General features: G+C 35.5%; 54 protein-coding genes, 1 riboswitch and 1 other annotated feature (2 of these 56 only partly in view). Of the genes, 31 read left to right on the top strand and 23 right to left on the bottom strand.

What is annotated here, in order from left to right:
* Window positions 1–158: the final stretch of an APC family permease gene (locus KBW87_RS07920; protein WP_057809063.1), read on the top strand. 1,327 nt of this gene lie to the left of the window's left edge; only the last 158 of its 1,485 coding nucleotides appear in the window; its start codon lies off the left edge, out of view; it ends in the stop codon at window positions 156–158.
* A gap of 36 nt (window positions 159–194) precedes the next feature.
* On the opposite strand, the gene KBW87_RS07915 is transcribed toward KBW87_RS07920, so the two are convergent.
* The 6 genes from KBW87_RS07915 to KBW87_RS07890 all read right to left on the bottom strand — a co-directional run bounded on the left by KBW87_RS07915 (window position 195) and on the right by KBW87_RS07890 (window position 7,736).
* Window positions 195–1,238: an ElyC/SanA/YdcF family protein gene (locus KBW87_RS07915; protein WP_057809061.1), complete on the bottom strand. Its 1,044-nt coding sequence runs from the start codon at window positions 1,236–1,238 to the stop codon at window positions 195–197.
* 469 nt (window positions 1,239–1,707) lie between these two features.
* The gene (locus KBW87_RS07910; RefSeq protein ID WP_057809059.1) at window positions 1,708–3,636 is read right to left on the bottom strand and encodes a copper-translocating P-type ATPase; all 1,929 of its coding nucleotides are present in this window, start codon (window positions 3,634–3,636) and stop codon (window positions 1,708–1,710) included.
* Window positions 3,636–3,923 carry a cupredoxin domain-containing protein gene (locus tag KBW87_RS07905; RefSeq protein WP_057809058.1) on the bottom strand — a complete coding sequence of 96 codons (288 nt, stop codon included), beginning with the start codon at window positions 3,921–3,923 and terminating at the stop codon, window positions 3,636–3,638. The genes KBW87_RS07910 and KBW87_RS07905 overlap by 1 nt, the downstream gene beginning before the upstream one ends.
* Window positions 3,924–3,945: 22 nt before the next feature.
* Entirely contained in the window at window positions 3,946–4,323 is a 378-nt protein-coding gene (locus KBW87_RS07900) for a cupredoxin domain-containing protein (RefSeq protein ID WP_057809056.1), read from the bottom strand.
* A gap of 113 nt (window positions 4,324–4,436) precedes the next feature.
* Window positions 4,437–6,071 (bottom strand): peptide ABC transporter substrate-binding protein, encoded by a 1,635-nt coding sequence (locus KBW87_RS07895; protein WP_057809054.1) that lies wholly within the window; start codon window positions 6,069–6,071, stop codon window positions 4,437–4,439.
* 354 nt (window positions 6,072–6,425) lie between these two features.
* Window positions 6,426–7,736: an NCS2 family permease gene (locus KBW87_RS07890; RefSeq protein WP_057809166.1), complete on the bottom strand. Its 1,311-nt coding sequence runs from the start codon at window positions 7,734–7,736 to the stop codon at window positions 6,426–6,428.
* 73 nt (window positions 7,737–7,809) lie between these two features.
* Window positions 7,810–7,907, bottom strand: a riboswitch (purine riboswitch).
* A 280-nt stretch (window positions 7,908–8,187) separates the two neighbouring features.
* Between KBW87_RS07890 and mazE the strand changes: the two genes are divergently transcribed.
* Together mazE and KBW87_RS07880 are read left to right on the top strand one after the other, a co-directional pair.
* Window positions 8,188–8,436, top strand: coding sequence for a type II toxin-antitoxin system PemI/MazE family antitoxin (mazE, locus tag KBW87_RS07885; protein ID WP_057809052.1), 249 nt, complete (start codon window positions 8,188–8,190; stop codon window positions 8,434–8,436).
* Window positions 8,430–8,771 carry a type II toxin-antitoxin system PemK/MazF family toxin gene (locus KBW87_RS07880; protein ID WP_057809050.1) on the top strand — a complete coding sequence of 114 codons (342 nt, stop codon included), beginning with the start codon at window positions 8,430–8,432 and terminating at the stop codon, window positions 8,769–8,771. Before mazE ends, KBW87_RS07880 begins: the two co-directional genes overlap by 7 nt.
* Window positions 8,772–9,016: 245 nt before the next feature.
* On the opposite strand, the gene KBW87_RS07875 is transcribed toward KBW87_RS07880, so the two are convergent.
* Window positions 9,017–10,327 carry an NCS2 family permease gene (locus KBW87_RS07875; RefSeq protein ID WP_057809048.1) on the bottom strand — a complete coding sequence of 437 codons (1,311 nt, stop codon included), beginning with the start codon at window positions 10,325–10,327 and terminating at the stop codon, window positions 9,017–9,019.
* Window positions 10,328–10,644: 317 nt separating this feature from the next.
* On the opposite strand from KBW87_RS07875, the gene KBW87_RS07870 reads away from it, so the two are divergent.
* Window positions 10,645–11,355 carry a MerR family transcriptional regulator gene (locus KBW87_RS07870; RefSeq protein WP_057809046.1) on the top strand — a complete coding sequence of 237 codons (711 nt, stop codon included), beginning with the start codon at window positions 10,645–10,647 and terminating at the stop codon, window positions 11,353–11,355.
* A 66-nt stretch (window positions 11,356–11,421) separates the two neighbouring features.
* On the opposite strand, the gene KBW87_RS07865 is transcribed toward KBW87_RS07870, so the two are convergent.
* Window positions 11,422–12,729, bottom strand: a complete 1,308-nt coding sequence (locus tag KBW87_RS07865; protein WP_057809044.1) for an NCS2 family permease — start codon at window positions 12,727–12,729, stop codon at window positions 11,422–11,424.
* A 237-nt stretch (window positions 12,730–12,966) separates the two neighbouring features.
* Here KBW87_RS07865 and KBW87_RS07860 point away from each other — a divergent pair, with 237 nt between their 5' ends.
* Window positions 12,967–13,830 (top strand): GRP family sugar transporter, encoded by an 864-nt coding sequence (locus KBW87_RS07860; protein WP_057809042.1) that lies wholly within the window; start codon window positions 12,967–12,969, stop codon window positions 13,828–13,830.
* A gap of 32 nt (window positions 13,831–13,862) precedes the next feature.
* Here the strand turns inward: KBW87_RS07860 and KBW87_RS07855 are convergent, their stop codons facing one another.
* The 3 genes from KBW87_RS07855 to KBW87_RS07845 form a co-directional block, all read right to left on the bottom strand.
* A complete protein-coding gene (locus KBW87_RS07855) occupies window positions 13,863–15,671 on the bottom strand; it encodes a DUF2207 domain-containing protein (RefSeq protein WP_057809040.1) in 1,809 nt (602 codons plus the stop codon).
* A 136-nt stretch (window positions 15,672–15,807) separates the two neighbouring features.
* Window positions 15,808–16,287, bottom strand: coding sequence for an ImmA/IrrE family metallo-endopeptidase (locus KBW87_RS07850; RefSeq protein ID WP_057809037.1), 480 nt, complete (start codon window positions 16,285–16,287; stop codon window positions 15,808–15,810).
* On the bottom strand, window positions 16,268–16,624 hold the full coding sequence (locus tag KBW87_RS07845) for a helix-turn-helix domain-containing protein (protein WP_057809035.1): 357 nt from the start codon (window positions 16,622–16,624) through the stop codon (window positions 16,268–16,270). Before KBW87_RS07845 ends, KBW87_RS07850 begins: the two co-directional genes overlap by 20 nt.
* A 328-nt stretch (window positions 16,625–16,952) precedes the next feature.
* Between KBW87_RS07845 and KBW87_RS07840 the strand changes: the two genes are divergently transcribed.
* The 3 genes from KBW87_RS07840 (at window position 16,953) to KBW87_RS07830 (ending at window position 19,660) form a co-directional block, all read left to right on the top strand.
* Window positions 16,953–17,276 carry a hypothetical protein gene (locus KBW87_RS07840; RefSeq protein ID WP_057809033.1) on the top strand — a complete coding sequence of 108 codons (324 nt, stop codon included), beginning with the start codon at window positions 16,953–16,955 and terminating at the stop codon, window positions 17,274–17,276.
* Between the two features lie 27 nt (window positions 17,277–17,303).
* Window positions 17,304–18,266, top strand: coding sequence for a helveticin J family class III bacteriocin (locus KBW87_RS07835; RefSeq protein WP_057809031.1), 963 nt, complete (start codon window positions 17,304–17,306; stop codon window positions 18,264–18,266).
* 281 nt (window positions 18,267–18,547) lie between these two features.
* Window positions 18,548–19,660 carry an SLAP domain-containing protein gene (locus KBW87_RS07830; RefSeq protein ID WP_057809029.1) on the top strand — a complete coding sequence of 371 codons (1,113 nt, stop codon included), beginning with the start codon at window positions 18,548–18,550 and terminating at the stop codon, window positions 19,658–19,660.
* Between the two features lie 48 nt (window positions 19,661–19,708).
* On the opposite strand, the gene KBW87_RS07825 is transcribed toward KBW87_RS07830, so the two are convergent.
* The 3 genes from KBW87_RS07825 to nagB all read right to left on the bottom strand — a co-directional run bounded on the left by KBW87_RS07825 (window position 19,709) and on the right by nagB (window position 21,965).
* Window positions 19,709–20,395 carry a deoxynucleoside kinase gene (locus KBW87_RS07825; protein WP_057809027.1) on the bottom strand — a complete coding sequence of 229 codons (687 nt, stop codon included), beginning with the start codon at window positions 20,393–20,395 and terminating at the stop codon, window positions 19,709–19,711.
* Window positions 20,396–20,414: 19 nt separating this feature from the next.
* The gene (locus tag KBW87_RS07820; protein WP_057809164.1) at window positions 20,415–21,062 is read right to left on the bottom strand and encodes a deoxynucleoside kinase; all 648 of its coding nucleotides are present in this window, start codon (window positions 21,060–21,062) and stop codon (window positions 20,415–20,417) included.
* Window positions 21,063–21,239: 177 nt separating this feature from the next.
* Window positions 21,240–21,965 carry a glucosamine-6-phosphate deaminase gene (nagB, locus tag KBW87_RS07815; RefSeq protein WP_057809162.1) on the bottom strand — a complete coding sequence of 242 codons (726 nt, stop codon included), beginning with the start codon at window positions 21,963–21,965 and terminating at the stop codon, window positions 21,240–21,242.
* 117 nt (window positions 21,966–22,082) lie between these two features.
* Here nagB and KBW87_RS07810 point away from each other — a divergent pair, with 117 nt between their 5' ends.
* Entirely contained in the window at window positions 22,083–22,901 is an 819-nt protein-coding gene (locus tag KBW87_RS07810; protein WP_057809025.1) for an aldo/keto reductase, read from the top strand.
* 207 nt (window positions 22,902–23,108) lie between these two features.
* On the opposite strand, the gene KBW87_RS07805 is transcribed toward KBW87_RS07810, so the two are convergent.
* Together KBW87_RS07805 and KBW87_RS07800 are read right to left on the bottom strand one after the other, a co-directional pair.
* Entirely contained in the window at window positions 23,109–25,445 is a 2,337-nt protein-coding gene (locus KBW87_RS07805) for an ABC transporter ATP-binding protein/permease (protein WP_057809023.1), read from the bottom strand.
* Window positions 25,446–25,545: 100 nt separating this feature from the next.
* Complete coding sequence (locus tag KBW87_RS07800) at window positions 25,546–26,643, bottom strand: YdcF family protein (protein WP_057809021.1); 1,098 nt, start codon at window positions 26,641–26,643, stop codon at window positions 25,546–25,548.
* Between the two features lie 81 nt (window positions 26,644–26,724).
* Between KBW87_RS07800 and KBW87_RS07795 the strand changes: the two genes are divergently transcribed.
* Window positions 26,725–27,396 (top strand): type II CAAX endopeptidase family protein, encoded by a 672-nt coding sequence (locus KBW87_RS07795; RefSeq protein ID WP_057809019.1) that lies wholly within the window; start codon window positions 26,725–26,727, stop codon window positions 27,394–27,396.
* Window positions 27,397–27,457: 61 nt separating this feature from the next.
* On the opposite strand, the gene KBW87_RS07790 is transcribed toward KBW87_RS07795, so the two are convergent.
* The gene (locus tag KBW87_RS07790; protein ID WP_057809018.1) at window positions 27,458–28,315 is read right to left on the bottom strand and encodes an Rgg/GadR/MutR family transcriptional regulator; all 858 of its coding nucleotides are present in this window, start codon (window positions 28,313–28,315) and stop codon (window positions 27,458–27,460) included.
* A 101-nt stretch (window positions 28,316–28,416) separates the two neighbouring features.
* Between KBW87_RS07790 and KBW87_RS07785 the strand changes: the two genes are divergently transcribed.
* Both KBW87_RS07785 and KBW87_RS07780 read left to right on the top strand, forming a co-directional pair.
* A complete protein-coding gene (locus KBW87_RS07785) occupies window positions 28,417–29,991 on the top strand; it encodes an ATP-binding cassette domain-containing protein (RefSeq protein WP_057809016.1) in 1,575 nt (524 codons plus the stop codon).
* 177 nt (window positions 29,992–30,168) lie between these two features.
* A complete protein-coding gene (locus KBW87_RS07780; RefSeq protein ID WP_057809014.1) occupies window positions 30,169–30,714 on the top strand; it encodes a DUF4097 family beta strand repeat-containing protein in 546 nt (181 codons plus the stop codon).
* Window positions 30,715–30,746: 32 nt separating this feature from the next.
* On the opposite strand, the gene KBW87_RS07775 is transcribed toward KBW87_RS07780, so the two are convergent.
* The 5 genes from KBW87_RS07775 to KBW87_RS07755 form a co-directional block, all read right to left on the bottom strand.
* Window positions 30,747–31,910 (bottom strand): cation:proton antiporter, encoded by a 1,164-nt coding sequence (locus KBW87_RS07775; RefSeq protein ID WP_057809011.1) that lies wholly within the window; start codon window positions 31,908–31,910, stop codon window positions 30,747–30,749.
* A gap of 40 nt (window positions 31,911–31,950) precedes the next feature.
* Window positions 31,951–31,999 (bottom strand) — a sequence feature (sodium ion sensor (DUF1646 type); this cis-regulatory element may regulate processes involved in with the transportation of sodium ions).
* Window positions 32,000–32,054: 55 nt separating this feature from the next.
* Entirely contained in the window at window positions 32,055–33,884 is a 1,830-nt protein-coding gene (locus tag KBW87_RS07770) for a heavy metal translocating P-type ATPase (RefSeq protein ID WP_057809009.1), read from the bottom strand.
* A 121-nt stretch (window positions 33,885–34,005) separates the two neighbouring features.
* Window positions 34,006–34,509, bottom strand: a complete 504-nt coding sequence (gene cbpB, locus KBW87_RS07765) for a cyclic-di-AMP-binding protein CbpB (RefSeq protein ID WP_004040000.1) — start codon at window positions 34,507–34,509, stop codon at window positions 34,006–34,008.
* Window positions 34,510–35,020: 511 nt separating this feature from the next.
* Window positions 35,021–35,794 (bottom strand): LytR/AlgR family response regulator transcription factor, encoded by a 774-nt coding sequence (locus KBW87_RS07760; RefSeq protein ID WP_057809007.1) that lies wholly within the window; start codon window positions 35,792–35,794, stop codon window positions 35,021–35,023.
* Window positions 35,795–37,105: a sensor histidine kinase gene (locus KBW87_RS07755; protein ID WP_236695244.1), complete on the bottom strand. Its 1,311-nt coding sequence runs from the start codon at window positions 37,103–37,105 to the stop codon at window positions 35,795–35,797.
* Between the two features lie 404 nt (window positions 37,106–37,509).
* Between KBW87_RS07755 and KBW87_RS07750 the strand changes: the two genes are divergently transcribed.
* The 14 genes from KBW87_RS07750 (at window position 37,510) to KBW87_RS07685 (ending at window position 50,710) form a co-directional block, all read left to right on the top strand.
* The gene (locus KBW87_RS07750) at window positions 37,510–37,653 is read left to right on the top strand and encodes a hypothetical protein (RefSeq protein WP_170207456.1); all 144 of its coding nucleotides are present in this window, start codon (window positions 37,510–37,512) and stop codon (window positions 37,651–37,653) included.
* 1 nt (window position 37,654) lies between these two features.
* Window positions 37,655–39,370, top strand: a complete 1,716-nt coding sequence (locus tag KBW87_RS07745; protein WP_057809003.1) for an ABC transporter ATP-binding protein — start codon at window positions 37,655–37,657, stop codon at window positions 39,368–39,370.
* Between the two features lie 7 nt (window positions 39,371–39,377).
* Window positions 39,378–41,888, top strand: a complete 2,511-nt coding sequence (gene lanKC, locus KBW87_RS07740) for a class III lanthionine synthetase LanKC (RefSeq protein ID WP_057809001.1) — start codon at window positions 39,378–39,380, stop codon at window positions 41,886–41,888.
* Between the two features lie 18 nt (window positions 41,889–41,906).
* Window positions 41,907–42,083 (top strand): hypothetical protein, encoded by a 177-nt coding sequence (locus KBW87_RS07735; protein ID WP_170207455.1) that lies wholly within the window; start codon window positions 41,907–41,909, stop codon window positions 42,081–42,083.
* A 186-nt stretch (window positions 42,084–42,269) separates the two neighbouring features.
* On the top strand, window positions 42,270–43,406 hold the full coding sequence (locus KBW87_RS07730; protein ID WP_057808999.1) for a YncE family protein: 1,137 nt from the start codon (window positions 42,270–42,272) through the stop codon (window positions 43,404–43,406).
* A 14-nt stretch (window positions 43,407–43,420) separates the two neighbouring features.
* A complete protein-coding gene (locus tag KBW87_RS07725; RefSeq protein ID WP_083478830.1) occupies window positions 43,421–43,732 on the top strand; it encodes a hypothetical protein in 312 nt (103 codons plus the stop codon).
* 142 nt (window positions 43,733–43,874) lie between these two features.
* On the top strand, window positions 43,875–44,027 hold the full coding sequence (locus KBW87_RS07720) for a teichoic acid D-Ala incorporation-associated protein DltX (protein ID WP_057808997.1): 153 nt from the start codon (window positions 43,875–43,877) through the stop codon (window positions 44,025–44,027).
* Window positions 44,028–44,042: 15 nt separating this feature from the next.
* Window positions 44,043–45,557, top strand: coding sequence for a D-alanine--poly(phosphoribitol) ligase subunit DltA (dltA, locus tag KBW87_RS07715; protein WP_057808995.1), 1,515 nt, complete (start codon window positions 44,043–44,045; stop codon window positions 45,555–45,557).
* A complete protein-coding gene (gene dltB, locus KBW87_RS07710; protein WP_057808993.1) occupies window positions 45,557–46,792 on the top strand; it encodes a D-alanyl-lipoteichoic acid biosynthesis protein DltB in 1,236 nt (411 codons plus the stop codon). Before dltA ends, dltB begins: the two co-directional genes overlap by 1 nt.
* Window positions 46,793–46,823: 31 nt before the next feature.
* The gene (gene dltC, locus KBW87_RS07705; RefSeq protein ID WP_004040012.1) at window positions 46,824–47,063 is read left to right on the top strand and encodes a D-alanine--poly(phosphoribitol) ligase subunit DltC; all 240 of its coding nucleotides are present in this window, start codon (window positions 46,824–46,826) and stop codon (window positions 47,061–47,063) included.
* Window positions 47,056–48,345 carry a D-alanyl-lipoteichoic acid biosynthesis protein DltD gene (dltD, locus tag KBW87_RS07700; RefSeq protein WP_057808991.1) on the top strand — a complete coding sequence of 430 codons (1,290 nt, stop codon included), beginning with the start codon at window positions 47,056–47,058 and terminating at the stop codon, window positions 48,343–48,345. The genes dltC and dltD overlap by 8 nt, the downstream gene beginning before the upstream one ends.
* Window positions 48,345–49,289, top strand: a complete 945-nt coding sequence (locus KBW87_RS07695) for a serine hydrolase domain-containing protein (protein WP_057808989.1) — start codon at window positions 48,345–48,347, stop codon at window positions 49,287–49,289. The genes dltD and KBW87_RS07695 overlap by 1 nt, the downstream gene beginning before the upstream one ends.
* A 259-nt stretch (window positions 49,290–49,548) precedes the next feature.
* Complete coding sequence (locus KBW87_RS07690; RefSeq protein WP_057808987.1) at window positions 49,549–50,265, top strand: DUF975 family protein; 717 nt, start codon at window positions 49,549–49,551, stop codon at window positions 50,263–50,265.
* 175 nt (window positions 50,266–50,440) lie between these two features.
* Window positions 50,441–50,710 (top strand): hypothetical protein, encoded by a 270-nt coding sequence (locus KBW87_RS07685; protein ID WP_057808985.1) that lies wholly within the window; start codon window positions 50,441–50,443, stop codon window positions 50,708–50,710.
* A 27-nt stretch (window positions 50,711–50,737) separates the two neighbouring features.
* Here the strand turns inward: KBW87_RS07685 and KBW87_RS07680 are convergent, their stop codons facing one another.
* A complete protein-coding gene (locus KBW87_RS07680) occupies window positions 50,738–50,971 on the bottom strand; it encodes a hypothetical protein (protein ID WP_004040025.1) in 234 nt (77 codons plus the stop codon).
* A 115-nt stretch (window positions 50,972–51,086) separates the two neighbouring features.
* On the opposite strand from KBW87_RS07680, the gene KBW87_RS07675 reads away from it, so the two are divergent.
* The 5 genes from KBW87_RS07675 to KBW87_RS07655 all read left to right on the top strand — a co-directional run.
* Window positions 51,087–52,406 (top strand): PTS sugar transporter subunit IIC, encoded by a 1,320-nt coding sequence (locus KBW87_RS07675; protein ID WP_057808983.1) that lies wholly within the window; start codon window positions 51,087–51,089, stop codon window positions 52,404–52,406.
* Window positions 52,396–53,286 carry an alpha/beta hydrolase gene (locus KBW87_RS07670; protein WP_157055104.1) on the top strand — a complete coding sequence of 297 codons (891 nt, stop codon included), beginning with the start codon at window positions 52,396–52,398 and terminating at the stop codon, window positions 53,284–53,286. Before KBW87_RS07675 ends, KBW87_RS07670 begins: the two co-directional genes overlap by 11 nt.
* A 328-nt stretch (window positions 53,287–53,614) precedes the next feature.
* Window positions 53,615–55,738, top strand: coding sequence for an ATP-dependent Clp protease ATP-binding subunit (locus KBW87_RS07665; protein ID WP_057808978.1), 2,124 nt, complete (start codon window positions 53,615–53,617; stop codon window positions 55,736–55,738).
* 123 nt (window positions 55,739–55,861) lie between these two features.
* Window positions 55,862–56,599 (top strand): hypothetical protein, encoded by a 738-nt coding sequence (locus tag KBW87_RS07660; RefSeq protein ID WP_057808976.1) that lies wholly within the window; start codon window positions 55,862–55,864, stop codon window positions 56,597–56,599.
* A 190-nt stretch (window positions 56,600–56,789) separates the two neighbouring features.
* A protein-coding gene (locus tag KBW87_RS07655; protein WP_157055107.1) for an amino acid permease crosses the window boundary here: on the top strand, window positions 56,790–57,671 show its 5' portion. The gene runs 414 nt beyond the window's last position; the window shows 882 of its 1,296 coding nt (coding positions 1–882); its start codon is at window positions 56,790–56,792; its stop codon lies beyond the right edge, outside the window.

The following is a 57,671-nucleotide window of genomic DNA, read 5'->3' as shown; positions in this document are numbered from 1 at the left end:
AAAATGTGGAATTCGGCACACCAGCATTTACTCACCAATTATGGATGAATATTATCACTGTAGTCGTTCTCTTTGGTTTAGGATTTGTCCTTCCATGGCTACGTAAACGTGAAGCTAGACGCGAACAAGACGAAGTAATCGAAGAAAGCTTTGATTAAATAAAAAGACCTGATGCAAAATCAGGTCTTTTTTGTTTAGAGTGGGAAAAGGTAGTATATAAGCGCTAAAAACAATGTTATAGCGCCAATTCCGCCAATGACGGTAAGCTGCAGGCGTTTGGTGATTACAATGTAAGCAATAAACTCGCGAATAAAGGCATTTAAAGTAAAATACCATTTAGTTTTTGCACCATAGCCCACACACTGTAACCCTTGACGCTTGGCAAGAACTAGAGCACGGTAAACGTGATATGAGCTTGTAACCAGACAAAAGGTACTGTTAGGCTTCATTAGATTATGAGAAAATCTCAAGTTCTCATTGGTGGTTTTGGATTTATTTTCAATAATGATATCCGACTTAGGAACGCCCTGTTCTTCGGTATATTTAGCCATGGCATGAGATTCAGGGATCTCTTCATCGCTGCCTTGACCACCAGACAGGATCAATTTTGAGCCAGGATTACGACGGTAGATCTGAATTCCACGATTGATTCGGCTTGCTAGAAGTGGAGTAACTTTCTTTCCAATTAATCCTGCACCAAGGACGACAACGTAATCAAGAGGCTTTTGTCTGATATTGATCAAGTTGAGCCAAGATGTCAAGGTATACATCATCATGATGAAAATCAGATAAAAGATGCTCAAAGACAAGAAGAGATAAATGAATCTGAACCAAGCTTCTGAAGTAAAGCGGCCAAATGATGGATAGGCAAAGATTAGAAATAGAATTACAAAAGCCATCCCTAAAGATAGAAAGTTAGTCCATTTGGTGCCTTCTTTAACTAGAATTTTAATCCCATCAAAGATAAACATTCCAATTAACAAAATTACAAAGGCAAAAATCAGTAATGCGACACCGACTGCAGCTAAAAGTAAAAATTTAGAAATAGCATCATGATGACTCGGAAACATTGTATCCATCATAATGATGATATCTAGCGCTAAAAAGGCAAGAAACATCAATGTAGTGGTCAAAGTTAGTCCAGCCCACATTGATCGCCTTTCATGGGTTAAAACAAAAATAAAAGCCCCTAGATTTAGTAAGAATAAGGCTAGGGACCAGTAGAAAAATGTTAACACTTCCACACACCTCACAAATTCTTATACTTTAATTATATGGAATTTTGTGCAGAAAGCAGAGGGATAAAAGTATTTAGAAAAATTACTTTTTAGATCATGAAAAAAGCTCTGCAAATGCAGAGCCACACGTTAACGATTATGCCAAGGAGCTACCTCGACTTGCACGCTAAAACTTTTTATTCTTATTCTAAAGATATTATAGCACATGATATAATACTTTTGCACGCTAATAGGGTAGCTCCCTAAAATTTGTGCTGGAAAGGAGAAATCCTGACCATGAATTTAACTTTTATTCTTATTCTTGTCGTACCACCAAAGTACGTGAAAAAACTGATTAAGTTAGTTGTAAACTGGCTTAAAGAGCGTTAATCGCCATCAGCAATCAAGCCTCTGGAAAATTACTTTCCAGATCATAAAAAAGGGATGAAATTCTTTATGAAGATCATCTCTTTTTTCATTCTAGATGCCTTTAATTAGCACCAGCAATTTTTGCTTTGTTCAACATTAAGGAACTGCCGACAACTGAGACTGAGGAGAAGGCCATTGCAAGACCAGCGAGTTCGGGACTAAGTGTTAGGCCAAGCCCCATAAAGAGTCCAGCTGCAATAGGGATACCAATTGTGTTATAGATGAGGGCCCAGAAAAGGTTTAACTTGATTCGGTTGAAAGTCTTCTTTGAGATGTCTAGGGCACGAACTACACCTCGAAGATCATTTTGAACTAAAACAATACCACCAGAATCGATTGCGATATCTGTTCCAGATCCCATGGCAATGCCGACATCAGCGGTTGAAAGGGCAGGTGCATCGTTGATACCGTCGCCAACAAAGGCTACCTTATTGCCGTTTTGTTGAAGCTTTTGAATATGTTCAGCTTTTTCATTTGGTAAAACGCCAGCGATAACTTGATCGATTCCAACTTCGTTAGCAATTGCTTGGGCAACTTTTTCATTATCACCAGTAAGCATAACCGTCTTTAAACCGCGCTTCTTAAGTTCGCTGATGGCCTCTTTGGAACTTGCTTTTGGTACATCTTGAATAGCAACTAAACCAATAATTTCACCATTTAAGCCAACATAAACCACAGTCTTAGCTTCTTCTTGTAATCGATTAGCTTGCTGATTCATTTCCTGGGAAATATTAACATCAGCTAACAAACGACTGCTGCCGACAAAAGCAGTTTGATCATGATAATTAGCTTTGACACCTTTACCTTCAATAGCTTCAAATTCTTGCACCTTTTCGGGTTTAATATTCTTCTTTTCAGCTTCTTTAATAATAGCAGTTGCAAGAGGGTGTTCAGAAGATTCTTCTAGGCTAGCAGCAACGCTTAAAACTTGCTTTTCGCTCCCAACAATATCAGTAACTTGAGGCTTACCAACAGTGATAGTACCAGTTTTATCGAAAACAACAGTCTTTAAGTCACTAACTTCTTGAAGAACTTCACCATTCTTAATTAAAACGCCCATCTTGGCGCTACGAGCAGTTCCAACCATCAAAGCAGTTGGTGTAGCTAAGCCTAAAGCACAAGGACATGCAATCACAATCACGCTAACGGCGAAGAGCATTGCTTGTACTGCGGTGGCGCCTAAGAATGAGTACCAAATGACGAATGTTAAAATTGCAATAATTAAAACAGCAGGTACGAAAATATTAGAGATTTTATCAGTTAGATTTTGGATAGGAGCATGACTAGTTTGAGCTTTCTTAACTAAGTCAACGATTTGAGAAAGCATGGTGTCTGAACCAACCTTGGTGGCTTTAAAAGTAATGGAACCGTTGCTATTGATGGTAGAACCAACTACAGTGTCACCGACTTTTTTAACGACAGGCATACTTTCACCGGTAACCATGGATTCGTCAAGAGTGGTGGTACCTTCGGTAATTTCACCATCTACAGGAACCTTTTCACCAGGCTTAACCCGGATCAAATCACCCACTTGAACTTGGTCTAAAGGGATCTTTACGAATTTACCATCTTTTAGAACTTCGGCATCTTTTGCTTGTAACCCCATCAACTTGCCAAGTGCGTTTGAAGCGTTGTCGTGCATTTTTTCTTCCATTGCATCGCCCAAAAGAACGAAAACAGTAACAAAAGCAGCACTTTCAAAGTAAACTGGACGGTTGGTAATCATTGCAAAAATACTGTAGAAGTAAGCAACGGCAGTACCCGCAGCGACCAAGGTGTTCATATTAGCACTATGCTTTTTAAAAGCAGCAATCGCACTCTTCCAATATGGTGCCGCCGAAATTGCCATAATAATCGTCGTTGTGATTAAAGCGATCCAATTATATCCAGGCATCATCCAGTGAAATGGCATTGCAAACATTTGTATAAGCATTGGAATTGCTAAAATGAACGATATCCAAAATCGTTGAATGTTGGAGAGTTTCTTCATTACTTAACAATTACCTTTCCATGAAACATGTCCATGCTGCAAGCATAGTTATAAGTACCAGGCTTGTCGGTAGGAATATTAACAGTTACTTCTTTTTGACTATCGAGCTTCTTATCGATTCCTAAGTCTTTAAAGACAACTTCGTTCATACATCCCATATTGTCTGATGGAATAAATTTCAATTGTGCAGGCTTGCCAGTCTTGAAAGTTACAACATCTGGCTTATAGCCGTGATTCTTTGCATTAACAACAACTTTTTTAGTTTGATCTTTTGAAAAAATACTCATAACATTTACGACCTTTCCGAAATTATTTAACGATTACCTTTCCATGAAACATATCCATCCCACAAGCATAGTTGTAAGTAGCTGCCTTATCAGTAGGAATTTTGATTGTAGTAATCTTTTGTTTAGTTAAATCTTTATTGACGCCAAGCTGTTCAAAGACAACGTGAGATAAACAAGCAGTAGAATCTTGCATATCGAAGTTGATTTCAGCTGGTACACCTTTTTTCAACACGACTGTTGCAGGAGAGTAGCCACCATTGACCACGATAGTGGCATTTTGTTCATCATTTACAATGGTTGAAGTTCCAACAGATTCTTGATGCTTGCCAAAGAACCACCAAATGATGAAGACAATTGCAGCTAGCCCCACAACTAGTGCGATAATTTGTCCTATTCCCATCTTAAAAACCTCGCTTATTTTTATCGTTTACATTTGTAAATATAACACTTAAATTAATAGAATGCAACAAAAAAGAACTCATTTTTTGAGTTCTTTCATTTCCAGGGAAATTATTATTGAGCAATGTAGACATTCTTAAAGTCATATGGAACACCTGTTGGATTAAAGGAAACGTTCTTCACATTAGTCTTTAAAAGTTGTGGATGAGCAGTTTGAACTAAAGGAATGGTACCTTGATCTTTAATTAAGATCTTTTCGGCTTGAACAAGTTTACTCCAGCGCTTAACGGGATCATTGCCATAGACGTTTTCTGATTCATTAAGAAGTTTATTGAATTGATCGTTGTTCCACCCATTGTTAAGGTAACTAGAGCCTTTTTGGAAAACATCTAAGAAGTTGATCGGGTCAGCAACAACTGCTTGCCAGTTCTTAACTGTGATTTCGTAGTTACCAGCAGTTTGTCGAGAAATTAATTGAGTATAAGGAATGCTTTGAACTGAAACGCTGACATTTGGTAAACGATCAAGTTGACTTTGTAAGAATTCAGCAGTTTGTTTAGAAGTATCGTCATCACTTACAAGTAAATCCACCTTGATTGAATTAACACCAGTTTCTTTATAGCCTTCTTTGAGCAACTTTTTAGCTTTTGCTAAATCGTAGGAAACGCCACTTTTAACGTAAGCATCGTTTTCAAATTGAGCACCAGTTTTTGGATTTGTGCCCATACCAGAAGGAACAAAGCCTTTAGCTGGGATTGAGCCATCTTTTAAAACGTTATTGGCGAGTTGTTGACGGCTGATTGCATATGAGAAAGCTTGGCGAATCTTGAGATTTTTGAATGCTTTGATCTTGTTTTGATTAAGTTCTAAACGGCGAATTGCAGAAGAAAGTCTTGCATGATAGCCCGCTTTATTTTTGTTGGCAGCAACTTGTTCTCCAGTTAAGCCAGTTTCATCAGCTTTGCCAGCTTGGAAGAGGTTGTAACTGGTAGTAGTTGATTCACTGACTTGTTCATTAATTTTGTTTAACTTGACGTTTTTAGCATCCCAGTAGTTCTTGTTTTTGACTAAAGTCCAGGCTTTATTGTTGCCAGTCCATTTAGTCAAAGTGTAAGGACCAGAAGAAACGGTATATTTAGCTTGGGTACCATAAAGTTTACCGTACTTTTTGACTGCATTTTGATTTTGTGGGAAGAAAAGTGGCCAAGCTAGTAAGTTCTTGAAGTAGCTCAGTGGACGCGTTAGTTGAATGCGTAAGTGATATTTTGAAGGGGCCGTTACACCTAAAGTTGAAGGGCTCTTTTGGCCTTTGTTAATAGCTTCAGCGTTTTTTATTTGGTAAAGGTAAAAGGCCATTTGTGATTTAGTAGCTGGAGTGACGGTTCGTTGATAGGAATAAACAAAGTCCTTGGCCGTTACGGGATCTCCATTAGACCATTTAGCATTTTTACGTAAATCAAAATCGTAAACTGTGCCGTTTTTTGATTCTTTGACTGATTTAGCTAGTGATAACTTAGGTTTATTATTTTTGTCTAAACGATAAAGGCCGTCCCCTGTATTAAGCAGTGCTTGAAAGGAAGTGGTATCTGTTGCTAAAGATGGGTCTTGGGTTGAAAGTTGGGTCGTTTCTGACCAATTCAAAGTTTGATTTTTACTTTCTTCGGCGTCTGATTTTTTACCGCAAGCTGCTAGACTTACGCCTGTTAAAATGATGGTACTCGTGGTTAATATTTTCTTAGTTAAACTCATTACAAAAACTCCTTTTTGGATAATCGAAATTAAGCAATGAAAAAGAAAAACGCCCCACTAGATCAACTTGATCTAATAGGGCGTTTAAACGCGGTACCACCTATCTTTATGGAGATTCCACCTTGGTTCATGTACGGCCACATGGGCGATACATTACCGCGGTAGAGGGCGGACCCTGAACTTGCTAAATATCGCAAATTCATGCTCGAAGGCCATTTTCAAAGGTAGGCTTGTCATTTCCTTTCACCATATTGGAAACTCTCTGCAGGCAATACTACGATTTACTTTCCTTGTCATTGCTTAATTTATCTTTAATGTTGTTATCATATTATAGCTAAACTTTAACTTTGTCAACTATAAATTTGTGATTAAGAAGAATCCGATAAAGATGAAGAATAAAATGTACATCATGATAGAAACTTCTTTATGACGTCTAGCAGCAATCATAGTGATTGGGTAAGCGATCATTCCAAGTGCTAAACCGTCAGAAATTGAGTAAGTAAGAGGCATTCCGACTACGATTAAAAATGATGGGAAAGCAACTTCGAATTTTTCCCAATGGATGTTTTTTAGATTTCCAGCCATTAAGACCCCAACAATAATTAAAGCAGGAGCGGTCACAGTAGTTGGAATAACGGCTAGTAATGGGCTGAAAATCATACTAATTAAGAAGAAAATTCCGATAAAGACTGCAGTTAGTCCAGTTCGACCACCCATGGCAATTCCGGCACTTGATTCAACAGAAGTTCCAAGTGGAGCGGTTCCTAAGATAGCACCTTCAATCATGGCAGTTGAGTCCGCCGCAAAAGCACGACCGATTCCAGGAATTTTACCATCTTTATCAACCATTCCAGCTTGTTGAGTCATTCCAATTAAAGTACCAGCAGTATCAAAGAAAGTAACAAGCAAGAAGGTTAAAACGACGATGAAAAGTTGCGGAGTGTTAATATCTTTCAAGTGGAAAATTGCTTGGCCAAAAGTTGGCACAATTGATGGTGGAGTAGAAATGAATGAATGTGGCAAAGGAATTTGACCAATGCAAATACCGAAGATGGCAGTGACTACCATTCCGATAAAAATTGATCCTGGTACATTCATGGCCATCAAAATGACAGTTAAAACTAAACCGAATAAGGTAATCCATACAGCCGGTGAAGAGAATTTCCCCAGAGTAACAAGAGAAGAAGCACTGTTAACAATTAATTTACCATTTTGTAAACCGATAAAGGCAATAAATAAACCAATTCCAGCAGAAATAGCGAACTTCAAATCTTGTGGAATGGCATCAACTACAAGTTCACGCAAGTGAAGAGCAGTAATTAAAACAAACAAGATTGAAGCTACAAGAACTGAAGCCAAAGCTGTTTGCCAATTAATGTGCATTCCTACGCAGACGTTGTAAGCAAAAAAGGCACCACTACCAAGCGTTGGGGCTAAAGCAATTGGGTAGTTTGCTACAAAGCCCATGATGAAACAACCGATTGCCGTTGCAAGAGCCGTAACGGTGAAGGCGGCTCCAGCAGGGATTCCGGCAGCATGTAAAATGTTAGGGTTAACAAATAGAATATAAGATAGTGAAACAAACGTGGTTAATGCAGCGATCAATTCACGTTTAACATTTGTTTTGGCATCTTCCAAATGAAAGACATTATTCAAAAATTGCATTGCTCCTCCAAAAAATAAAAAAGAAAAAGGACATAGTTCACTCCAAGCCATGGGTAAAAGATGTCCTTTTATATTTATGACGTCTGATACCTATAGTCCTGAATTCATGGCTCAGGGTAGAGACTGTCGACCTTATCTCGACGATATATAGATAACGTAATGTTAAGTATTCTAGCAGAAATTTGATCTATAGGCAAATGTTGGTTATTTCTTGGGGAATAAAAGTACAATTTTGTACATTACTCATAATTTAGATAACGAGCTTAGAGAAAAAGCCGATGAAATTATTGAAATCAAAAAATAAAAGCTAAGACTCACACTATTTCAGAGTGGATCTTAGCTTTTTGCTACACAAGAATGTTAATCTGCTAAAGAATTAATATTTTTTAAATGTTAAAGTAATTACTTTTGTAATTACTTTTGCTATAATATGTATGTGAGGTGAATGTATATGAGCATTGTAAAAGCAAGAATTCAAGGGAATGCAACTGTAGTAACCATCCCTAAATCATTTAATGTAAAACCGGGAACGGAATTTAAGTTCAAAAAAGGGAAAAATGGTAATTTAATACTTTCTCCTAGCAAGAAAGTGCCAGATTCTATTGAAGAACTCTTTAAGAATTGGCATGGAAAATATGAAGTTTCTGATGAAATGAGAGAATGGGACGAAATGAAACCAGAAGGAAGAGAAATATGGTAGAAAGACCCATAAAAGGTAGCATTATATATATAAACTTTGATCCATCTACAGGAGCAGAGATACAAAAGCGACGACCGGCGGTGGTAGTAAGTAATGATATGATAATGAAAACTTCCCCGTTTGCTTGGGTGGTTCCTATTTCTCATGGAGAGCTTAATGGAAGTAATTATCCTCTTCACGTTCAATTAGATGATCGAACTAAATCTGATGGTGTTATTTACGCGGAACAGTTAAGGTCCTTTGATTATAAAAGACGACAATGGCAGTTCAAAGAATATTTACCTTCTGATTTGTTTGAAGAAGTACAGAAAAAAATAAGATTAACAATTTCTTGATTGTTGTTAATGTCTTTTTGTGTAATTGATAACTACTAGCTTAGAGAAAAAGCCAATGAAATTATTGAAATCAAAAAATAAAAGCCAAGATCCACACTATTTCAGAGTGAATCTTGGCTTTTTGTTATATAAGAATGTTAATTTTCTTTTCTTCGATACTCACTGACACTCATTCCTTATTCTAATCTTCGCAAAGTAAAAAGCAAGCAGAATTAATCTGCTTGCCTATGGAGATATTTTTGAAGTTATTTGACGTTTAATACAATATAGTAAATCACAAAGACGATGAATAAAATCCACATCATTGGAGTGATTTCTTTGAAACGCTTAGCGGCAATCATTGATACTGGGTAAACGATAAGTCCCCAGCCAAGACCATCTGAAATTGAGTAGGTAAGTGGCATTCCAAGTGCAATAAGGAAACATGGAATAGCAATTTCAAGATTGGTCCAGTGAACATGAGCTAAGTTTTCAGCCATGAGGACCCCGACAATAATTAAAGCTGGTGCAGTAACTTGAGTAGTGAAGACGCTCAAGATGGGACTGAAGATAGTAGAAATTAAGAAGAAAATACCAACCCAAACTGCAGTCAGACCAGTTCTACCACCAACGGCAATCCCGGCACTTGATTCTACAAAGGCACCCACTGGAGAAGTCCCAAGGATAGAACCGACCAGCATACCAGATGAGTCGGCAGCTAAAGCTTCACCAGCACGTGGCATTTTATTATCTTTCATCAAGCCTGCTTGTTGAACAAGTCCGATCAAAGTTCCGGTGGTATCAAAGAAGGTAACAAGAAGGAAAGTGAATACAACGACCCACATTTGGACAGTATTGATATCACTAAGATGGAAAACTGCTTGACCAAAAGTTGGCGCAATACTTGGAATAGAGGAAACGATTCCTTTAGGCATTGGAATTTGACCAATTAATACGCCGAAAACAGCTGCTACGATCATCCCGATAAAGATTGCCCCTGGCACACGAGCAATCATTAAGAAGATAGTGACAATCAAACCGAAAATTGTAATCCAAACAGTTGGATTGTTCAATCCACCAATTGTAACTAAAGTGGAATCACTGTTTTGAATTAATTTACCACCTTGAAGTCCGATAAAGGCAATAAATAAACCAATCCCGGCAGAAATGGCATATTTAATATCGGCAGGAATCGCGTCGATGATCATTTCCCGAACTTTAAAAATCGTCAAAAGAATGAAAAGAATCGATGCCACTAAAACGGCAGCTAAAGCAGTTTGCCATTTAACATGCATCCCTAAACATACTGTGTAGGTAAAGAATGCGTTTAGTCCCAAAGTTGGAGCAGAAGCAATTGGATAGTTCGCTAGCACTCCCATGACGATACAGGTGAAGGCAGCGGATAGAGCAGTAACAGTGAACAAGGCACCTTTATCCATGCCACTCGCACCTAAAACGTTGGGGTTAACGAAAAGAATGTATGACATACTTACAAAAGTAGTTAGCCCAGCTAAAAGTTCGGTTTTAAAAGAGGTATTGTTCTCTTTTAAATGGAAAAATTTGCTAATTGTGTTCATTTTGTCCTCCAGAAATCGTGTAAAGTGAACATTCAATTTGAATTATACTGAAATAGTTAATAATTTCAATAGAAAATAGATAAGAATGCGCTTACTAAATAAAAATATCTGTTTTTTGGGAGATTTTTAAATTTAAAATTAGTAAATTCATATAAAAACTCGTACGTTCTAATAAATACAAAATAAAATAATTAAAAAGAAAGCATTTTGTTTGGAAAAGTATTGGTGATATTTCTTGGGAAATAGAATATTTTATAATTTAGAAGTTGACCTTAACGCTACGTTAATCGATATCTTAGAGCAAGGAGGTGAAGTAAATGCGAGATGGATATTCAATTGGTGAAGCAGCAAAGAAATTACAAGTAAGTACACGGACTTTGCGATACTATGATGAAAAAGATTTAGTGAGGCCCGCTTATATCAAAGAAAACGGCTATCGTTTTTACAGCGAAGAGCAAATCAGGCAAATTGAATTAATTCTTTTTCTAAAAGAATTGGGATTTTCATTGAAGCAAATAAAAATGCTGATTCAAGATGAGCATGGGAGTCAATCACTTGAGTTATTGCTTAAAGAACAATACCAGGAGAATCAGCAGAAAATTGATGAGATAAGTAAAAAACAAGCCCAAATAAAACATTTGCAAGAAATAAAGTTGTTGCGTGCTGTGTTGACCAATCACTCTTGCATTACAGATATTATGAAAAAAGAAAATAGAATTTCAGCTTTAAGAAGAAAACTAGGTTGGTTCAGTATTCTATTAGTAGTCTTTGAATTGATGGCAATTAGTATTCTATATGCTTTTAAGCTGCAACCCGGTATGATAGTAACCGGAACGACTCTAATTGGAGCAATTGCCCTATCTAAGTATTACTATGACAATGTTGAATATGTTTGTCCTAATTGCGGAGATGTATTCATTCCATCGTTTCTGGCATTTAATTTAGCACCACATACACCTAAGTTTAGAAAATTAACTTGTCCGAAATGCGGTAAAAAATCTTATTGTTTGGAAATTAGTAGGGAATAGAAATATACACATAAGCAAATTTAAAAGCCCGTGCGCATTGCACAGGCTTTTTATATTCTTTATTATCTAAAAGTTCAATACCCACAAAAAGATGATGAATATTACAAATAGTACCCACATCATCGGGCTAATTTCCTTGCCACGCTTAGCTGCAAGCATACAAATTGGATAAGTGATCATTCCCCATGATAAACCATCTGAGATTGAGTAGGTCAAAGGCATTCCCAAAATAATTAAGAATGAAGGAACTGCAATTTCAAGTTTATTCCAGTGAATGTGAGCAGTATTCTGTGCCATCAATACCCCAACGATGATCAAAGCTGGTGCAGTAACTTGGCTAGTGAAGACACCCAAAAGTGGGCTGAAGATCATTGAAATTAAGAAGAAGATTGCCACAAAGACTGCAGTTAAACCAGTTCTCCCACCAACGGCAATCCCGGCACTTGATTCTACGAATGCGCCCACTGGAGAGGTACCAAAGATTGAACCAAACATCATCGCAGTTGAGTCAGCCGCTAAGGCTTTACCAACACGTGGCATCTTGTTGTTTTTCATAAAGCCGGCTTGTTGAGCAAGTCCAATTAAAGTTCCTGCAGTATCAAAGAAAGTAACCAACAAGAAAGTCAAAACAACAACCCACATTTGAACAGAATTAATGTCTTTAACATGGAAGATAGCTTGACCAAAGGTTGGAGCTAAACTTGGCGCCGTTGAAATCACTTTGTGTGGGAGGGCTATTTGACCAGTGCAGACACCAAAAATCGCAGCTAAAACCATTCCTATAAAGATGGCTCCTGGAACCCCTAAAATCATTAAGATAACAGTTACCAATAAACCAAAGATAGTAATCCAAACAAGTGGATCATGAAGAGAGCCAAGTCCCACCAAGGTTGATTTATTTGCAACAATTAACTTACCGTTTTGAAGTCCTAAAAAAGCAATGAAAAGACCAATACCAGATGAAATAGCAAATTTTAAGTCAGCTGGAATTGAATCAATGATCTTTTCACGTAATTTAAATAAAGTGATTAAGATGAAGATGATTGAAGCAACAAAAACGCTGGCTAGAGCCGTTTGCCAAGAAACGTGCATCCCTACACAAACCGTGTAAGCGAAGAAGGCGTTGATACCCAGAGCTGGTGCTTCACCAATTGGGTAATTTGCGACAATTCCCATAATTGCAGTACCCAAAGCCGCGGCTAAGGCCGTTGCGGTGAAGACAGCTCCAGTATTCATACCACTGGCACCTAAAACGCTAGGGTTAACAAAAAGAATGTAGGACATACTAATAAAAGTAGTAAGTCCAGCGATAAATTCTGTTTTTATATTTGTCTTATATTTATCGAGTTGGAAATAACTCTTAATAAAATTCATTTTATTCCTCCAAGACAGAATGTTCGTGTTTTTATCTTTAAAAGCAACTCTTATACTCTAGCATTCTCACATAAATTTGTAAATACGAATTATAGCTAATATTTTTTAGATAATCGTCTCATTTGAATATTAATTTTGTGGCTGGAATAAAAAAGTGTTGACGTCTTAGGAATGAAAGCGCTAGAATATTTACATTCGCTTACTTTTAGATATGAATATTAAAGGGAGAAAAAACACATGAGTATTATTTATATGTTAATTCCAGCATTGGCTTGGGGTGTCTTGCCACTTGCTGTAGCTAGAATAAAGGGGGAGCCGATTAACCAAATTTTAGGTACTACTGTAGGTACTTTAATTGTGGGATTAATTACCTTACCATTTATTAAACTGAATATTGATGCTAAGACTTTTTGGATGGCAGCTTTAGCTGGTGCCTTTTGGGTTATTGGTCAACTTGGTCAGTATACTGGTTATGCTAAAGTTGGTGTTTCTGAAACTATGCCAATTTCAACTGGGCTTCAATTAATTGGTACCTCTTTAGTTGGGGTGGTAATCTTTGGTGAATGGGCAAGTACGAGTGCTAAGATTTGGGGCTTCATCGGAATTGCACTTTTAATCATTGGTGCGATCTTAACTTCAGTTTCTGATGCAGGAACAAGCGAAGGAAATAAGAGTAATCAAACAGGTACCATCATTATGCTTGTTTGCACTACTTTAGGTTTCATTGTTTATAACGCTATTCCACGTGTACTTTCAGCTTCAGGAATTGCTATCTTCTTCCCAGAATCTGTAGGGATGGTATTAGCAGTTTTGGTTTACCTTGTCTTCACGCGTCAACTAGGTGAGTTGAAGGCAAAGAGCAGCTGGCAAAGTTTAATCGCTGGATTTATCTTCTCAATTGCCGCTTTAGGCTACATCATGTCAGTTCGTGACAATGGTGTTAACACCGCCTTTGTGGTATCACAGCTTTCAGTAGTTATTTCTACTTTAGGTGGTATGTTAGTCTTAGGTGAAAAGAAGAGCAAGAAGGGTTATATCTTCACCATCAGTGGTTTGATTTTGATTTTTGTTGGTGCAATCTTAACAACAATTATGCATTAAAAAAAGCAGCCTCGCCTGCTTTTTATTTTGCGCTAAAACGCTCCACCACCAGAGCCACCGCCGAATCCTCCAGAACTTCCACCGGAAAATCCCCCAGAGCCACCAGAATAGGAACTGCTATCACCGACACTTTTACTTAAGCTAGAAGAGAAGCTTTTTTCAAAATGGTTGAGGTCGCCATAGTACCAGTAATAAGTATTGGCAGTGAAGTAAGTTTGAAGTGCTTTTTCGCCAAATTCTGCCTTAAGTTCTTTAAGAACTTGCTTGGATAAACCAAATGCTACCGCATATGGCATAACGTCCTCCCAGAAGATTAATTCACCCACATCTTTCATCTTGAAATTGCCGATGTCATCGAGCATCTTCTTGAATCCCCGAACTTTTTCAACTTTGCTTGCACCTTCTTGTGTGTAAATACTGGTGTGACGTTTATAAATGAAGTAAAAGATGAAGTTAAGTCCACCTAAAATTGCAATGATAATGGGAATAATTGGCATTTGAGAAGCAAAAAAGAGCGAGATAATAAAAGTTACGATAATGAAGAAAGTGGAAACTTTCATTTGAGTGCTGGTTTTCTCTATCTCATCTTCGTATTTACGACTAATTAGATCTTCGTCTTGAACTTTGTGATATTGATCTTTTTGCCAATCATCAAATTCATCTTCAAGATCAGTTTTCTTAAGTTTCTTAGTTGTAAAGCTTTCTCCATTACCAGCTTGATCGAAGATTTCTTTTAAAAAAGTGGATTCTTGTTTGACTGTTGGATCAAGGAGGGTAATGCGGTAGTTTTTGCGATCATTGATTTTTTCAATCTTAATGCGATTTTTTCCAGCTAGCTGGGTGAGATAGGCGGTAAATGCGCGCTCATCGGGATAATCACCATCATCTAGAATTTGTGCTGTGACAGGATCAACATCTGGAATCTCATAGTTGTGCGGTAACTCAGAAGTCTTGCGGGGCTTGATGCCAAAAGACTTTACTAGAATTAATTTAAATAAGAATAAGCCACTTGAAAAGACAGCTATAATTAATGAAGCATAGGCCAAAATCGTCTTGAAAAGTTGCTGACGTTTACGCTTTTCATTAGCTTCTTTTGCAAGTTTCATTTCCTGGGAAATGACAGCTTGTTTATGTTTTTCATTGCGGATATTTTTGTTCAGTGGAGTAATAGATGTTGGAAAAATCGCGTGAAGTTCAATTCCCACATCGCCGCTGACATTGTTATCCGTTAAAACAACTTGACCTTTAGAGCGGTTAACGTCAATGTGACCACCTAAATCTCCATGTGCCCAAGCTTTCAAGTCAGGTATTTTTTTGCCTTGATTGAAAATGACGCTAACTTTGGCATGATCTAAATCTGTATCCCACCCATTACCGATAATTTTGAAGTTGAGTTCGGCTGTGTCGCGCCAGTTGATCACTGCATTGGTGATGGTGTAAGTATAGGTAACCTTTACTTCATCGTCTTCGGAAATATTGTGGAAGACTTTGAAACGATAGCCATCATTATTATGAGTAAGTTGGTAGGTGTTATCTTGGCCATTTCCAGCTTTGATAGGGATAGTCTTACCATTGTTAGTAGAAACAGAAACTTTTTGATTAATGAGCTTTTGATTCTTGGCTAAATTCTGACGGTAATAAACACCATGAGCATCACTGTCAAAGTCGTAGTCAATAGACCGCGTAATCGTCAATGATCCGTTCTTGTTGATATGGGCATGAACATTAACGTTGGTAATGTCATAATCTACATCAGCAAAAGTAGTGTTATGAACCAGCATGAGCATCCCTAATAAAAGAGAAAGCATACTTACTATAGAAATAAGAGATCGTTTTTTCATTATTTTGACTTTCTAAAATTCGAGTTTTCCTAAATATACAAAAAAGGGAGGTATAAGACAAGCAATTTAGAAAAGTAAGATAAAAAATACGCTAAGTTTTTGTAGAGCTTAGCGTATTTTTTATATTCAAATCTTCTTAATAATATGAGTTTTTTAAGTCGTGCCAATATTCGTAAGTCGTGCAGTTGTTTTCTTCAGCGAACATATCGTAGGCCACATGGATCATTCTTAGAGGAATTCCATAAGCTTTGAGAAATGATAGCGGATCATAAAAACCATCTTCCTGAAGACAGGAATATTTGTAAACTAAATGAAGTGCAAAAACATCGGCCGGAGATTCTTCTTCAATTTGAGTGCCGTAACCAATGCAATCGAATTGTTTCATATCTGGGCTATCAATCATAACGTGTCCAATTTCATGGGCTATTGTGAAAGGAACTTCCGGAGAATGATTATGCCAATTTAGATTGATTCCGATTTCACGCTTACTTTTCATCGTAATTGAAGGATAATGAGGATCTGCCTGAAATAAAATATATCCAATATTATGCTCGTAAGCATAATTAAGTAAATACTCGATTAGTTGGTTTTCGCGATCAGTGTTGTCCACCATCATTTTTCTTTGCTTCTCTTTCTTTAATATCCGCTTCCATCAATCCCCGGACCATGTCCAAGTACTTTTTTGGTACATGATAGCCATGATATGAATAAGGCACTTCTTGATCTAACGATACGGAGTTTTGAACGTGAGGATCAGGGTCATCGGTTACTCCACTTAAATAATCTATTGAGGTATGTAACACCTCAGCTACTGCTGCTAATGCCATGGTGCCAGGTTTTCGAGTTTTCCAATTATAAATACTTTTCGTACCTAAACCGGCTCGATCATTAACCTCTAATAACGATAATTTATTTTTTTTTGCTAATTCTTTAGTGCGCTCAAATTCAATCATAGCAAGGGATTCTCCAGATTTTATTACATCAAATAAGCTTTAAAGCGTAAATTATCTATTGACCAATTATGCTTATAAGCTTATTATAGGAATCGTCAACAAGTTGAAAGCCAACTAATAACCAGAAATTTTTGTGTGGGAATAAGGATTAATGGTTTTAGGCTCTTTCTTATACCCTCATTGTAGTACGTTGACGTATACTATGTCAACAATAATACGTCAATACCGAATAATGGGTAAGATCAACTGTTGAATATTTAAAAACAGAGGTGACGTCACATGGACTTTTAACCCACCCTTTGTCAAAGAGAGGTGAATTAAGACAATCATGGATATTCATGATGATGTTGAACTGATAATGCTAGGGTTATGGCTTATCAGTGTTGTAGGAATTGGAATCTTGAGTAAGGTTCATTTCAAAAATAAACGCTTGGAGCAGTTTCGCAATACTGCAGATAACTTGATGAAAAGTTACGTCCATCTTTACGATAAGGAAAATCTGTCTAGTGATCAAAAGATTAACCGGATTGGAAATGCAGTAATTGACGGCTTGGAAGCTAAGGGGTTTAAGTTAAATGAACAAGAGATGCAGGACATTTTTAGAGAGGTTGCAAAAGAAATGAATGCCCAGCAAGACACTCAAGACAAGTAAGTTTTTAAATTTTGTGGAGGTTTTATTATGAGACACTTAAATGAAACGACTGACATCAGTATTTTAAGTCAATTTGATATGAGAACTGGTTATCCAGCTGTGGTACAAAAAGGTAATGTGGGAGCAAAGTATGTTTATGGGCTTCAATTAAGAGGAGCTACAACTACTATTTTACGTGGGTATCGTGGAAGCAATATTAATACTCCTATTCTAGAATTAGCTGGAGAAGCAGGGGGCCATACTCAAACGTGGGAATATTCTGGTAAAAAAGATAATTGGTTTGTGGGTATTAAACCATCACACAATGATCCAAATTATAACTGGGCAAAACAAATTGCACGTGTAAATATCCGTAATACTTCACGTCATCATTCCTCTAACCTTGATTTTCCACGTTTAGCCTATCTTAGTTATGCTGGAAGCGCTCCCTATGGTGGTGATTCAATGACACATGCAGAAGCGGCAGTTTCATCGGATTATACTAAATTCTTAATTGCCACAGTGGAAGATAAGCATATTGGGCATTTTACTATTTATGATTTATCAAAGATCAATAATGCTTTAGATAATGCTGGAACGGGCTATGTAAGTCTTGAAAATTTCCCATATGAAAATAGTTTTACTGTTTCTAACCTTTATGGAACGGATCAAGATAGTGTTATTAATTCCATCCAAGGATTTGATCTTGATGAAAAAGGTAATATTTATATTTCTAGCCAACTTCATCCCTCTTTAAAAAAAGGAATTTGGACTTCTCATCATAAGCAGCTTATTAAAATTCCAAGCTATGCTCAAAATGATGAATCTCAATGGGAATCAGTAAATTTGAGTGGATTTAAAGGGTTAGATATTCCTGGATATCATAGTGAAGTAGAAAGTATTCAAATTATTGGGGAGAATCATGGCTATTTAACTGTTGCATATCATGCAAAAGTTGATAATGAAAATACAACAGTTTTAAATCGGATCTATGAATTATCTTGGAACTAAATAGGCTGAGATTAAGTAAAATTAAATTCTGGAATATTCTGTAAAACTAATTATAGCGGACTCATCAATATTGATGAATCCGCTTTTGTGGTTCTTAAATAAAAGCAAGTTTTTTAAAATTAACTTTATAGTTTTTGAAAGAAGAAAATTTAATTATATTAAAAATAAGCCAATAGTAACGCAAGGAATTCTTATTTAAATTTCGAGATTTTTTCTTATTGAAATAACTTATTTGAGAGAAGATAATAAGTGATATAAAGATTGAAAAAGGATGAATACTTATGAAGAAGAAACTAGCATTAATTATTGCGTTAAGTTTAGCATCTGTAGGCACTTTAAGTTCTTCTGTTAAAGTTGCTCAAGCAGCAGAGACTAGTGTGAGGAACAAGATGGTAATGCACACTGCTACTGCTTACGATAAAGACGGTAAGGACACAGGAGTGACCTACAAAGCCTTTAGTTATGCGAAAATTGTTGCCAATCCTATAAAAATTGATGGCAGTTATTACTACAAAGTTGCCGATAAAGATCAATATTTAAAGGCGACCAACATTGATGGTGTGACTAGAAGAATCACGCACAATACCTATATTTATAGTACTTCGACTCGTCGTACCAGCTACCAAAACCAGTGGAAGTTGTATAAGGGTCAAACAATTACGACTTATGGTGGCTCATATAAATTCAAGGATGGTAAATATTACTTTAGAGTAAGTGGACCATCTAAGCAATATGTTAAATCATATAATTTGGGACCTGTCGTTGCTTATAATGCCAATGTAACAAATAACGCAACAAGTAAAGAAGAAACTACTGTAACTGTTACTACCCCTACTCGAGTAATTACACAAATTGATAATGGTTATAAAGGAACTGCCCGCTTTACGCCCGTAGGTACGCAATTTAAGGTTGACCGTTTAGAATATAATAAGCTTTCCGAAGATAGTGAGAATGATGATAATTATTATCATATTAAGGGAACTGATAAATGGATTAACGCTTCTGATGTAAAAGCGGCTAAAAAGTTACCCCTTCATGATTATTTTTATGAAAATTTTTCTTATATTACATTTCCTAAAAACACTGAGGTCTTTAATGAGGATGGGACATTACAAGATCATGATGGTCAACTTATTAGTAAGCAAATGGGTCACCTTAAAGTTGATAAATTAGTTTATATTTGGGTACCGAGTGAGAAAAAAGTAGAATTATTTTATCATTTAGTTGGAACAAGTTTCTATGCAAGTACTACTCCAACTTCGCACTGGAGTACCATTAATGTAGGGCATAAGGCTTATGTAAGGGCAAGTGATGTAAAATTCATAACGGCAAGTGTAAAACTTACTCCATCAAACACTCCAGAAGAAGCTGAAGCTGCAGCTTTGAAAAAGTAGACACACAAAAAGCTACCGATAAGACGGAATCTTATTAGTAGCTTTTTACTATGCTTCAATTCGAATGTCAGTGGTTTTATCCCAATCTTCGGGAAGTTTACCCATTTCCTTCAACTTGGCTGTGATTTGATCGAGGACAATTTGACGATCATGTTCACTAGCCATGAAGTCCAACTCATCACCGTCAATTGTCATCTTAGGTGAATAATCGTATTTTTCATACCATGGCTTGTAGTATTCAAGTAGGCGCTTGTAGTAATCCTCCAAAGTTGAATCATAGCTCAATTGTTCATAAGGACGGCCGCGCTTTTTAATTCGCTTGATCATCGTATCATATGAAACATCAATATGAACAAGCAAGTCGGGATTCTTCTTAGGCATTCTGCTAAGTTCACCCATCATATTATGTAATAACTCGTAATAGGTATCGACTTCTTCACTAGTTGCACGACCAATATCGGCATTCATTTGGAAGAAAAGTGCATCTTCATAGATTGATCGATCTAACACGTTGTTATCTTCACTCAAGGCTGCCTTAATGCTGTGGAAGCGCGTATTCAAAAAGTAAACTTGAAGTAAGAAAGCATACTTCTTAGGATCAGCGTAAAATAATGGCAATACAGGATTGTCATCTACACTTTCATAGAAAGGCCTAGTACCTAAATAATCTGACAAAATACTGGTTAAACTGGATTTACCGGCTCCAATTGGTCCGCTTAAAACAATAACTGTCATCACGTTCCTTCTTTTTTATTTACAAATTGCCAATTTCACGCAATTTATTATCAATCTCACTCAAAACTTCTTTTTTAGCATCTTCATCAACTACAAAGTCAAGGTTGTCGCCATTGATTTCCATCTTAGGAGAAGCATTGTAATGCTCATACCATGGCTCATAATAGCTGAGAAGTCTAGCGTAATAATCCTTCAAACCTGGATCAGTTGATAACTGTTCAAATGAACGGCCACGCTTTTTGATACGTTCAAGCATTGTATCTAACGAAACGTGGATGTAGATAAGCAGATCAGGCTTCTTGCTTGGATTACCTGGAGTATCTTCCATCATATTTTCAAGCAAATCATCATAGATCTTGAATTCGGTTGGATCAGCTACTTTGCTGTCGGCATTCATCTTGAAGAAGAGTGCATCTTCATAAATTGAACGGTCAGATACGCTGTTTTTTTCTTGAATGGCTTGGTTAATTTGAGCTAAACGATGGTTAAGCAAATAAGTGTTAAGCAAAAAGGTGTAACGCTTCATATCCTTGTAATACAAAGGAAGGACAGGATTGTTATCAACGCCTTCATAAAATGCTTGCGTTCCTAAATGTTCAGCTAGATTACTGGTTAAACTGGATTTACCGGCTCCAATTGGCCCACTTAATACAATAACTTGGATCACATTCTTTCTTAATACCACATATAGAACATTTACTAGTTTAATACGAGATATTGTGTGTCACAAGGAAAAAATTAATTCTGTTTCACGTCAAAAAGTCAAGTGATTTTGAAGCAAAAACTTATCTGAGCAAAAGAAAAACCGCACCAATTCGGCACGGCTCAAGCTTTGGTCAAAGTATTATTTTTTGTATTTGTCGTCTAATTCTTTTGCAGCTGCTTCATCGACAATCACTGTTACGTCGGGATGCTTTTGCAAAATTGATGCAGGAACTTCTTCAGTAATAGGGCCTTCAATCATTTCTTTAATTGCATGAGCTTTCTTTTCGCCAAAAGCCATCAATACGATCTTCTTGGCAGACATGATGTTAGCAATACCCATGCAGATTGCGCTAGTTGGAACATCATCAATGTTATTAAAGAAGCGAGAATTTGCCTTGATAGTATTTTCAGTAAGTTTAACTTCGCGCGTTACTGTATCAAATGAAGAACCAGGTTCGTTGAAGGCGATGTGGCCGTTTCGACCGATTCCAAGCAATTGAATATCAATTGGATTATCTTTAATAATCTTGTTATAATCATCAGCTGCTTTTTGGGGATCTTTTGCAGCTTCAACACCATCAGGAACATAAGAATGTTTAAATGGCTTCTTGTTAAATAGGTGTTCCTTCATGAAGTAGTGGTAACTTTGAGGATCATCAGGTTTTAAGCCGACATATTCGTCAAGGTTGATACTAGTTAAATCATCGCAATTAAGATCGCTCTTAACCCAATTTTGGTAAAGAGTCACTGGGGTAGATCCAGTTGCAAGGCCTAAGACCTTAGCACCATTCTTGATACCTTTTTCAAAAATTTCAAAAGCTGCTGCTCCACCTTGAATGTCGTTTTCTCTAACAATAACTTTCATCATGATTAAACCCTCCTTGTTTACTGGTCTAGTCCATTATAAAATGGTCTATGCCATTTTGTCAAATCAGAATATATTGAAATTTAGTAGTAGAATTTAAGTGAGGTGAAAAAAGTCATGGATTTAACTGGAATAGGAATGGGTACCTGGAATATAGGCGAAGATCCCAAAAAGAAAAAAGATGAGATAGCTTCGCTTCGCTACGGTTTAGACAATGGGATAAGAATTATTGATACAGCGGAGATGTATGGTGAAGGTAAAAGTGAGAAGTTAATCGGTGAAGCCATTAAAGGTTATGATCGTAGTCAAATGTATATTATTTCTAAGTTTTATCCTTACCATGCAACTCCGGACCTTGAAAGAAAAAGTTTAGAAGAGACTTTAACTAGGTTGAATACAGATTATTTGGACCTTTACTTGCTTCATTGGCGCGGAAGTCATCGCTTGTCAGATACTGTACGTGGACTTGAAGAGTTGAAAAAAGAGGGCCTAATTCGTCAATGGGGTGTTTCTAATTTTGATACTTCCGATATGCAGGAACTTTTCAGTGTGCCCAATGGAGAAAAATGTTATGCCAATGAAGATTTGTATAATTTGGATCATCGTGGTGTTGAATATGATTTACTTCCATGGCAAAAGGAAAATCGGGTTAATTTTATTGGTTATTCACCTTTTAATTCAGGTGAAGGTAACACAATTCGAATTACTCATAATCTTAAAGCAGTTGCTCGTGCTCATGACGCAACGCCGCATCAAATCATGCTTGCGTGGGCGCTTAGAAGTGGAGACATTTTATCAATTCCAAAAGCGGGCAAAGTCACGCATATGAAGGAAAATCTTGCAGCTCAAAGAATAAAGTTAACAGACGATGAGTTAAGACTTATAAATAGCGATTTCATGCAACCAACTGCGAAACAACCGTTGGCTATAATTTAGGAAAAACCACAAGATATGGAAATTATATACATACTTTATCAACATCTTGTGGAAAACTCTGTGGATTGTGTGTAACTTTTACTAATAAAAAACTGTCTATCCAAATAAGAAAGGCAGTTTTTCTTTTTAAAAGATATTCAATTTTACTTAGGTAAAGGATAATAAGCAAAAATTTTAACTGAGCAAAATTTAAATACTATTTTAGTTTTATTCGCTTCTTAAGGCAATCGCAGCATCCTTTTTGGCAGCCATTCTAGCAGGTAAGTGCCCTCCAAGAAGTGTTAATACAGTTGAAATGATGATCAAGATCAACGCATGAACTGGGTTGAGTTGAGCCACGTTGGCTAGATCAGTAATGTGATAAATCACACTATTGATTGGGAAGGTTAACAGGTAGGCGATGCCCACACCCAATACACCAGCAAATACACCCAAAATAAATGTTTCTGCGTCAAATACTCGGGTAATGTCACGTTTTCGAGCACCTAAAGCCTTCAATACACCAATTTCTTTGGTTCTTTCAAGCACTGAAGTGTAAGTCAAGATTCCAATCATAATCATAGAAGTGATCAGTGAGATTGCCGCAAAGGCAACTAAAACGGTCGTAATTCCGTTTAATAAGCCCCCTGTCATTGTTGTAACGGCACTCGACATATCAGTGTAAATGATCTGATCCTTTTTACTCTTACCTTTATTCCATTTATCGAGGTAATCCAGAACTTTGTCTTTAGAATCAAAATTATTTGGATAGATCATAATTCCAGTTGGAACAGATGTTGCACCTAGAGTCTGTAACATTTGCTCTTTTTGAGAATTATTCATACTTTGTCCCGTTAAAACATTTCGATCGCTAGCTTTTTGAGCTTTAACAATGACAGAGTTCTCATTTTGATCAATTACATTTTGAGTTAACTTATCACTATAAGCAATTCCAGTTGAAAGAAGAGCCATTGAATCTTCGTTTTTTGGTCTAATAACCGCGCTCAAGCGCAATTTAGTTCCGGAATTGTACATGTTTTGGCTAGTTTTACGTGGAACAAACATCCCTGTTGGTAATTCTTGATAGTAATTATTATTTGAAACTACGCTGAATTGCTTGCCGATTAACTTATTAAATTTGATCTTGTTTCCATCTTCAACGTCAAAACCTAAATTCTTAAGAGAATTGATGTTAACGGTGTTTTTGTTATCAGTAACTAAAACAAGGTCAGTATCTTTAGTAGGCCAAGCTCCAGATAAAAGCTGATAGTTTTGTTTTAAGAAATTGCCCTTGCTCTTATCCAGAGTAGTTGGAAAGACGCTGGAGCCGATTCCCATGGAACTCATCGCTTGTGAACGCATGGCTGAGATGGACTGGCTCGCACTTTGGTCAACATTTGAAAATTGCACACGTTGAATTTTGCCATTTACTTGAGAAAGCAAATTTAAATTAGTGGCACGTTGATAAGAAATGTTGTTGGCATAGTTTGGATTGATCTTTTTGATGTAATCAATGTATTTTTGCGTAATTTTATTAGTGTGAGTTGCCTGTTGATTTTGATCTTTTTGAGCCGTTACATAGCCGCGATTTTTGACATTTTTATCCGATTCTTTGCGCGTTTCAACGGACATCATGTCAGTGGCTGTTTGTGTAATTGAAACAGGATATTTAGCCAAAGCCTTACTCATGGTAGTATTGATTTGCTTTTGAAAACCATTAGATAAAGCTAGAACAACTGCAATCGAGATAATCCCAATACTTGATGCAAAAGCCGTTAAAGTAGTTCTAGCCTTCTTAGTCATAATATTGGTAAAACTAAGCTTGATCGCATTCCAATATGACATCTTGGTACGCTTAAGTTTGAAAGTGTCCTTGACGTCATGCGGGGTATAAGGATCAGAGTCGCTAAGAATCTTACCATCTTGGAAACGCACGATTCTAGTAGCGTATTGCTCAGCGAGTTCGGGGTTATGGGTAACCATGATAACTAAGCGATCCTTGGAGAGCTTTTTGATTAATTCCATGATTTGGACGGAAGTTTCGGTATCAAGAGCTCCAGTTGGTTCGTCACAAAGCAAAATATCTGGGTCATTAGCTATTGCCCGGGCAATAGCTACACGCTGCATTTGTCCACCAGATAATTGGTTAGGCTTTTTATCGATGTGATCCTTTAAGCCGACTTCGGTTAAAGCTTTGATAGCTTTTTCATGACGCTTTTTAGCAGGAACACCTGACAAGGTCATTCCTAGTTCCACGTTGGCTACAATTGATAGATGAGAAATCAAGTTGTAATTTTGGAAAATGAAACCGACGGTGTTGTTTCGATAAGCGTCCCAGTCAGTTTCGGTAAAGTTCTTAGTGGACTTCCCGTTGATGATCATGTCACCTTTATCATAACGGTCTAAACCACCGATAACATTTAGTAAAGTGGTTTTCCCTGAACCACTGGGGCCAAGAATTGCAACAAATTCTTGATCACGAAAAGAAATGGAGACATCGTCTAATGCATGGGTAACGTTGTCTCCAACGTGATAAGATTTGTATAAGTGCTCAAGTTGAAGCATATGCTATTCCTTTCTACGTATATAATTTGATTATTAAAATTATATCATTAAGTAAAGAATTTATTTAATTGGTTAGCTCAGCTTAGGCAATTCTTAAAGGTTACATCATTTGGTATTTGGCAATATTTAAAGCAATAAGAATAGCTTGTACAACGCAGAATATTGTGATTAAACCAATTACAATAAAATGGCGTTTTTTATGCATAACGAATACACCGGCAAATTCACGAATTATTGCATTTGGTAAAAAGTAAAGTCGCGTATAGCATCCCACACCGTTAGCGCGTAAACCAGCCATTTTTGCATAAAGGGCAGCCCGAAAGATGTGGTAATTGTTGCTAAAGAATTTGGCTTTAAAGTCGCTATTACCATAATCTTGAATCGCAATCTCTTTGGAGAAGAGCATATTTTGATAAGTGTTTTTTGATTGATCCTCCAATAAAATATCGTTAGGATCGATTCCGCGACTAATTGCATAATTTGCCATTGCTTGTGCTTCGGAAATTTTTTCATCGCCGCCTTGTCCACCGGACATGATAAATTTTGGCGTTTTATGACCTTTAAGCTCTTGTTTATTCGCAAATTGGATAGCACGGTCTATTCTCGCGGCTAAAAGTGGCGTTACGACCTCTCCATGTAGAAGGCCTGCTCCTAAAACGATAAGGTAATCTTGATTATAATGACGTGGAACGAATTGGTAGAGCAGCAAGTTAACTAAAAAGTTGTACATAATAAAAAGAAGATATACTGCAATAACTGGAGCCGTCATTAAAAGGGCATTAAGCCAGCGCGGAAAGTAGCGAGCAGGACCACTAAGAGAAATTATCCAAACGGCAATTAAGCTGATTCCTAAAAGAAGCGTCAGCAAGTTTGGTAGAGTGTGACTCTCATATTTCCAAACAAAATAGGCATTCCAAAAACAGAATAGCCATGAAAAGGCGATTACGACAAATACTAAGAAGAAAAAGCCCAATACTAAAAGAGCATAGACCATCTGCAGCGTCTTTAAATGAGTTGAAAAGATCATAATAGTTGTCCATGCAGCGAGTAAAATCAGAAAAATAGTAAATAAAATACCGTTAATTAATCTACGTGGCTCAACTAACCAGGAGATTAAGAAGGCAAATAGTGATATAGTTAAAAGAATGGAAAAATAGGAGAATTCCCTATTTTGTGCAAAAAAGTGTAAGTATGTCATATAGTTCGGCCCCTTGGGTATGTTGTGTTATGTCCATTATAATTAAGTATTGGTAAAATTTGAATTAAAGGTGTTGAAATTATGAGAAAGTTTTTCCACTATGCCGGCAACATTGCGGTAATGTTTTTGGCATTCGTCATCTACACACTCTTAGAGGAATTTTATTTCTATCCTCAACTTATCCATCTTCGCTATCACATTCCTAACCAGGCATTTGTTACGGCAGTCTTAACGATACTTGTGATGGGCTTTTTGTTTTGGCTTTATAAAAAAGAACTCCGCGAAGTCAATTATTGGGGTTTTAATAAAGAACCGCACTGGGATGCAAAGAGATTGGGAATTGCCGTGATTGGCTTTTTCTTGATCTTCTTTTTAGGAGCAATTACTTTAACGCTGGTAAACAGAGGAGGTCATGATGTTTCTTCTAATCAGGCGGCCTTGAATCAATTAGCCGATCGTAATACAGGCTTGTTTAAGATCATGGTGGGCTTTGTGGGGCCATTTTGTGAGGAAATTATTTTTAGAGGGATGTTTTTCAATACATTCTTTACTAAAGCTACGCGTTTCAATAAGTGGATTGGGATTTTAGCCTGCGGTTTTCTCTTTGCTTATGTGCATGATCCAATGATTACTAAGTACATTGTAGTTTACTGGGTATTGGGATGCGTGCTTTCATGGGTATATTTGACAACCAAGGATTTGCGTTACTCGATGATCACGCACATGGCATATAACTGTATTGGACTATTTTAGTTTCATGTGAAACAGAAAAAGCTAATAGATTCCTAGGAAAGAGAATCTGTTAGCTTTTTTGTTATGCTAAATAATCAGTTAATACTTGCACATGTTTAAAAATATCAATAAAGATGTTAGTAGATTTGATCATTCCTAAATTTTGAATGGTTTCAATGAACGTTAAGACAATTTGCTTATCATGAGTCTTTGTATATTGGATGACCTTTTCTAAAAATGTAAATACTAAAGTAAAGAATTCTAAATAATGTGGCATTTCAATTGCTTTAATCTCATTTAGTAATTTCTGTGCGTGAATCACATCTTTGCGAAAAATTAAGGAAATTGTTGCATCGCCTAGAATACCCAACATCACCATCAAGTTATTTACATCCTGATCAGCTAAAGAATGATTATGAAGAACATTCATGGCAATGGCATGAACTTTATCAGGTTTAATCATGAAAACACAGTTACCAAAAAAGCTTAAATCCCAACTGGTCCAAATCGTGATTTTTGAGAGATAAGTGTAGAGATGCATCTGATCTTGAAATGGTAACAGATTTTCACCAGTAATGAGCAAATATTGATTACACAAAATAATTGCTAAATATAAATCGTAAATTTTACGTTTGTTGTGGTAAATCTTGAGCTGCTTTAATGCTAAAGTCTTAATTTGAGTATTATCTTCCTTGTTTATGGCTTCAATGTATTCTTGAGGAATTTCATTTTCTTGTTTAAGTTTAGCGTAATTGATGAATTCTGTGGGAGTAACGTGAATACGATTTAAGAGAGCTAGTACTTTGTTGAATTCAAGGGTAATTTTGTCATTTTCCCAACGAGAGAGATTAGATGGATCACAAATTCCTTTTGAAGCTTGTGTTAATGTTATATTTTGTTCTTTTCTTAATTTACGAAATTTTTCTCCAATTGACGTCATTTTTTCTCCTTAAACTTTGTATTGCATATATGCAATTTATCATTTTTAACTAAAAAAATCATGCCATAATAGCTTAAATTTCAAAGAAAGGAGAAGATATTATGCTGTATAAATATTCAAATCATTTCAAGTTTGTCTTAATGATTATCGCTGGTCTTTTGGCAAGTTCTATGACAATCGTAATGGCTTATATGGTGCAAACTTTGACAAATATCGCTACGGAAAAGAAATGGAATCAAGTTGGTAACTTCTTATTAATTGTTTTAACTGGTTATGTGCTTTCCTTTTTAGCAAGTTTAGTTTTTAATCGGTTAAAAACTAGTGCCATTAAAGAGGTTAATACTTACCTACGTATTCATATCTTTAAAGGGATGCTGAATCAAAGTGTAGAAGAAAATACGAATAGTTTAGGTTTTTTAACTAGTGATTTTAAATTACTCGAAACTAATCGATTTAACGCTCAAATTGAAATTTTAATGCAAGGTTGTACCTTACTAATGGCTTTAGGATATGCCTTAGTAGTTAACTGGTTAGTAACTTTGCTCTTCTTAATTGGTTCTTTTGTGCCAATGCTCGTTTCAAGCCTTTTTCAAAGGGCTATTCAATCAGCATCAGAAAATTGGACGAAAGCTAATAGCGATTATGTTAATCAAACTAAAAATTTCTTAGCTGGAAGTCAGACGTTAAGACTATATGGTAAACAAGATAATGCCACTAAGAAAAATCAAATTCAAGTTTTGAAGTTGGAATCGGCATTACGTAAAATGAATCTTTTAGATCTTGATACAGGTTCATGGATAAATTTACTAGCTAGTTCTGTAACATTTTTAGTACCATTTTTAGTCGGAATTTATATGGTGATTAAAGGATTAACGACCTTAGGAGCTCTATTTGCAATTGTGCAATTAGCTAATTCTTTTGTAAATCCAATTCTAATCATTTTAGAAGATCGTAATAAACTTTCAACTACTAAGAAAATTGTTGAAAAGACTAACACATATTTAACTTTGGCAGAAAAGAAGCAAAATAAAAATAAAGAAAAGGTAAGAGATTTAACTTTTACAGATATTGCTCTCAAGCGAAAAGATAAACAATTTATTGAAGGACTTAACTTAACAATTAAAGTAGGGAGTAAACAAGCAATTATTGGGCCTTCTGGAATGGGTAAATCTACCCTATTGCAATTCATGATGTATGGCAATTTTGGAAAAGCTGAACAAATTTTACTTAATCAAAAATTGAAAAAAGCTGGAACGTTTACAGATATTTTTGCTTATGCTAGTCAAGCTCCTGTGATTTTTGCAGATAGTTTATTGTTTAATTTGACTTTAGGAGCAAACATTGCACGCGATAAAGTACTAGAAGTATGTGAAAAACTGGATTTAATATCACTTGTAAAGGAAAAAGGATTTGAATATTACCTAGGAAATAATGCAGATCAATTATCAGGAGGACAATTGGAAAGAATTGAACTTGCTAGGGCAATTTTAGCTAATCGACCTATATTATTACTGGATGAAATCAATGCATCACTTGATAAGAAAACATCTGATGAAATACATCAATATTTACTAAATTCAAACTTAACTTTTGTAGAAGTGATTCATCATTATAATAATGATGAACTTAATGAATATGATGGAATTATTGATTTGAATGATTATAAAAGTAATTAACGAATAATAGCGTTATAGTGCTTGACTACTAATTGTACATTTTGTATATTTTATCTGATTTATTCAGAAATAATACTAAATTAGTAGATCTTTGGAGGATTATTTATGAACAGAAAAGTTGCGATAAAAAATATAATTGTATTCTCTCTTATATTTTTAGTTGGAATATAGCTACTATTGACATTAAGCTCTAAGCAAGGAGAGTCTGCTACTGTTAAAAACTTAAGTGTTCCTAAATTTAGTAAGATTGATGTAAATACTAGTAATGCCGATATTGAAATTAAAAAAGGGGATAGTTATAAAGTTATTTACAATGGGAAAGAAAATACAATTCCCGATATAAAAGTAAAACGAGATACATTGCAAATTACTTCTCCCCACCACTCCTTTATTATGGGCAATATTTGGGATCTCTTTAATCGACGTAGAAGAGTGCCACTTATCACAATTATTGTTCCTACCAATAATATAAAGGATGTATCAATAGATAGTTCTAACGGAAATGTAAGTGCGAAGGATGTTATTGTTAAACAAGGAGAAATTGATACTTCAAATGGCAGTGTGAATATTTCTCATAGTGATGCTGAAGGTTATGATTTATTAACTTCAAATGGCACGGTAACTTTTAAAGGGAAAAAGAAGGGTGAAGAATACAGCAAAAAATCTAATGCCAATAGTGTGTTAGAAATAGACACTTCCAATGGAAACATTAATGTGAACTAAAAAGAAGTTAGCTCGTGCTAACTTCTTTTACTTTATTCAGTTACCGTATTTTGTTTCTTAATGTAGTAATTCAAAATGAACGGTGAAATTACTGTTGTGACAATGATTACCAAGATCAAGCTGGAATAAATATCTTCAGGGAAAAGATGATGATTAATTCCAATCTGGGCCACAATCAATGCCACTTCCCCTCGAGATACCATTCCTGCACCAACAATATTTCCTTCACCCTTGCTAAAGCCGAAGAGCTCGCTAGAATACTTTCCGGCCCAGAATTTTGAAAGAAGTGCCAGTACAGTCATCACGATAATGAACCAAATATCCTTCACAAAGCTGGCAAAGGTCATCGAAAGGCCAATATCGGCAAAGAATACTGGAATAAAAATTGAATATCCAATTGCAGAAACAGAAGAATTAACTTCTTTATATTGAGGTGTTTGGCGAATTGCTAACCCCCCAAAGAAAGCCCCTACTACTGCACTTAAGCCAACAAAGTCTGCAGCCCAAGCCATTGCCAGTGCTAGAACGAGGGATGCGATAACTACAGAATAGTTAACATCTAGCTTTTCTGCTGTCTTCATGAAGTATGGCGCGATAAATTTATAAATTACCCAAACAGCACCGAAGTAAACTACTTCAATTAAAAGATTTAAGAAGAAGTTATCGGTTAAGCCACTTTTACCTCCTTCGTGGCTGAATGTGGTAAATAAACTAAGTACAACCACTGCCAAAATATCGTCGACAACGGCTGCTCCTAAGATGGCCGTTCCTGCGCGCGTGTGCAACTGATTAGCTTCTTGGAGAACTACCACCGAAATTGAAACGCTGGTTGCAGCAAAAACAATTCCAATAAAGAGCGCTTCAAGTGGCTTCATACCAAAGGCATAACTAGCTAAGCCCGCAAATATTACTGGTAAAATTACTCCGACACTGGCAACGGTGAAGCTTAACTTGAAGTATTTTTTTAACAAATCAAGATCACTCTCAAGTCCAGCTAAAAACATCAGCAAAATGACACCAAATTCGGAAAATAAACTTACGATATCGTTAGGTTTTACCCAATTTAAAATCGCAGGTCCTAAAACGATTCCTGATAATAATTGTCCGATTACTGCTGGCATATTTAACCGAGAAAATAATTGTCCCAGTAAAGTTGTTGTCAGCAGAATAAGAATTAATTCTCCTAAAAATTCCATTCAAAACCTCTTTTCTAAAAAAAGAAAAAGCCTTCAAGTTGCCTTTTGACCCAAAAAGGCGAATTCTTGAAAGCTTTTCAACTCCAACCACTAAAAATAATTTAATTAGTACATATTTTAGTGGTTTTTAGATTTTCATGCAACTTAGCTTTGTTCTTTTTCACCAAGTTCTTTGCTGCTGGGCTTAGTCTTAGCAAGTAGTGCTAAACAGATAGTGATTAAATCGACAACTTCCTGAAGAATAGCACCTAAGAAGGCCGGAATAATACCAGTTGCAGCGATAATTTCTAGAATAATAACGATACAGATCGCAGTTAAAACATCAATATTGGCAACGCGCATCGTGTGTTTACCAATGGCAACGGCGTCATTGATCTTACTTAAATCATTAACCATAATAACGGCGTCGGCACTTTCACTAGCAGCGGTGGCACCTTGCGCACCCATAGCGATTCCGACATCTGCGGCGGTCAAACTTGGAGCATCGTTTACCCCATCACCAGTCATGACAACCGGCCGCAAGTCTTTAGGCACATCGCGAATCGCTTGAATTTTTTGCTTAGGAAGTAAATCTGACTTTACTTCAGTTACACCAGCAAGTTTAGCAATCTTTTGAGCAACTTCGCTATGGTCACCGGTAAGCATCATAATTTGCTTAGCTCCTTGACGGCGTAGGCGCGCAATTGTTTCTGGAGTTTCAGGACGAATCTTGTCTTGGAAAGTGATGTAGCCAGCAAATTTTCCATCAATAGAAACATAGATTGCTGTGGCATTAACATTAATCTTTTCATGCTTTGGCGCAACAAAGCCTAGTTTACCAACTTTGACGGTTTTACCATCTACTGTTCCTTCCACACCTTGGGAAGTAGTTTCAGTTAAATGACTAACAGGCAAGATTTTATCTTTAGGAGTGTTGTCAACAAGTGAAGTAGCAATAATGTGACTAGATTGTTGTTCAGCACTAGCAGCTAAAGATTGAATTTCCTCTTTAGTAAAACCTTCTGCAGGAATAATATCACTGATTTCAAGCTTGTTTTGAGTTAAGGTACCAGTCTTATCAAAGGCAAAAGTCTTGGCACGTGATAACTTTTCAAGAGTTGTCCCAGATTTAACAATAATATGATTGCGTGACATTGCGCTCATTCCAGAAACTAAGGCTACTGGAGCAGCAATTAGAAGGGGACAAGGAGAGGCCACAACCATAACTTCCGCAAAACGAGTGAAATTCCAGCCTCCCATAGCCATCGCAATAATTCCTATTACCAGGGAAATAATAGTAAATGGAACGGCATAACGATCAGCCATCTTAACGAATTTTGCAGGTTTAGCTTCAGAAGATTTGACTAAAGCAACAATAGATTGATATTCAGAATCTTTGGCAAGTTTAGTAACTTCCATTTCTACGGCTACATCCCCGTTGATCGATCCAGACATTAGATTGTCACCAGGCTTCTTTGTAACTGGTACGGATTCACCAGTAAGTGAAGATTGATCAAAGCTAGAAGTCCCCTTAATGATTTTACCGTCAACTGGAACTTGCTCACCAGGCTTAACAATAACGTGGTCGCCAATCTTTAAATCATCTACATTAGTTTGTACTAATTCGCCATTGACGAGTTTATTGGCAGTTCGAGGAGTGTTGTCAAGAAGTGAACGTAGCTCCTTGTCAGCTTGACTGGTTGCATAATCTTCAAGTGATTCCCCACCTGTAAACATAACCAAAATCATCCAAGCTGCCCAGTAGTCACGAATAACCATGGTAGAAACGATGGCAATAATTGCTAGGATATCAACGCCCCATCGACCCTTACGGATATCACCGATCATTTCGATTGCCATGGTGATAGCAGTATAAACTCCGATAATATCGATTAGAACTTCTGCCACAATAGGTTGATTAAAACCAAATGCGGAAATAGCTCCAATAATACCCACTATGAGCACTACAATAAATTTCCATTGGTGCTTGAGCATAATTTTCCCTCCAAAAATCTAGAAATAACGTAACATTACTAGACCAATTTTAGCACGCTTTTTATAAAAGTAAATTATAATCATTCTAATTTAGAAAAAGCAGTCTCTATTTTAGAAACTGCTACTTGGTATTAATTAAGCTTTGAGAGTTTGTGTCTTTGATTTCCTGAACCTGATAATGATTATCATAAGTATGAACTACATAGTTGAAAGCCTTAATCCATTCACGCCGGGTTAATAATCCTTGAAATATTCCACGATCATCTACTACAGGAAGAAAGGCGTTGTCGACTAATAAATGAAGTTGGGTTTCAAGAGTAGTTTGAACAAAATTAATCTTGTCAAAATCTGTTTGCATCACATCTTGAACCTTCAATTCATTTAATGGATCTATTGAAATTTTGTCTACTTTCAACATTTCATCGGTAATCATTGCTAAGCTCAATAAGCCAACTACTTTTCGATCTTTATCAAGGACGGGGATTTTCGAATATTTGACTTTTGTCAGAATCAAAAAGGCATGATAAAGGGGATTGTCCGCTTGAACAAACGCAATTCGACTGGCTGGAATCAAAAAAGAGCCAGATTTTTCTTCAATTAAATGTTGGATTGACGGTGAAAACATAAAAATGCCTCGCTTTCTCATTTCAGTATACAGGTTAAAATACCTAGAAAAAAGGAAAAGACCTGCAAGTTATGCAGGTCTTATTAGTTTCATCTACTTTGGAGGAGTAAGAATGAATGAAATAAAAAAGTGGGAGTATGTAACAAGTTCTACCTCCTTGCTACAATTTATATACTACAGAGAAATTGTGAACTAAAAATGTTTAAATTCTTATGAAATGGTAAAGAAAGTTATGCGATTTTTTTAAGCGAAAAAGAAAAGCTCACGCAACGCACGTGAGCCGAAAGGGATAGATATGAAATTGACTAGTGAAAGTCAATTCTTTTTATTTTCATTATTTACTTGGAGGAGTATGAATGAAAAACAAAAAAGTTGAGTGTAGTAAAATCTCTTTGTTTACTACACTTCTATCATACCCCTTATTTGTGAAAAATGTGTGACGAAGTACTTTTAATTGAAAAATAAGTTAATAATAATGTACAAAATCAATCTTGAATATTTATTAGATGAGTTACTGTGGATTTTCTTTTAATTTGAGCATAATTGCGCGTCTACGTCGTACAGCTACAGTATGTGAAACTGTTTTATCAAAATAAACGATTCCATTCTTTTGATCGTAATTTTGAACAGCATCTAAATTTATTAAACTTTGTCGATCTGCCAAAACTAAACTAGGATATCTTTTTTCATAATCTTTAAGTGTTCCAATACAATCAAAGATCTTATTCTTTGAGTATACCCGCAAGGTTTTATATTTTTTCTGTTGAATACTAATATAAAATACTTCATTTAGAGGAATTTTTTCTATAAAGTTTTTTATCTTGTTATACGTAAAATACTTTGTACGCATCGTGGACTTCATTGATATACGATACCGTTGATATGCTGTATCAAGGGTATTGTATATTTTTTGCTTAATTTGTGCAGGAGTTGCATCTTTAGTGATGTAATCTAGAGGTTCAACGTGGCGTTCAATTGTGAGACGTAATGCTGTCGCATCTGCGGTAACAAAAACTATTTGGCTAAAAATACCAATGTTTCTAATATGACTAGCAACTTCAATTCCATCTAAGTCTGTTTTGAGATCGATATCTAAAAAGGCTAGGAAATTAAAATCTTTATGTTCTTCGATATAGTTTAAAACGGTTTGTGGGTTTCCAGTACTGAGGATAACTCGTGCATCGTAAGGGTATGGGGTTGAATTTATTTGAATTCTGTTTTCAATCATTTGTTGAATAAGCTTTCTCTCAGTAATATTGTCTTCTAAGATTATGATCGCTAACATTTAATTATTTTTTTCCTCCTGAATTATTAATTCAAATGAAATTTCTTCTGCATTTTGTTCAATCTCCAATGATAAATATGGATCATTATTTACTATTTCATTTACATTATTTAGTCCTAATCCTTCATGGTTCTGTTTACTAGTTACCATTGGTTCTAACGATTTAGTAACATCAACAAAGTGAGTAATAGTATTTTGAACAGTTAAAGAATAATTATTTCCAGAGTATTTTGTAATTAAGACAGATATTTTTGCATTTTTTTGATTTTGACAAGCTTCGATTGCATTATCGAGAAAGATTCCAACGCATCTAATTATATTGACGATACTTGTAGGAAAGGCATCGATTTGTTTATTAATTTCCACTTTAGTCTGAATGCCTTTGTCCTGTGCTTGTTGTAGCTTATCGATTATTAAATACTTTAATTCCTTTATCTTTAGATTGGCTAATTCTAAAGTCATTGATTTATTAGCATTTTGTAAACGATTATTATCATTAACTAGCTCAATGAGATACTTTTTTGCACCCTCTATGTCATTGGTTGATAAGTAACCATTTAATGAAAGAAGGCTATTTTTATAATCATGACGAGCTTTTCGTAAGGTAAGATTTACTTCTTCTAAGCGAGAAGAATATTCCTGAATTTGTTTTATTTCTGCATTTTGAATACGAGTTTTTAGAATTTTTTGGCTTTCTTGAATAGTTTTATATAGATTAAGTAATAGAATTACGATAATAAGCAATACTACTATCATCAATACTAATTCTACGATTGGTTTAATGTTAATTAGTTCAATTACGGTCCAAATGGCGTAAGTGACAATATTAAAAATCCAAACAATCCATACTAATAGATTTAAGAAATTAGGATTATAGCTAATATCAGAACTGATTTTTGAGATTTTTAAGCTGTGCCGTTTTTTTGTGAAATAAATAAGAATGCAAATTAATATTTCAGGTATAAAACAAATTATATTGAGAGTTAAATAATCCAGGAATTTATGTAAAACAAAATGTGAAAATATTTGAATAACCCATCCAAGTAATTCTCCTAAAATGGGATAAAGAATTAGGACAAAATAGTAGAAAAATAATTTTTTCAACAATTCTACGTTATATCGTGAAAAAATTTGACAAATGAGTTGAACCACGAGAATGGTAATCAACATATATTGGTAACCAAATAATACAGGAATAAAAAGAATTGGATATAAAAGAAAATCTATTTTGGCTGGACGAGTGATTGCGAAGGTTAAGCATATAGAAAAAATGTATGGATTAAAGGCCAGATTATTTAGAATATCTTTCATTAGTTTTTGCTCCCATAAAATATATGTACAAATCATACACCAGTTTAAAGGAAATTCTATATAATTGACGCTTAATTGAATATTTTTAACGTTCAAAATTTATTTTAAAAATATTGCTTTGAAGATTGTATAACATTAATACAAAGAAATTTGGGAGGCATTCAAGCATGGATACAGAAACACAAAGTTTTTAACCAGAAAGCAGTAATCCTGCATTAGGATTACAAGGTGTTACTACCAGTCTTTATGCTAAAGGACGTCGTAAAAAAGGCGGTAAGAAGCATTATGGTAGTTATCATAGCAATATTAGTGTCTTATGTGACCATAATTCGTTCTGGTGGTTTGGATAAAGGGTTAGATTAAAGGATCTAATCCTTTTTTACTAGATAGGAAGTGTGGAAAATATGGAAAATTATATTTTAATGATGGAAAAAGAATTAGTTGATGCTTTTAAAAAGTTGAATAAGCCAACTAATGAAAAGTGGAATTGGGAAAAACCCAACAGTCATATTAGTATTATGTGTCCAAAGAGTCACAATCACTTGTAAAATGAAACTTTTGAAACTCACACCCCGTTTAATTCTCGGTATTCTATTAAGTATAATTGCTAGTTTATTAAACCTGTATATTCCTTTACTTGTTCGTCAATTTATTAATCTGAAGAGATTTATTTGGTCTGGGATTTCAGAAAAAGTTTTAATTCTAGGTCTAGCTATTATAATTTTTAATCTAGTGATAAGTACTACAAGTGATTACTTAATTAGTAGTGAAGGTGACAGACAGGTTCGTCGGATGCGGTTGCTGTTACAGAAAAAGGTATTTCAACTACCACAGCAATATTTTGATCAACAAATCAGTGGGAATTTAACTAGTAGAATTATTAATGATGTAAATATACTAAGAAATTTCTTAACCGCAACAATCCCTACTACAGTTACAGGAATAATTACTATTCTTGGAACAGTAATTATAGCTCTTTTTTTGGATTGGAAATTAACCCTCTTAATGTTATTGGTGTTTCCAATTGATGCAGCAGTGACTATCCCGTTGGGAAAAATTAATGAAAAAATAGCAAATCAAACACAAAATAGCTTAGGTGCTTTGACAGGAATAACCAGTGAAGGAATTAAGAATATAAAGACAATTAAATTAAATAAGGCAGAAAACGATTTAGTTAATAAGATTGTAGCTGAAATAAATAATTTATTTAATTTGTCACTTAAATCTGATCGAATATCCGCTGTTATCGGCCCACTCCAGTCAATGCTTTCTTTTTGCTTAATATTATTAATTGTGCTTTATGGTGCTATTAGAGTTAAAACAGGAGATCTTTCAACAGGTACATTGGGCGCCTTTATGATGTATTTCTTTCAAGTTATTGGTCCAATTAATGAAGTTGCCATGTTTTATTCTGATAAAAAGCAAATGATGGGGGCTACTCAAAAGATAAGAGAAATTATAAGTAAAACGCCTGAAGAAGAGCTCAGTTCATCTCCTAAAACAATTAAGGCATCTTACGATTTTGATTGGTTGCAACTTCAGAATGTTGATTTTGCATATAATTCAATTCCAATATTGGAAAATATTAACTTAGAGGCTCATAGCAATGAAAAAATAGCCTTAGTTGGGGCGACAGGAGCTGGAAAGAGTACTTTGGTTAACATAATTACTCGCTTGTATCCAATTAATAAAGGAAAAATCAATTTAAATGATAAGTCCTATTTAGACTTTAGCTTAGAACAGTGGAGAGGCTTTTTTAGTGTCGTCTTGCAAGAAAATTCCATTTTATCTGGTAATATTCGTACTAATTTAACTTTGGGGTTAAATAGAAAAGTTACGGATCAAGAATTATGGGACGCTTTGGCAATAGTGCAATTAAAAGATTATGTTTCTCAATTACCTAATTGTTTGGATAATTCGATTGGTGAAGAAGGCGCACAACTTTCAGGAGGTCAACGCCAACGTCTTCAAATTGCTCGTGCCTATTTACGAGATTTTAAATTTTTGATTTTAGATGAAGCAACTTCTAATTTAGATTCAGATACAGAAAAAGTAATAATGACGGCATTAGATAAATTAACTCAAACTAAACATTGTGGCATTATTACGATAGCTCATAGACTGTCAACTATAGCAAATAGTGACAGGATTTATTTTCTTAAAAATAAGACTATTGTTGCCAGTGGTACGCATGGTGAGTTACTTGAAAAAGTATCAGACTATCGGCGTTATGTACATGAGCAGCAGCTTAAGGAAAAGAGATGAGTAGAAAATGTTAGAAGAACAAGTAATGTATTTGAATGCAGCTAGAAATAAAAATAGCTTATTTTATACTAATAAGCTTGAAATAAAAAAATCATATTTTGTTGTAAAAGAAAAAGTTAATTCTCAATGGGTAAATGAAAACACTGAGTATTGGCACTATATGATTTATCAATCTCATAATTTACCAACACAAGGATGGAAAATACATCTTAGTGCAACAATACATCAGGCTCAGGAAATGCTGGATATTGTGGCTCCATGGTTAATTAGAGAAAGAGTTTCTTTCAAATTTGTATCTAGTCTAGAACAGCTGGTGTATTCAAATTCCAAATATGCTGATCGGAGTGAAAGCGGAAAATTTATCACTATTTATCCAAGAAATAATGATGAATTTGAATATTTATTGCAAATGCTAAAAAAGTTAACTATGCATTTCGATTTAGGACCTTATATCTTAAGTGATCAAAATTGGCAAGAAAGCAATGTTTATTTTCGATATGGGGGTTTTAAACCAATCTATATTGTATCTAAGGATGGGAAAAAGATACCTGCTATTTATGATTCAAATGGGAAGAAGCATGAAGATAAGAGATTACCATATTATCAAAAACCTAATTTTGTTTCCGATCCTCCTTTTTTTAAAAAGAATGTTTTTCCAGATTCTCGTACTTTTTTACCCTTATCGAAATATAAGGTGAGGTCTGCTTTGCATTTTAGTAATGCCGGTGGGGTTTACTTAGCTTTGAAAGATGATAAAAAAGTTGTTTTAAAAGAAGGTCGACAGCACGCAGGTCTAGATGCTAATCAAAAAGATGGCTTTACAAGGGTAAAGAATGAAGCAATAATTTTAAAAAAATTGAGAGATATTTCTGCTGTAGTCAATTGTTATGCTGATTTTACTTCATGGCGACATCATTTTTTGGTGGAAGAATATATTGAAGGACGAAGCTTAGAAGAATTATTGCCGACTGACTTTCCATTTATTCTGGAGGATGCTAAAAAGAGAAATAAATATAAAGTGAAAGTCAAAGATATTTTGCAACAACTAAAAAGAATTATAGAGGAAATTCATAGTCACGGGATTGCTATTGGAGATCTTTCTTTGAGCAATATCTTAATTACTGATGAGGGAGTTGTTAGGTTAATTGATTTTGAAAATGCAGGTTTGATTGATCAAAAATATATTCCTGGATTAACAACTGCAGGCTTTGTATCTACGGGAGTAAAAACATTTGGTGAAGCAGATAACTTTGCTTTAATGCGAATAGCATATTACCTATTTTTGCCAATCATTCCAGTAGCAGATATTGCTCCCAATATAATTGCTAAACACCGTGAATGGATTAGTGATTATTTTGGCAAAGATGTGGTTAGTTTTTTAAGAAACTTTGATATTAATGTTGATGAGCAAGAGCCTATCTTTTTCAAAAACTTTATGACAATACCTTCTAAAGACTTAAATAGACCTACAGTTAATTATTTTAAATCAGGATTGACCAAAGGAATTTTAAATCATTTAAACTTTAATAAATTAGCACTAGTTCCAGGATTAGTTGATAAGAATGATGATCCAATAAATTTATTAAATTTGTCTACAGGAGCTGCAGGTGTTCTATGGGGTATTGACGATAAGGATGATCAAAGTCTTAATAAGTGGATTAAAGAAAATCAAGATAATATTATCGATATTTCCAGAAAAACTAACGTATTGGGATTATTTAATGGAATCGGTGGATTAGCCCAAGTTTTAGAAAAGCTAAATTATAATGATTTGGCTGATCAATTGTTAGACCTTATTTCAAAAAAGGTTGATTTAACTATTGAAGATAATTCCTTGGCCACAGGATTAAGCGGTATAGCATTCATATTAAGAAACAGATATCCCGAAATAACTAAAAAAATTACAGATCTGCTCTTATCAAGATGGGAGAGTGTGAATTTTAGTGATTTTGAAGATGAAGATGTGGGTCTATTAACAGGTTGGGGAGGTGTCAGTTATTTATTTTGGCGTCTGGGGGAAAATAAAAAGGCAGAAGAAATAATTACGTATATTTTGCAGAAACATTCTGAAGGAGAAATTAATTTAGTAGTTACTGATAAATCTCGTGGGTTTGAAAGATTAATACCGTATTTAGAAAATGGAACTTTTGGTTTAGCGTTGTTAATGCATAAGTATATGAGAGAAGATAACCTGTTTAAGCAAAAGTATCAGCCGTCATTTGAAAAATTAAAAAAGACCTGCTTCACTTATTGCACATATATGGAAACATTAATGTCTGGTTATAGTGGAGTGATCCCTTTAGCTAATGCATTGGCTATGGATGGCGATTCTACTATGTTAAATTATTCATTAGAAGCTTTAAATCAATATTTAGTTTCTAATGATAATGAAATCTTATTGCCTGGGAAATATGGTTATAAGTTAAGCCTTAATTTTTCGTATGGAAGTGCAGGATTGTTAACTTTGCTTAGATCATTGGATCAATCTGATGAATTTAATTGGTTACCATTGGAATAAGAAAAGGAAAATTATATCATGAATAATATTATTTTAGATTTTGAAAAATTAATTGAAGGTAGAGCTCGCCATTTGGCTAAAGAAAAAAAGTATAGAGATAAGATTACTCCATCTAGTAATATGAGCATTTTTTGTACACATCAATATGTTACGAAGTTTGAATTCGAAGATGTAATGCATCAGCTTTTTAAGTAAAATTGTTATAAGTCAAAGGCAATTCACTCTAGCCAGATACTTTTTAATATTACGTATGGAAGTCGAATCTAACGAGATTTGACTTTTTCATTACTTAAAATAATTTAACTAGCATCGCACGTCTCTATTATTTTTGCGTATAATGTATTGAAAGTATTGGAATAACTAGAGAGGAAGAAAGTTGTCTTGAAGAAAATAGGCAAAATTTTGTTTCGCTTATTCTTAATATTGCTCGTCGTGTCAGGGATTGGAGTAGGAGGTTATTATGGTTATCAATGGTGGCAAAACCAGGAATTACAAAAAACACGCCCCACGGTAGTCAAAGCAAAAGATGGTACTAATACCAATGCCGCTTGGCATAAACTACCTGCATATCAAAAAGAACTGCGTCAGCGCTATTCTTTTATCAATAAGACGGCTAATTATGTTCCACCAAGAACTTGGGATGGAAAAGATGCAGTTATTCCAGGCCTCGTTTCAACTAAAAGCTATAATTTTGAAACTAAAAAGTGGGATACTGCCGATAGCATGACGCCACAAGGAATTACGGTTGCTGGAAAGTACATCTTGATTACCGCTTATGATGGTGCACATAAGCATGCTTCAGTTATTTATGTTTTAGATAAAAAAACGGGTAAATATATCAAAACAGTTCAGGTTAAAGGAAAACCCCACTTAGGGGGAATTGCCTATGACCCAGTTGCGAAGAATATTTGGGTAACCGGGTCGCTTGGTGATAGTTCCGCTTTGATGTCATTTACGTTGAAAACTCTAGAAAAATATAAAGAAAATGAGCATCTTCCTATTGAATACAATAATCAAATTTCAATTCCTAGTATGGAAAGAGCATCTGCTGTAACTTATTATGATGATCAATTATTTGTGGGATTTTTTAATATGTATGGTCACGGTCGAGTTGCAGCTTACTCAATTGCTCGCAGTGGAAAAAATAAGGGCTCAATTACTAATAATGAAATTAGAGCCGTGACGGGGGCCGTCGAATGGTCCGACCCTAGTGGTGAAACCTCTATGGATAAACAGATTCAAGGATTGGCTATTTATGACAATAAAATCTTCCTTAGTCAATCTTATGGAAGTGGAGATTCCAAACTTTATATTTTCCCAACATCCGCATTAAATGCTCTTGATGAAAAGAATGCGGAGCTGGTGATCGATATGCCGCCATATTTGGAACAAATTACCGCATATAAGGGTCAGCTATTGTGTATTTTTGAATCTGGTTCTAAAATTTATGCTAAGCCTCACATAATGATTATGGATAGAATATTATCCTTAAATATTAATGCATTATTTGGTAATTAAAGAAGGAAGGAATTATGGAAATTCAAAAGTACAACAAAAGACGTCTTTTTTGGTTGCGCTTTTCAGGCTGGTTCTGTTTATTGCCGGCAAGCGTATATTTAGCAATGTTGCAGAACTCTAGCGCACCATATTCTTATATATTTTTAGCTGAATTGGTTATAATTGTCATTTTTGCGGTATATTTACTATCGACAGCTAAAAGTAGTCGTTGGACAAAAGCTGGAAATATAATGAAGTTAATGATTTTTGCAATCATTTTTGTCTCATTTGTCATCTTTATTCCACTTTGCTTTGCATACTATAATTGCCGGAAGCAGAGTATGTAAAGCGCTTTTAGTAAAGAGATTAATGTTAATAGTATTTTGGCTAATTGTTTAAATTTGTTAAAATATTAGGTAAGTGCCTTTTTGCTACTAGTCATTGTAGTAGTATAGGCGTAAGTAAATCTATTGTTACTGAGGGAGAAATATGGAAAGAAAACAAAAAGTTGGCTCTCGGGGCAAGCAAGTTGGAATGTTTGTTCTGAAGACAATTATTTACTTTGCTATCCTAATGGCTCTAATTTATTTGTATGAATACAGTGGTCTTAACTCAGTTCACTTTATTTATAACGAATTCTAAGGTAGGTGCTATTGGATGATTAAAGATGTAATTAAGAAGATTGACGAAATATCAACAAGCGATCCAGATAGAATCGCTTACGATTATCTTGGTCAAACTAACACATACGGTGATCTTAAAAAGCGTTCAGATGCTTGGGCACATAAGATTGCTAGTTTGGATATTCCAGATAAAGCTCCAATCATGATTTGGGGTGGCCAAAACTTTGAAATGGTTGCAAGCTTTTTAGGATGTGTTAAGTCAGGTCATGCTTATATTCCAATCGCTAGTTATTCTAACGCTGAGCGTTTGACCATGATTCAAGAGGTGTCTAAGTCAGAAGTAGTTTTAGCAATTGATGAATTGCCAGATATTGATTTGAATGGCGTTCAAGTTGTTAAGCCTGATGAAGTTGAAGATGGAAATTACGATATTGACGAAAAGAACTTCGTTGAGGATGATGATAATTTCTACATTATCTTTACTTCAGGAACTACTGGTAAGCCTAAGGGAGTTCAAATTAGTCATAAGAATTTACTCAGCTTTGTAAACTGGGAATTGACTGATTTTGATTTACCTGAAAATCCTAGTTTTTTGGTTCAAGCTCCATATTCATTTGATTTATCAGTAATGAGCCTTTACCCCGCACTTGTTGCCGGGGGAAAACTAGTAGTCTTACCACACGATGTAACTCAAAACTTTGCGCAATTGTTTGCTACCTTACCTAAGCTTCAATTCAATGTTTGGGTATCTACGCCATCATTTGCACAAATGTGTTTCTTAGATAGAACTTTTGACGGTGAACATCACCCAGATTTAACTCACTTCTTGTTCTGTGGAGAAGAATTACCACACAGTGAAGCAGCAATGCTTAAGAAGAAGTTCCCTAACAGTCATATTTTCAACACTTATGGCCCTACTGAAACTACAGTTGCCGTAACTCAAGTTGAAATTACTGATGAAGTTCTTGAAAAGTACGATCGTTTACCAATTGGTAGAGCTAAGGAAGACACTAGAATTACTATTGATACTTCCAAAGGTGATAAACCAGGTGAAGGTGAAATTATCATTGAAGGTCCTAGTGTTTCTAAGGGTTATATGAATAATCCTGAAAAGACCGAAGCTGCTTTCTTTAAGAAAGATGGCGATAAGTACTTAAGTTATCGTACTGGGGATGCTGGATTCTTTGATGGCGATATGCTCTTTTATCGTGGAAGAATTGACTTCCAAATTAAATTTAACGGTTACCGAATCGAACTTGAAGAAATCAATTTCTATTTAACTAAGAACGATTTAGTTCGTTACGGTGTCGCTGCACCTAAATACAATAAAGACCATACAGTTAAGCAAATTGTGGCTGAAATTGAATTAAAGGACGGCGTTCGTCGTAAGTATTCAGACGCGGAATTAACTAAATTAATTCGTGAAGATCTTGCTAAAAATGTTATGCCTTATATGATTCCACAGCGTTATGTATATCGGGATGCATTACCAATTTCACAAAACGGTAAAGTGGATATTAAGGCTGTCATTAAGGAGGTTAATAAGTAGTGAATTTTAATTTCATTAACTTACAACCTTATGCAAATCCACAATACTTCATCTATTTGATGATTGCTTTAATTCCAATGATCATTGGTCTTTATCACGGCAAACGTTTTAAGACTTATGAAGCAATCTTTTCATTGGTATTCTTGTTCTTAATTTTTGATGGTTCTCACTGGCAACAGGGAATAAATTTATTGGTTTATTTAGTATATGAATTTGCCATTACTTTCTTTTATCAGAATTATCGTCAAAAAGAGAATAAAACTTGGGTATTTTATTTAGCCGTAATTTTGGCAATTATACCCCTCTCAATAGTTAAAGTATTGACTGCATTTCCAGTTAAGAGTATTCCATTCGTTATTGGATTCTTAGGTATTTCTTACATTACGTTTAAGAATGTTCAAGTAATCATGGAAATGCGAGACGGAGCAATTAAAAAGGTTGATCCTCTCACCTATGCAAGATTCTTGCTATTCTTCCCTACAATTTCATCAGGTCCTATTGATCGTTATCGTAGATTTAAAAAGGACTTTGATAAAGCGCCAAGTAGGGATGAGTACATTACTGACTTGCAATTTGCGGTTAGATATTTATTCCAAGGATTCTTGTACAAATTTATAATTGGTTGGTTCTTTGGAACTTATTGGCTTCCAAAGATCAGCCAAGCCGCACTTCTTGCCGGAAATGCGAATGGTGGTTTGAAGCTTTCATGGTGGGTTGTAGCTTATATGTACTGCTACAGTATGTATTTGTTCTTTGACTTTGCAGGTTATTCATTATTTGCAGTGTCAATTTCCTACTTCATGGGCATTCATACCCCAATGAACTTTAATAAGCCATTTATTTCCAAAAACATCAAAGATTTCTGGAATCGTTGGCATATGACACTTTCATTCTGGTTCCGTGACTACATTTACATGCGCTTTACTTTCTTTGCAATGAAGAAAAAGCTCTTTAAGAATAGAATCAGATTGTCACAAGTATCATATTTTCTATTATTCTTAATAATGGGATTCTGGCACGGACTTACGTGGTATTATATTGTGTATGGTATATTCCATGCCACTGCGATCTGTATCAATGATGTATGGCTAAGATTCAAGAAGAAACACAAGGGACAAATTCCACACAACAAGTTTACGGAATGGTTCGCTATTTTCTTAACTTTCAATGTAGTATGTTTCAGTTTCTTGATTTTCTCCGGATTCCTTAGCCAATTATGGTTCGGATGGCAATAAAATATAGTTTAGTGAATAGAGGTTTTTAATTATGGATACAAAAGCAGAAGTTTTAGACATTTTAAACGATTTAACTGGTGAAGATTTGTCAGATCAAATGGACGAAAACATTTTTGACAATGGTTTGCTTGACTCAATGGCAAGTGTTCAAATGCTTTTAAGTTTACAAGAAAAGTTCGATATTGATGTTCCAGTTTCAGAATTTAACCGTGCTGAATGGGATACCCCAGCTAAGATTGTGGCAAAGGTGGAAAGCTTAGAAAATGAGTAATAAACGCCGGCTGTGGCAAATTTTTGGCCCAGTTCTTTGCGCTTTTATATTGCTGATCATAGTATTCCTTATTCCCTGGGAAAGAACTTTCTCAAAGGATTCTATTTTCCAAGCAGCTAATTCACAGACAACTACTGTCTTCAAGGGTGTAAAAATGAAGCAAGAAGCCTACGAAGATGGCTATGTACCATTTTATGGTTCTAGTGAATTATCCAGAATGGACCCGCTTCACCCAAGCGTAATCGCTGAAAAGTACAAGCGTAATTATCGTCCATTCTTACTTGGTGGGCCAGGTAGTCAAAGCTTGGCTCAATTTGTGGGAATGCAAGGTACTAGTGAACAACTTAAGAATAGAAAAGCTGTCGTCATTATTTCACCACAATGGTTTACAAAACAAGGTCAAAACCCTCAAGCCTTTAGCTTGTACTACTCTCCGCTTCAAACAACTATGTTTTTACTCAAAGCTAAAAACAATAAGGCGGACCGTTATGCAGCTCAACGTTTGCTTGATATGCCAGATATTAAGGCGGGAATTATCAAGTCAGGCTTGAAGAAGATTGCGGCAGGTAAAAAATTATCTAGTTGGGATCGTTTCTTGTTACAAGGTCGTCGTCAAATGTTAGCTAATGAAGATACTTTCTTTAGTTCATTCCAACTTCGTGACCGTGTACAAAAGATTCGTCGAAGAGCTAAGCTTTTACCTGATAAATATTCAGTTGCAGCTTTGAAGAAAGTCGCTGATGAACAAGCAGAAATGCATACTAATTCCAATAATTTGGGAATTGACAACACTTTCTACAGAACGCGTCTTTCTAAAAAGGTGCTAAAGAAGTTAAAGGGTAGTCAACGAAACTTTAACTATACTCAATCTCCTGAATACGGTGATTTCCAATTGATGCTTAACCAATTTGCTAAGCAACACACTAATGTGTTGTTCATTATTCCACCAATTAATGCAAAATGGGCTAAATACACTGGTTTATCTCAATCAATGTATCAAGAATCCGTTGCTAAGATGGAAAAGCAATTGACTAGTCAAGGATTTGAAAACATCGCTGACCTTTCCAAGGATGGCGCTAAGAAGTACTTCATGCAAGATACTATTCACCTTGGTTGGAATGGTTGGATTGCAGTAGACCAAGCGGTTAAACCATTTATGGCATTGCCAAACCGTAAGTATAATTATGATTTGAATAATTACTACTACTCTAAGAATTGGCAAAACAAAACAAACGTTAAAAAAGTAGATTTATCTAATAAAGAACGTTTAAAAGACAAGTAGTGCGACAGGCAATTCATCGTCTGGGCATTAAGGGATCTGCTTTAGTAATTAAAGATGGGATTCCATGGTTAAATTATGCTACTGACAATAAGACTGACACTAGTTATTTGATCAATTCTGTGCAAAAATCAATGACTGCGACGATGGTAATGCGTGAGGTAGAAAAGGGTAAGCTTTCACTTGATGATAGTTTAAGTGAGTTTTATCCTACTGTACCTGGTGCAGAGTATGTCAAGATTCGCAATTTATTGAATATGACATCTGGACTTGATATTCAACCTGGTAAAAAGTTAGGCACAAAGAAGTTTATTTCTGATAAAAAGAATATTGACCATGATGTTAAATACACAGTTTTTGATAAAAATATGCTTGGGAAATGGCATTATACCTCTGTGAACTATGTTTACTTATGTGGCATTATGTCGCAGCTTGAGAATAAATCTTATGAGCAATTATTCAGAGAAACCTTTATTCAGCCACTGAATTTAAAGCATACTGAATTCTTGTGGTCGAGTAAGGCTAAACTTAAAAAGAGTAATTGGGTGCCAGGGCATGAATATGTCGACGGTGAATTTGTAAGAGTAAAGCATTCTAAAGCTGTTAAGGCAGCCCATAATGAATTAGGTGCAGGTTCGATTGTAATGTCAAACCATGATCTAGCAAAAACAATTAAATATATCCTGACAGGTAATGTATTGACTAAACAAAGTCGTGATATCTTGTTTACTGGAAAGGCTCCAAGTTATTACAATGGTGGTTTCTATAATAAACCACAATTTAAAGTAGCAAATGGTGCTGGTGAAGGTTATTACACCTTTATGCGTTCGACTAAGGATGCACAAACTATGATAGTAATTCAAAATAATCATACGACTAGTGGTAAGTTTAGAGAAATGAAAAAACGTGTCACGAGCATTATGTCAATGTTACTAACAATGGATTAAAGAAGAGCAAGGGAAGCCCTTGCTCTTTTAGTATGTAAGAGTTGTTTTTTAATAATTTGAATGCTAAAATCTTCTTGTACCGTTACTGGTAGTAGTCATTTTCTCCGGTAGCGAAAATGTTATCTTCTATATGTGGTCAGAGGTAACGGTACACACTGTGTGAGCCTAGTTCCGTGTTGGTGGAATTAGGCTTTTTTAGTGCAAAAATTGAACTTTGGGTTAGAATTAGGGGAGAGAATAATTTTTTGGAGGATAAATTATGAGTAGAGCAGAATTAAAGCAAGAGGCAAAGAATCAGCTTCGTGGTAACTGGTTATGGGCTGTGGCCTTATCCTTAGTTGCTTCGATTATTATTTATATAGCCCAAGATATTGTAAATTATGCTCAAACTGGACGTGATCGAGTATATGATGTTATCTATAAAACAATTCATGACACGTTTTATTACACTTATGTTCAAAATCCGTTTTCTACTTGGGGATGGAACTTGTTATCAATTATCTTAAGTTTGTTTATTGGGATGATATTGTGGAGTGTAGCCTATACTATCTTGAAATTTAGAGATAGTGGTGAAACCCCGAATATCTTTAAAGGGATGTTTTCTGCTTTTACCGCAGGTAAATTCCTCTCAACTCTATTAACCTACTTATTGTATGAGATTTTCTTGATGTTATGGTACATCTTATTAGTAATTCCTGGAATTGTAAAATCTTATTCCTATTCCATGACGCCATACATTATGAAAGATTTATATGACTCAGGCAAAACACCTACAGCTACTGAGGCTATTACTAAGAGTCGTGAATTGATGGATGGTCACAAGACTGACTTATTTGTTTTGGATTTGAGTTTTCTTGGATGGGCAATTTTAGGAATTGTAACGGCTGGAATTGGCTTTATCTGGATTACTCCATATTATCGTCAAACCAAGGCTAATTTCTATCGTAAACTTGCTGGAGATCAATTTCTTAAATAAAATATATTTTTAAGTGTAAAAACATAAAATAAACACCGCTTTCTATATAATTTAGGTAGAAGGTGGTGTTTTTTATGGATAAAGAAAAGAAAAAGACGTATCCAGATGAAGAAGTTAGAGGCGATCGAGCTAAAAAGGCAACTTTAGTCAATAAGAAAGATGGGTGGGAGAAAAAATGATAGAATTAAGATTTTCCCCACAAGCAAAGAAAAAGTACGATATATTAACTGGTGCACAAAGAACATTCATAGATCATGGCTTAGATCATCTGAAAATAGATAAATTGGGAATTTCCCGGGAAATGGTAAATGAAGAATTAGGAATGAGAATTCTATTTACTAAAAAGGATAATTTGGTTGTGGTTGATAAAATTATTACTGATGCAGCTCATGATCGGGCTGCTTATCCTGAAGCGCAACAACGAATGATGGATTGGAATAATTAAAAAAGCCCCTCAGGGGCTTTTTATTGCTTATAAATTCCAATCTTTATGGATATTGTTTTGCAAGATTTCATCTAGAAACTTAGATGGTTCTTTGCCGGAATTTTTCAAAGCGGCTTTAACTTCATTTGGGGTAAGCTTATTTACGATGTAATCTTTAAGGGCTTTGTTAGCGAGCTCATTAAAATCAATTCCAGTATCTTCAATATATTTGGTGACTAATGTTTGTGTTGTTTCGTTTAATTCAATTTTTTTCCGTGCCATAATTTCACCTCTAAATAACTTACCTACATTATATCATTTTGCTAAGGATTGACTATTTTTCTAAGTTTTGCAGTACTATAATTAAACTTATTATGTAAAAAAGGAAAGAATACAAATGATAGATAGAGTGACTCAAGTATTTGTTTGGCTGAGAAGACGGTCATTTTTTAGAGTAGTACAACGGACACTAGTAATGCTGATGCCGGTGGCAACAATAGGAGCTTATTTTCAATTATTAAAAGATGGTATCTTTTCACCAGATAGTTTGATTTACAATATTTTTAACTTTGATTATACGATGCCAGATGTATTTTGGAATGCTGGAAATGCTGTTAGTGCTGGAATGGTCAAGGTGACTTTTGGGATTTTTGGAATTTATGCGGCTTATTTTTCGGCAGTTTATACCGCAAGATTATATAAAAAAGATTCTACGATGGCGGGGATTGCTTCCGTAATCGTAATCACTTTTTGTTCATATTTAAGTGAATTTAGTCGCTCTAACTCTATGCAGGCTAATTTTTATTCTAGAATTTTGAGTATTAATGGAATCTTACTCGCCTTGTGTGTGGGCTATATTGTGGGTCAAGTATTTCATTTTTTGGGTAAAAATTATGTCCCTTCACGCACTGAACATGTTTTAAGAATCCAACACCGAGCCTGGAACGCCCTCTTGCCTACAATTGCTTCGGTAGCTTTGGGGCTAGTTTTAGGGGTAATTATCTATTTGTTCAAAATTAGACTTCTTGATACTTATTACTTTAAGTCAATTATTAGTAGTTTAGAAAATTCAAACAATTTGTTGATAATCATTCTATTAACAATGCTGACATCATTTTTGTGGTGGGGTGGAATTGGTTATCCACTTACTTCACTTACCACCTCTACTAATAGTGGGGCAGCTTTAGCGAATATGAATTATGCCCTTCGTCATGGAAATGCTCAGGATGTCCCATATAAATACTTAGGTAGTTCAATGGTTCACTCTTATGGGATTATGGGAGATGCAAGTATTGTGTTGGCTTTGACAGTTGTAATCTTAATTTATACTCATAATCGAGAAATTGAAGCGGTAGCTAAAGCAAACTTGCTGCCAGTGGCTTTTGGATCTCCTAACGGCCTATTTATTGGACTACCTATTTTATTAAATCCTATTTATTTATTGCCATGTTTGTTGATCCCTGCCTTGAATGAACTTATTGCAGCTGGAGCAATAAGTTTGCGATTAATTTCTCCAAGTGTATATCCTGTTTTGTCTGGGACGCCAGGAATTTTGATTTCCTTTTTTGGATCTAATGGAAATTGGCCGACTTTCATTTTTACACTTTTACTGTTTACTTTAGATGTAGTGTTGATGATTCCGGTTATTCAAATTGGCCAGCGAATTGCAGAAAAGTTAACTGTCTATGATGAGGAAGAGGATCGTTATGCTAAATAAATCCAATATAAAATGGTTGATTGTAATTTTTGCAATTATGGTGGCTTTATCCATTCCAGCCTATTCTTGGATGAAAAAGACCAACCATGATCGAGCAGAGCGTCGTAAATCTTTGGTGTCACCAATTGTAATGGTTCCAGGCTCCAGTGCAACGACTGAGAGATTTAATCCTTTAATTACTCTCTTAAATAAAGATACCCAGCATCCACATAGTGTTTTAAAGGTAAAAGTAAGTACGGATGGCAAATTACATTATTCTGGATCTATTAATCGTGGAGATAATGAACCAATTATTGTGATTGGTTTTGAGAATAATAAAGATGGCTATAATAACATTAAAAAGCAAGCTCAATGGCTAGATATGGCGTTTTATCAAGTGTCGCAAACTTACAAGTTTAATAATTTTAAGGCTTTTGGTCACTCAAATGGAGGACTAGTGTGGACGTATTGGCTAGAGCATTATTATGCAGATTATAATTCTGAAATTAAAATAAAAAGATTGATGACCTTGGCCTCTCCGTTTAATTTTAATGAAAGCAATATTAATCATAAAACGCAGATGTTGAGTGATTTTATTAAATATAAGAAGCGAATTCCTAAATCGCTTATTGTTTATTCTTTAACTGGTGGAGAAAGTTATGAATCAGATGGAATTGTTCCTGAAGCTAGTGTGGCTGCAGCTAAGTATGTTTTTCAAAATCAAGTAAAGAGCTTTATGGAAATCACGGTAACTGGGGCCGGTGCAGGACACTCGGATTTGCCACAGAATAAGCAAGTGGTTGAAGTGATGAAGCAATATTTGTTACAGAAGAAAGTTCCAAATCCAGTTCCAAAAAATGATATTAATCAAAAACGAATAAAGAAAAGTAAGAAGAAATAAGTAAGAGTCTGAGATTGGTCTCAGACTCTTTTTATATTCGAGTGTTTTTATATTGTTTTCTAGTTATTCAGTGGTACACTTGACGTGTAGAAACTGTTGGCGTATACACGAGTTTTTTCATGTTGCTTGTGAAGCGTCTAAAGTCTTGCCACAACAATATCTAACTTGTTTTAATCAACAACTTTAACAAACTATAAAAAATCTGTGGAAAACTTTTCAAAAAATACTTGCAATCTGTGGAAAACTTGCTATACTATAAATATAAGGTTTAGCACTCGACTAACTAGAGTGCTAAAAATACAATTTGAAGTAGGGAGTGTTTGCGAATATGGCATACTTTAACAATGATTTCGACAACTTATTTAACGAATTGAACAGTTCATTCTTTAATGATGATTTTGGAAAATCAAATGGTTCAATTCCAATTCATTACTCAAGCAATATGAGCGGTGCAACTCCACAAACTATGCAACAAGTTCCTCAAGGACAAAAAGAAAAGCCAATTGGTGTGGACTTAGTAGAACAAGCTAAGAGCAACAAATTTGACCCAGTAATTGGCCGTGACGAACAAATTGACAATGTAATTGAAATCCTTTCAAGAAGAAAGAAGAACAATCCTGTATTAATCGGACCTGCTGGTGTTGGTAAGACTTCTATCGTAGAAGGTTTAGCACAAAGAATTGCAGAAGGCAATGTTCCAGCTAAGATGAAGGATATGCACATTATCGCTGTTAACATTAACGATATGGTTGCAGGTTCTAGTCTTCGTGGTAGCTTTGAAGAAAGATTAAAGAAGGTTATTGACAAGGCTAAGAATGATCCTAACATTGTATTGTTCATTGATGAATTACACAACATTGTTGGTGCAGGTTCTACTGACTCTGAAACTAACAATGGCGATGCTGCTAACATTTTGAAACCAGCACTTGCAAGTGGTGACCTTAAGTTAATTGGTGCCACTACTACTAGTGAATATCAAAGAATTGAAAAGGATCCAGCACTTGCTCGTAGATTCCAACCTGTTCAAGTTCCAGAACCTTCAATTCAAGTTGCTATTAAGATTTTGGAAGGTCTTAAGGACAAGTATGAAAAGTTCCACCATGTAAAATATGATGAAGATGCTTTGAAACTTGCTGTTGAATTATCAGAAAGATACATTCCAGACCGTTACTTACCAGACAAGGCAATTGACTTGATGGATGAAGCTGGTGCTAAGAAGGCTCTCTTAGTTGAACCTGCAGATGAAGAAAGTTTACAAACTCACATTCATGCACTTGAAGCTAAGAAGGCTGAAGCTGCTAAAGCAGAAGACTATGACAAGGCTGCTGAACTCAAGAAAGAAATTGACAAATTACAAAAAGAATTAAAGCATGTAGACAAGGTTGAAACTCCAGTTGTAACTGCTAAGGATATTTACCGCATTATTGAACAAAAGACTAATATCCCAATGAGTGAATTACATGCTGACGAAGCTCAAAAGAACTTAGACTTAGCTAAGAAATTAAAGAGCGTAGTTATTGACCAAGACAAGGCAATCGATGTAATCACTGACGCTATTGCTCGTAAGCAAGTATTCAAAGACAGCGACAGACCTACTGGTTCATTCCTTCTTACTGGACCTACTGGTGTTGGTAAGACTGAACTTGCTAAGCAATTAGCAATCAACGTCTTTGGTAACAAGGATCACTTCGTACGTCTTGACATGTCAGAATACCAAGACCAAATGGCTGTTAACAAGTTAATTGGTTCAGCTCCAGGTTACGTTGGTTATGGCGAAGGTGGTCAATTAACTGAAAAGGTTCGTCACCAACCATACAGTTTAATCTTGTTCGATGAAATTGAAAAAGCTAACCCACAAGTCTTCAACGCACTTCTCCAAATTATGGATGACGGTCGTTTAACTGACGCACAAGGTAGAACTGTTTCATTTAAGGATACTATTTTGATCATGACTTCAAACGCTGGTTTCTCAGACAAGCTTTTGAAGGATGGCAAGGTAGACCAAGATAAGTTGATCTCAGCTCTTGAAAACTACTTCAGACCTGAATTCTTGAACCGTCTTGACGCTATTGTTCCATTCAACTCATTAAATGAAAAAGACATGGATAAGATTATTGACATTTACTTGAAGAGAATGTCACACATGTTAGCTAAGAAGGGCGTAGAAGTAACTGTATCAGACCAAGCTAAGAAAGTTATCGCTGAAAAAGGTTATGACAAGAAGTTTGGTGCTCGTCCACTTAGAAGAGTTGTAGAACAAGATCTTCAAACTCCAATCGCTAAGTTGATCATGAAGGAACCTGAAACTAAAAAGATCGAATTTACTGCTGACAAGAAGCATTTGTACATGAACGGTAAATCAATCTTAGACTTGGTTGCTCCAGCAGAAGTAGCAGACGGTGAAATTAAAGAACCTAAAGACAAGAAAGTCGAAAAAAAGGCTGACAAATAATTAATAACCAATTCTAACTACTTAAACTAAAAGGATATTCCCCAGGGAATATCCTTTTTTGTTGTCTTCAAACTTGTATAATTATTATAGGTAAAAAGTTTATTTAGTTTGGGGATAAGAATTATGCATACTAATCGTTTTGAGTTTGCAGTTAAGATTGTTTTGACGATTTTATCAATTATTGATGGCTTAATTGCAATAATTATTAATTTTCCTGGAAAGACGACAGTCTTAGCTGTAATTTATGGCTTGCTCTTTTTCATTGCAGCAATTACTTTTTGGTTACTTAAAAGTCAAAAATGGGCTAAACCGGTAATGGAAATTGCTTTAGTTATTACCTTTGTGTTGTCACTTGCTCAATCAATGGCTGGGATTCCGTTGGGAATTCCGACTGATGGTGCAGGGTGGATTATGACGCGAGGAGTGTTATGTGCCCTTCCTGCCATTATTGGATTGATCTACTTCAATCTTGATAGCTTTAAAGATGGCCCTAATGTTCTTTTGGTATTTTTACATTTATTTATTACATTTGTTTTTTCCTATGTTGCGTTTTTGACGGTTATGGTTCTTGCAGTTAGTGGTGGTTCAATTGCAGGGATGCCTGATTGGGGACAAAATGTGACTATTTGGGGCTTCATTATTCTGGCAATTTTAGATTTAGTTTATATTGTTTTAAACTGGCTCAAGATTTACCGCGGGATGCTAGCATGGGTGCTCACGGCAATTGTCCTTCTGGGCTGGATTCCACTAGGTTATATGGCTGGTTTTTTGGTCAGCGATTTGTGGTGGTTAATCCTCTTAGCGATTGTGGTTATTTTTACTACTTATTGGAATAATCGAGTTAAAAATGATAATTTTTAGTAAATACCATTAATTTTAGTAATTGACAATTTTCATTAAAATTTTTATAATGAAAAAACAATTCAAGATTAATGAAACGGCGCCTTAGTAAAGTTTCGATTACTAGAGGTGCCTTTTTCATAAGGAGGCGCAGAATGTGGATAGCGAAGAGAATAAACTGAAACGAGGGCTTAAAAGCCGCCATGTTACGATGATTGCGATTGGAGGTGCCATCGGTACAGGACTGTTTTTGGGTTCTGGTTCGGCTATTCGCAGTGCTGGTCCTTCCATTATATTGTCTTATTTAATCGTCGGGATCATCACATTTTTCATGATGAGAGCCTTGGGAGAATTAATTTTAGCGGATACAAAAAAACACTCATTTTTAGATGCTGTTAAGGAATACTTGGGCGATCGCGTAGAATTTGTTGCAGGATGGACTTACTGGGCATGTTGGCTCAGTTTGGCGATGGCTGACTTGACCGCCACAGGGATTTATTTAAAGTATTGGTTCCCATCAATGCCACAATGGGTCGGGCCATTGGTAATTGTTGTGTTATTGATGCTCGTTAATATGGTAAATGTAGGACTTTTTGGTGAACTTGAAAGTTGGTTCTCAATGATTAAAGTTCTTGCCATTGTAGCTTTAATTCTTACTGGGGCTGTACTTTTATTGCTAGGAACAAAAGTAGAAGGGCGCCCAGTGTCCCTGCTTAACTTAGTAAATCATGGGGGATTTTTCCCAACTGGAGTTTGGGGCTTCTTCATGTCCTTTCAAATGGTAGTTTTTGCCTTTGTTGGGGTAGAAATTGTGGGGCTTACAGCTGGTGAAACTGCTGATCCTGAAAAAGACATTCCAAAAGCTATCAATACTTTACCAGTGAGAATTGGACTTTTTTATGTAGGATCAATGCTTGCAATTATGTCTGTTTATCCATGGGATCAAATAAAAACGAGTTCTAGTCCATTCGTGCAAGTTTTCGGAGCAATTGGAATTACAGGAGCAGCGGGAATTTTAAACTTTGTCGTTTTAACTGCGGCAATGTCAGCTACTAATAGTGCGATTTTTTCAACTAGTCGTTCACTTTACTCA

This window comes from Lactobacillus intestinalis (assembly GCF_024397795.1).
Taxonomy (GTDB): domain Bacteria; phylum Bacillota; class Bacilli; order Lactobacillales; family Lactobacillaceae; genus Lactobacillus; species Lactobacillus intestinalis.
This window is presented reverse-complemented; position numbering and strand designations above follow the sequence as displayed.

What these genes read in the sequence shown, in the direction of transcription:
- KBW87_RS07910 (WP_057809059.1), bottom strand. Translation starts at nt 3,636, where the DNA reads ATGAAGAAACTCTCCAACATTCAACGATTTTGGATATCGTTCATTTTA.
- KBW87_RS07905 (WP_057809058.1), bottom strand. Translation starts at nt 3,923, where the DNA reads ATGAGTATTTTTTCAAAAGATCAAACTAAAAAAGTTGTTGTTAATGCA.
- KBW87_RS07900 (WP_057809056.1), bottom strand. Translation starts at nt 4,323, where the DNA reads ATGGGAATAGGACAAATTATCGCACTAGTTGTGGGGCTAGCTGCAATT.
- KBW87_RS07895 (WP_057809054.1), bottom strand. Translation starts at nt 6,071, where the DNA reads ATGAGTTTAACTAAGAAAATATTAACCACGAGTACCATCATTTTAACA.
- KBW87_RS07890 (WP_057809166.1), bottom strand. Translation starts at nt 7,736, where the DNA reads ATGCAATTTTTGAATAATGTCTTTCATTTGGAAGATGCCAAAACAAAT.
- mazE (WP_057809052.1), top strand. Translation starts at nt 8,188, where the DNA reads ATGAGCATTGTAAAAGCAAGAATTCAAGGGAATGCAACTGTAGTAACC.
- KBW87_RS07880 (WP_057809050.1), top strand. Translation starts at nt 8,430, where the DNA reads ATGGTAGAAAGACCCATAAAAGGTAGCATTATATATATAAACTTTGAT.
- KBW87_RS07875 (WP_057809048.1), bottom strand. Translation starts at nt 10,327, where the DNA reads ATGAACACAATTAGCAAATTTTTCCATTTAAAAGAGAACAATACCTCT.
- KBW87_RS07870 (WP_057809046.1), top strand. Translation starts at nt 10,645, where the DNA reads ATGCGAGATGGATATTCAATTGGTGAAGCAGCAAAGAAATTACAAGTA.
- KBW87_RS07865 (WP_057809044.1), bottom strand. Translation starts at nt 12,729, where the DNA reads ATGAATTTTATTAAGAGTTATTTCCAACTCGATAAATATAAGACAAAT.
- KBW87_RS07860 (WP_057809042.1), top strand. Translation starts at nt 12,967, where the DNA reads ATGAGTATTATTTATATGTTAATTCCAGCATTGGCTTGGGGTGTCTTG.
- KBW87_RS07855 (WP_057809040.1), bottom strand. Translation starts at nt 15,671, where the DNA reads ATGAAAAAACGATCTCTTATTTCTATAGTAAGTATGCTTTCTCTTTTA.
- KBW87_RS07850 (WP_057809037.1), bottom strand. Translation starts at nt 16,287, where the DNA reads ATGATGGTGGACAACACTGATCGCGAAAACCAACTAATCGAGTATTTA.
- KBW87_RS07845 (WP_057809035.1), bottom strand. Translation starts at nt 16,624, where the DNA reads ATGATTGAATTTGAGCGCACTAAAGAATTAGCAAAAAAAAATAAATTA.
- KBW87_RS07840 (WP_057809033.1), top strand. Translation starts at nt 16,953, where the DNA reads ATGGATATTCATGATGATGTTGAACTGATAATGCTAGGGTTATGGCTT.
- KBW87_RS07835 (WP_057809031.1), top strand. Translation starts at nt 17,304, where the DNA reads ATGAGACACTTAAATGAAACGACTGACATCAGTATTTTAAGTCAATTT.
- KBW87_RS07830 (WP_057809029.1), top strand. Translation starts at nt 18,548, where the DNA reads ATGAAGAAGAAACTAGCATTAATTATTGCGTTAAGTTTAGCATCTGTA.
- KBW87_RS07825 (WP_057809027.1), bottom strand. Translation starts at nt 20,395, where the DNA reads ATGACAGTTATTGTTTTAAGCGGACCAATTGGAGCCGGTAAATCCAGT.
- nagB (WP_057809162.1), bottom strand. Translation starts at nt 21,965, where the DNA reads ATGAAAGTTATTGTTAGAGAAAACGACATTCAAGGTGGAGCAGCAGCT.
- KBW87_RS07810 (WP_057809025.1), top strand. Translation starts at nt 22,083, where the DNA reads ATGGATTTAACTGGAATAGGAATGGGTACCTGGAATATAGGCGAAGAT.
- KBW87_RS07805 (WP_057809023.1), bottom strand. Translation starts at nt 25,445, where the DNA reads ATGCTTCAACTTGAGCACTTATACAAATCTTATCACGTTGGAGACAAC.
- KBW87_RS07800 (WP_057809021.1), bottom strand. Translation starts at nt 26,643, where the DNA reads ATGACATACTTACACTTTTTTGCACAAAATAGGGAATTCTCCTATTTT.
- KBW87_RS07795 (WP_057809019.1), top strand. Translation starts at nt 26,725, where the DNA reads ATGAGAAAGTTTTTCCACTATGCCGGCAACATTGCGGTAATGTTTTTG.
- KBW87_RS07790 (WP_057809018.1), bottom strand. Translation starts at nt 28,315, where the DNA reads ATGACGTCAATTGGAGAAAAATTTCGTAAATTAAGAAAAGAACAAAAT.
- KBW87_RS07785 (WP_057809016.1), top strand. Translation starts at nt 28,417, where the DNA reads ATGCTGTATAAATATTCAAATCATTTCAAGTTTGTCTTAATGATTATC.
- KBW87_RS07775 (WP_057809011.1), bottom strand. Translation starts at nt 31,910, where the DNA reads ATGGAATTTTTAGGAGAATTAATTCTTATTCTGCTGACAACAACTTTA.
- KBW87_RS07770 (WP_057809009.1), bottom strand. Translation starts at nt 33,884, where the DNA reads ATGCTCAAGCACCAATGGAAATTTATTGTAGTGCTCATAGTGGGTATT.
- cbpB (WP_004040000.1), bottom strand. Translation starts at nt 34,509, where the DNA reads ATGTTTTCACCGTCAATCCAACATTTAATTGAAGAAAAATCTGGCTCT.
- KBW87_RS07760 (WP_057809007.1), bottom strand. Translation starts at nt 35,794, where the DNA reads ATGTTAGCGATCATAATCTTAGAAGACAATATTACTGAGAGAAAGCTT.
- KBW87_RS07755 (WP_236695244.1), bottom strand. Translation starts at nt 37,105, where the DNA reads ATGAAAGATATTCTAAATAATCTGGCCTTTAATCCATACATTTTTTCT.
- KBW87_RS07750 (WP_170207456.1), top strand. Translation starts at nt 37,510, where the DNA reads ATGGAAAATTATATTTTAATGATGGAAAAAGAATTAGTTGATGCTTTT.
- KBW87_RS07745 (WP_057809003.1), top strand. Translation starts at nt 37,655, where the DNA reads ATGAAACTTTTGAAACTCACACCCCGTTTAATTCTCGGTATTCTATTA.
- lanKC (WP_057809001.1), top strand. Translation starts at nt 39,378, where the DNA reads ATGTTAGAAGAACAAGTAATGTATTTGAATGCAGCTAGAAATAAAAAT.
- KBW87_RS07735 (WP_170207455.1), top strand. Translation starts at nt 41,907, where the DNA reads ATGAATAATATTATTTTAGATTTTGAAAAATTAATTGAAGGTAGAGCT.
- KBW87_RS07725 (WP_083478830.1), top strand. Translation starts at nt 43,421, where the DNA reads ATGGAAATTCAAAAGTACAACAAAAGACGTCTTTTTTGGTTGCGCTTT.
- KBW87_RS07720 (WP_057808997.1), top strand. Translation starts at nt 43,875, where the DNA reads ATGGAAAGAAAACAAAAAGTTGGCTCTCGGGGCAAGCAAGTTGGAATG.
- dltA (WP_057808995.1), top strand. Translation starts at nt 44,043, where the DNA reads ATGATTAAAGATGTAATTAAGAAGATTGACGAAATATCAACAAGCGAT.
- dltC (WP_004040012.1), top strand. Translation starts at nt 46,824, where the DNA reads ATGGATACAAAAGCAGAAGTTTTAGACATTTTAAACGATTTAACTGGT.
- dltD (WP_057808991.1), top strand. Translation starts at nt 47,056, where the DNA reads ATGAGTAATAAACGCCGGCTGTGGCAAATTTTTGGCCCAGTTCTTTGC.
- KBW87_RS07690 (WP_057808987.1), top strand. Translation starts at nt 49,549, where the DNA reads ATGAGTAGAGCAGAATTAAAGCAAGAGGCAAAGAATCAGCTTCGTGGT.
- KBW87_RS07685 (WP_057808985.1), top strand. Translation starts at nt 50,441, where the DNA reads ATGATAGAATTAAGATTTTCCCCACAAGCAAAGAAAAAGTACGATATA.
- KBW87_RS07680 (WP_004040025.1), bottom strand. Translation starts at nt 50,971, where the DNA reads ATGGCACGGAAAAAAATTGAATTAAACGAAACAACACAAACATTAGTC.
- KBW87_RS07675 (WP_057808983.1), top strand. Translation starts at nt 51,087, where the DNA reads ATGATAGATAGAGTGACTCAAGTATTTGTTTGGCTGAGAAGACGGTCA.
- KBW87_RS07670 (WP_157055104.1), top strand. Translation starts at nt 52,396, where the DNA reads ATGCTAAATAAATCCAATATAAAATGGTTGATTGTAATTTTTGCAATT.
- KBW87_RS07665 (WP_057808978.1), top strand. Translation starts at nt 53,615, where the DNA reads ATGGCATACTTTAACAATGATTTCGACAACTTATTTAACGAATTGAAC.
- KBW87_RS07660 (WP_057808976.1), top strand. Translation starts at nt 55,862, where the DNA reads ATGCATACTAATCGTTTTGAGTTTGCAGTTAAGATTGTTTTGACGATT.